The 45,350-nt window shown below is 59.1% G+C and carries 39 protein-coding genes and 4 pseudogenes; 18 read left to right on the top strand and 25 right to left on the bottom strand.

Features of this window, described 5'->3' with window-relative positions; genetic code table 11:
* Nucleotides 1-8,848, bottom strand: an 8,848-nt coding sequence (locus QSV46_RS03725) for an immunoglobulin-like domain-containing protein (RefSeq protein WP_314946419.1), incomplete at its 3' end; no start/stop codon positions are given.
* Nucleotides 8,849-9,036: 188 nt separating this feature from the next.
* Between QSV46_RS03725 and QSV46_RS03720 the strand changes: the two genes are divergently transcribed.
* Both QSV46_RS03720 and QSV46_RS03715 read left to right on the top strand, forming a co-directional pair.
* Complete coding sequence (locus QSV46_RS03720; protein ID WP_314946417.1) at nt 9,037-9,510, top strand: hypothetical protein; 474 nt, start codon at nt 9,037-9,039, stop codon at nt 9,508-9,510.
* Nucleotides 9,511-9,616: 106 nt separating this feature from the next.
* A complete protein-coding gene (locus tag QSV46_RS03715; RefSeq protein WP_314946416.1) occupies nt 9,617-10,198 on the top strand; it encodes a hypothetical protein in 582 nt (193 codons plus the stop codon).
* Nucleotides 10,199-10,248: 50 nt separating this feature from the next.
* On the opposite strand, the gene QSV46_RS03710 is transcribed toward QSV46_RS03715, so the two are convergent.
* Nucleotides 10,249-10,506, bottom strand: coding sequence for a hypothetical protein (locus tag QSV46_RS03710; protein ID WP_314946415.1), 258 nt, complete (start codon nt 10,504-10,506; stop codon nt 10,249-10,251).
* A 168-nt stretch (nt 10,507-10,674) separates the two neighbouring features.
* Here QSV46_RS03710 and QSV46_RS03705 point away from each other — a divergent pair, with 168 nt between their 5' ends.
* From QSV46_RS03705 to QSV46_RS03665, 9 genes are all read left to right on the top strand, one after another.
* A complete protein-coding gene (locus tag QSV46_RS03705; RefSeq protein ID WP_314946414.1) occupies nt 10,675-10,986 on the top strand; it encodes a hypothetical protein in 312 nt (103 codons plus the stop codon).
* A 2,343-nt stretch (nt 10,987-13,329) separates the two neighbouring features.
* Nucleotides 13,330-13,611 carry a hypothetical protein gene (locus QSV46_RS03700; RefSeq protein ID WP_314946412.1) on the top strand — a complete coding sequence of 94 codons (282 nt, stop codon included), beginning with the start codon at nt 13,330-13,332 and terminating at the stop codon, nt 13,609-13,611.
* A 156-nt stretch (nt 13,612-13,767) separates the two neighbouring features.
* Nucleotides 13,768-13,950, top strand: a complete 183-nt coding sequence (locus tag QSV46_RS03695; protein WP_314946411.1) for a hypothetical protein — start codon at nt 13,768-13,770, stop codon at nt 13,948-13,950.
* A 336-nt stretch (nt 13,951-14,286) separates the two neighbouring features.
* Nucleotides 14,287-14,496, top strand: a complete 210-nt coding sequence (locus tag QSV46_RS03690; protein WP_314946410.1) for a hypothetical protein — start codon at nt 14,287-14,289, stop codon at nt 14,494-14,496.
* A gap of 47 nt (nt 14,497-14,543) precedes the next feature.
* Complete coding sequence (locus QSV46_RS03685) at nt 14,544-14,756, top strand: hypothetical protein (protein WP_314946407.1); 213 nt, start codon at nt 14,544-14,546, stop codon at nt 14,754-14,756.
* An 84-nt stretch (nt 14,757-14,840) separates the two neighbouring features.
* A complete protein-coding gene (locus QSV46_RS03680; RefSeq protein WP_314946406.1) occupies nt 14,841-15,026 on the top strand; it encodes a hypothetical protein in 186 nt (61 codons plus the stop codon).
* A 1,081-nt stretch (nt 15,027-16,107) separates the two neighbouring features.
* Entirely contained in the window at nt 16,108-16,305 is a 198-nt protein-coding gene (locus QSV46_RS03675) for a hypothetical protein (protein ID WP_314946405.1), read from the top strand.
* A gap of 449 nt (nt 16,306-16,754) precedes the next feature.
* Complete coding sequence (locus QSV46_RS03670; RefSeq protein ID WP_314946403.1) at nt 16,755-17,021, top strand: hypothetical protein; 267 nt, start codon at nt 16,755-16,757, stop codon at nt 17,019-17,021.
* Nucleotides 17,022-17,237: 216 nt separating this feature from the next.
* Nucleotides 17,238-17,630 carry a hypothetical protein gene (locus tag QSV46_RS03665; RefSeq protein WP_314946401.1) on the top strand — a complete coding sequence of 131 codons (393 nt, stop codon included), beginning with the start codon at nt 17,238-17,240 and terminating at the stop codon, nt 17,628-17,630.
* A gap of 176 nt (nt 17,631-17,806) precedes the next feature.
* Here the strand turns inward: QSV46_RS03665 and QSV46_RS03660 are convergent, their stop codons facing one another.
* The 7 genes and pseudogenes from QSV46_RS03660 to QSV46_RS03635 form a co-directional block, all read right to left on the bottom strand.
* The gene (locus QSV46_RS03660; protein WP_314946400.1) at nt 17,807-18,118 is read right to left on the bottom strand and encodes a hypothetical protein; all 312 of its coding nucleotides are present in this window, start codon (nt 18,116-18,118) and stop codon (nt 17,807-17,809) included.
* A gap of 306 nt (nt 18,119-18,424) precedes the next feature.
* Nucleotides 18,425-18,553, bottom strand: coding sequence for a hypothetical protein (locus QSV46_RS03655; protein ID WP_314946398.1), 129 nt, complete (start codon nt 18,551-18,553; stop codon nt 18,425-18,427).
* Between the two features lie 69 nt (nt 18,554-18,622).
* Nucleotides 18,623-19,381, bottom strand: coding sequence for a WD40 repeat domain-containing protein (locus QSV46_RS03650; protein ID WP_314946396.1), 759 nt, complete (start codon nt 19,379-19,381; stop codon nt 18,623-18,625).
* A gap of 473 nt (nt 19,382-19,854) precedes the next feature.
* Nucleotides 19,855-19,947, bottom strand: a pseudogene (locus QSV46_RS41360) (hypothetical protein); the annotation flags it as partial.
* Nucleotides 19,944-20,102, bottom strand: coding sequence for a WD40 repeat domain-containing protein (locus QSV46_RS03645; protein WP_314946395.1), 159 nt, complete (start codon nt 20,100-20,102; stop codon nt 19,944-19,946). The pseudogene QSV46_RS41360 and the gene QSV46_RS03645, both read right to left, overlap by 4 nt.
* Nucleotides 20,103-20,226: 124 nt before the next feature.
* The gene (locus QSV46_RS03640; RefSeq protein WP_314946394.1) at nt 20,227-21,279 is read right to left on the bottom strand and encodes a transporter; all 1,053 of its coding nucleotides are present in this window, start codon (nt 21,277-21,279) and stop codon (nt 20,227-20,229) included.
* A gap of 145 nt (nt 21,280-21,424) precedes the next feature.
* Nucleotides 21,425-21,648 (bottom strand): annotated as a pseudogene (locus tag QSV46_RS03635) (haloacid dehalogenase-like hydrolase); the annotation flags it as partial.
* A gap of 557 nt (nt 21,649-22,205) precedes the next feature.
* On the opposite strand from QSV46_RS03635, the gene QSV46_RS03630 reads away from it, so the two are divergent.
* The gene (locus QSV46_RS03630; protein ID WP_314946392.1) at nt 22,206-22,616 is read left to right on the top strand and encodes a hypothetical protein; all 411 of its coding nucleotides are present in this window, start codon (nt 22,206-22,208) and stop codon (nt 22,614-22,616) included.
* A gap of 6 nt (nt 22,617-22,622) precedes the next feature.
* Here the strand turns inward: QSV46_RS03630 and QSV46_RS03625 are convergent.
* From QSV46_RS03625 to QSV46_RS03590, 8 genes and pseudogenes are all read right to left on the bottom strand, one after another.
* Nucleotides 22,623-22,715 (bottom strand): annotated as a pseudogene (locus tag QSV46_RS03625) (transposase); the annotation flags it as partial.
* A gap of 218 nt (nt 22,716-22,933) precedes the next feature.
* Nucleotides 22,934-24,043: an HlyD family secretion protein gene (locus QSV46_RS03620; RefSeq protein WP_314946391.1), complete on the bottom strand. Its 1,110-nt coding sequence runs from the start codon at nt 24,041-24,043 to the stop codon at nt 22,934-22,936.
* A 134-nt stretch (nt 24,044-24,177) separates the two neighbouring features.
* Entirely contained in the window at nt 24,178-24,978 is an 801-nt protein-coding gene (locus QSV46_RS03615; RefSeq protein WP_314946389.1) for an LssY C-terminal domain-containing protein, read from the bottom strand.
* A 189-nt stretch (nt 24,979-25,167) separates the two neighbouring features.
* Nucleotides 25,168-26,142, bottom strand: a complete 975-nt coding sequence (locus QSV46_RS03610; RefSeq protein ID WP_409997137.1) for an HAD family hydrolase — start codon at nt 26,140-26,142, stop codon at nt 25,168-25,170.
* Nucleotides 26,143-26,263: 121 nt separating this feature from the next.
* Nucleotides 26,264-27,049 carry a hypothetical protein gene (locus QSV46_RS03605; protein WP_409997135.1) on the bottom strand — a complete coding sequence of 262 codons (786 nt, stop codon included), beginning with the start codon at nt 27,047-27,049 and terminating at the stop codon, nt 26,264-26,266.
* A gap of 22 nt (nt 27,050-27,071) precedes the next feature.
* On the bottom strand, nt 27,072-28,667 hold the full coding sequence (locus QSV46_RS03600; protein WP_314946385.1) for an arylsulfatase: 1,596 nt from the start codon (nt 28,665-28,667) through the stop codon (nt 27,072-27,074).
* Nucleotides 28,668-28,767: 100 nt separating this feature from the next.
* Nucleotides 28,768-30,438: an arylsulfatase gene (locus QSV46_RS03595; protein WP_314946384.1), complete on the bottom strand. Its 1,671-nt coding sequence runs from the start codon at nt 30,436-30,438 to the stop codon at nt 28,768-28,770.
* 114 nt (nt 30,439-30,552) lie between these two features.
* Complete coding sequence (locus QSV46_RS03590; protein WP_314946492.1) at nt 30,553-31,479, bottom strand: formylglycine-generating enzyme family protein; 927 nt, start codon at nt 31,477-31,479, stop codon at nt 30,553-30,555.
* Nucleotides 31,480-31,669: 190 nt separating this feature from the next.
* Here QSV46_RS03590 and QSV46_RS03585 point away from each other — a divergent pair, with 190 nt between their 5' ends.
* The 3 genes from QSV46_RS03585 (at nt 31,670) to QSV46_RS03575 (ending at nt 33,033) form a co-directional block, all read left to right on the top strand.
* The gene (locus tag QSV46_RS03585; protein ID WP_314946382.1) at nt 31,670-32,209 is read left to right on the top strand and encodes a response regulator transcription factor; all 540 of its coding nucleotides are present in this window, start codon (nt 31,670-31,672) and stop codon (nt 32,207-32,209) included.
* Nucleotides 32,210-32,293: 84 nt separating this feature from the next.
* Nucleotides 32,294-32,602 (top strand): hypothetical protein, encoded by a 309-nt coding sequence (locus QSV46_RS03580; protein ID WP_314946380.1) that lies wholly within the window; start codon nt 32,294-32,296, stop codon nt 32,600-32,602.
* A gap of 83 nt (nt 32,603-32,685) precedes the next feature.
* The gene (locus QSV46_RS03575) at nt 32,686-33,033 is read left to right on the top strand and encodes an HdeA/HdeB family chaperone (RefSeq protein WP_314946378.1); all 348 of its coding nucleotides are present in this window, start codon (nt 32,686-32,688) and stop codon (nt 33,031-33,033) included.
* 463 nt (nt 33,034-33,496) lie between these two features.
* Here QSV46_RS03575 and QSV46_RS03570 read toward each other — a convergent pair whose 3' ends face one another.
* Complete coding sequence (locus QSV46_RS03570; protein WP_314946377.1) at nt 33,497-35,740, bottom strand: ATP-binding protein; 2,244 nt, start codon at nt 35,738-35,740, stop codon at nt 33,497-33,499.
* 501 nt (nt 35,741-36,241) lie between these two features.
* Here QSV46_RS03570 and QSV46_RS03565 point away from each other — a divergent pair.
* From QSV46_RS03565 to QSV46_RS03555, 3 genes and pseudogenes are all read left to right on the top strand, one after another.
* Complete coding sequence (locus QSV46_RS03565; protein WP_314946375.1) at nt 36,242-36,859, top strand: response regulator transcription factor; 618 nt, start codon at nt 36,242-36,244, stop codon at nt 36,857-36,859.
* A 167-nt stretch (nt 36,860-37,026) separates the two neighbouring features.
* Entirely contained in the window at nt 37,027-37,338 is a 312-nt protein-coding gene (locus tag QSV46_RS03560) for a hypothetical protein (RefSeq protein WP_314946373.1), read from the top strand.
* A gap of 131 nt (nt 37,339-37,469) precedes the next feature.
* Nucleotides 37,470-38,063, top strand: a pseudogene (locus QSV46_RS03555) (transcriptional regulator); the annotation flags it as partial.
* Between the two features lie 500 nt (nt 38,064-38,563).
* On the opposite strand, the gene QSV46_RS03550 reads toward QSV46_RS03555, so the two are convergent.
* The 7 genes from QSV46_RS03550 to QSV46_RS03520 are packed head-to-tail and all read right to left on the bottom strand — an operon-like array spanning nt 38,564 to nt 45,166.
* Nucleotides 38,564-40,120, bottom strand: coding sequence for a class I adenylate-forming enzyme family protein (locus tag QSV46_RS03550; protein ID WP_314946372.1), 1,557 nt, complete (start codon nt 40,118-40,120; stop codon nt 38,564-38,566).
* A 10-nt stretch (nt 40,121-40,130) separates the two neighbouring features.
* On the bottom strand, nt 40,131-40,547 hold the full coding sequence (locus tag QSV46_RS03545; RefSeq protein ID WP_314946371.1) for a Zn-ribbon domain-containing OB-fold protein: 417 nt from the start codon (nt 40,545-40,547) through the stop codon (nt 40,131-40,133).
* Nucleotide 40,548: 1 nt separating this feature from the next.
* Nucleotides 40,549-41,721, bottom strand: coding sequence for a thiolase family protein (locus QSV46_RS03540; protein ID WP_314946369.1), 1,173 nt, complete (start codon nt 41,719-41,721; stop codon nt 40,549-40,551).
* Between the two features lie 2 nt (nt 41,722-41,723).
* On the bottom strand, nt 41,724-42,518 hold the full coding sequence (locus QSV46_RS03535; RefSeq protein WP_314946368.1) for an enoyl-CoA hydratase/isomerase family protein: 795 nt from the start codon (nt 42,516-42,518) through the stop codon (nt 41,724-41,726).
* 21 nt (nt 42,519-42,539) lie between these two features.
* Nucleotides 42,540-43,301 (bottom strand): ABC transporter ATP-binding protein, encoded by a 762-nt coding sequence (locus QSV46_RS03530; protein WP_314946367.1) that lies wholly within the window; start codon nt 43,299-43,301, stop codon nt 42,540-42,542.
* Nucleotides 43,298-44,155: an ABC transporter permease gene (locus tag QSV46_RS03525; protein WP_314946365.1), complete on the bottom strand. Its 858-nt coding sequence runs from the start codon at nt 44,153-44,155 to the stop codon at nt 43,298-43,300. Before QSV46_RS03525 ends, QSV46_RS03530 begins: the two co-directional genes overlap by 4 nt.
* Before the next feature lie 21 nt (nt 44,156-44,176).
* Entirely contained in the window at nt 44,177-45,166 is a 990-nt protein-coding gene (locus QSV46_RS03520) for an ABC transporter substrate-binding protein (protein WP_314946363.1), read from the bottom strand.
* Between the last annotated feature and the right edge of the window lie 184 nt (nt 45,167-45,350).

Here is a 45,350-nt window from a genome sequence, read left to right as displayed (position 1 = left end):
GCGTCGCCGTCACCAGGTCGCTGTCGTCGGTGATCGTCGTCGTCACCGTCGCCGGGTTGGTGACGAGGTTCTCGTACGCGGCGCCGCCGGTATGGCTGAGGATGCTGTTCGTCACCAGCTGGGTGTCGATATAGACGTCGTCCTCGTTGACCGGGATCGTCGTCGAGCCGCTGGCCTGGCCAGCCTGCACGAGGACGTGCTCGCCATTGGCAAGGGTGAAGTCCAGGTCGCCGGTCGGCGTGAACGGGTTCAGCCCGCTGGTCAGCGTCACCGTGTAGGTGATCGCGCCGCCCTGCTCGCTGGTCGACGGCGTCGCCGTCAGCGTCGCTGTCACCGGATCGCTGTCATCGGTGATCGTCGTCGTCACCGTCGCCGGGTTGGTGACGAGGTTCTCGTACTCGGCCCCGCCGGTATGGCTGAGGATGCTGTTCGTCACCAGATGGGTGTCGATATAGACGTCGTCTTCGTTGACCGGGATCGTCGTCGAGCCGCTGGGCTGGCCAGCCTGCACGAGGACGTGCTCGCCATTGGCAAGGGTGAAGTCCAGGTCGCCGGTCGGCGTGAACGGGTTCAGCCCGCTGGTCAGCGTCACCGTGTAGGTGATCGCGCCGCCCTGCTCGCCGGTCGACGGCGTCGCCGTCAGCGTCGCCGTCACCAGGTCGCTGTCATCGGTGATCGTCGTCGTCACCGTCGCCGGGTTGGTGACGAGGTTCTCGTACTCGGCGCCGCCGGTGTGGCTGAGGATGCTGTTCGTCACCGGGTGGGTGTCGATATAGACGTCGTCCTCGTTCACCGGGATCGTCGTCGAGCCGCTGGCCTGGCCAGCCTGCACGATGACGTGCTCGCCATTGGCAAGGGTGAAGTTCAGGTCGCCGGTCGGCGTGAACGGGTTCAGCCCGCTGGTCAGCGTCACCGTGTAGGTGATCGAGCCGCCCTGCTCGCCGGTCGACGGCGTCGCCGTCAGCGTCGCTGTCACCAGGTCGCTGTCGTCGGTGATCGTCGTCGTCACCGTCGCCGGGTTGGTGACGAGGTTCTCGTACGCGGCGCCGCCGGTATGGCTGAGGATGCTGTTCGTCACCAGCTGGGTGTCGATATAGACGTCGTCCTCGTTGACCGGGATCGTCGTCGAGCCGCTGGCCTGGCCAGCCTGCACGAGGACGTGCTCGCCATTGGCAAGGGTGAAGTCCAGGTCGCCGGTCGGCGTGAACGGGTTCAGCCCGCTGGTCAGCGTCACCGTGTAGGTGATCGCGCCGCCCTGCTCGCCGGTCGACGGCGTCGCCGTCAGCGTCGCCGTCACCGGATCGATGGTATCGGTGTCGGTAACCGTGGCGTTGCCGAAGCTGGTAATGTTTATCGCCTCGAAGTTGCCGCCCGAGGTGCTGGCAATCGAGACCTGGGTCGCCCCGCCATCCAGGTACACGTCTTCGCCCTGCGCGGGCTGGGGATCCGACGATGCCGTCAACTGACCGGGTGCAAAGGTGATGTTCACGCCATTGTTCAGCGTCACCGTGAACGGCGTGAGCGAGGCGTAGTCCATGTGCGCCGTGTAGACGATGGCCTGATCCTCGGGCACCAGGACATTGTGCAGCGTCACGAAGTTGGTGTTGATCGTGTCGTTGACCGTCACCGTCGCCGTGTCGGCCGTGTTCAGCGCTTCGTAATTGCCGCCCGTCGCACCTGTGACCGAGACGCTGTAACTCTCGTGATCAACATAGGGATCATCGCCCTGCACCGCGAACGGCGTCGAGGTACCTGTGGTCTGGCCGTCGAGGATCGTGATCGTCGTCCCGTTGCTCAGGGTCAGCACGAGGTCGCTGCCCTGCGGCGCATGGTTCACGCTGGCCGAAATCGTCGCCGTGCCGACGCCCTCGTTCACCGTCACGTCGTTCAACGTCACCGTGGTCGGATCGAGCGTATCCTTGATCGTAACCGTGGCAATACCGAAACTCGTGAAGTTGATCGCCTCGAAGTTGCCGCCTGAGGTTCCGGTGATCGAGACCTGGGTAGCCCCGCCATCCAGGTACACGTCTTCGCCCTGCGCGGGCTGGGGATCCGACGAAGCCGTCAGCTCGCCGGCCGCGAACGTGATGTCCACGCCATTGTTCAGCGTCACCGTGAACGGCGTGAGCGAGGCGTAGTCCATGTGCGCCGTGTACACGAACGTCTGGTTCTCGAATGCCATGACATCGTGCAGCGTGATGAAGTTGGTGTTGATCGTGTCGTTGACCGTCACCGTCGCCGTGTCGGTCGTGTTCAGCGCTTCGTAATTGCCGCCGGTCGCACTGGTGACCGAGACGTCGTAGCTCTCGTGATCGACATAGGGATCGTCGCCCTGCACCGCGAACGGCGTCGAGGTACCCGTGGTCTGACCGGCAAGGATCGTGATCGTCGCGCCGTTGCTCAGAGTCAGCACGAGGTTGCCGCCCTGCGGCGCATGATCCACGCTGGCCGCGATCGTCGCCGTGCCGACGCCCTCGTTCACCGTCACATCGTTCAACGTCACCGTGGTCGGGTCGCTGTCGTCCGTAACCACGAACGATACCGTCGATGCCGAGGTGTCGCCGTCGCCATCGGTCACGGTGTACGTGAAGCTCGCCGGCCCGCCGGTATGATAGACGTCATCAGGCTGAGCAACGAACTTGTAGGCACCCTCAGCGGTGACCTGAAGGCTGCCATGGGTGACCGAGACGGCCTGAGAATACCCGTCCTCGCCGAACGACAGGGACACGCCGTTGATTTGCGTGACGGTCGCGCCGTCGGCGCCCGGATCGAAATCGAGCTGACCAATGACCGGAGCAGACCCTTCGAGAACGTCCTGCGAGGGCTCCGCGAAAGCATGCGGACCATCGTCCTGGAAATTGATGTGAAGCCCGGCCGGCGAAACGGCATGGGCGGTGTCGCCGTCACCGTCGGTCGCGGTGGCCGAGATGTACACGAGGCCGTTCGCGATCGAGACCTCGTCGTCATAGGCAGCAGGCGTCGAGCCATCGACGTTGTGCGCGATCGCCGCGAACTGTGCGACCCACAGATGCCCGTTGGTGTCGACGTAGAGCGCGAACACCTTCTCGCCGGTCTGGAAGTTGTTGCTGTCGACGCCCCAGACGATGTTCGGGTTGGTGGAATCCGTGAACAGGAAGATGTCGTGGTTGCCGACCGTCGTATTCAGCCCGGAATCCTGGCCGGTGAACCCGCCACCGGCGGAATTCGTCAGTTGATAGGACACGCCTCCGGCGGGGCCGGGTCCGTCCGTGCCGAAATCAGGCGTCGCGAACAGGCTGGTCGCGGCACCGCTCGATTCGGCGTAACCGAGAACCGTACCGATCTGCGCGCCGGCGATTGCGGCCGTCAGCACGCTCGGGGCTGTCGCAGGATCGACGTCGTTCTCCAGGCTCGGGCCGGATTGCGGAGCGAATCCCGCACTCTCGTCGTGGGTAACGCTGAGCGTGGCGGGAGCGCACACGACGGACGAAATGCCGCTGACCGAGAACGGATGACCGACATTGAGCTCTTGCGGATCAGCCGGGTCGGTTGGAAGGGTCGGCGCACCGTTCGGCGTGCTCGAGAAGGCGACGTTGTCGTAATTGGAAATGACGAGACGATTGAAATCGTCCGACGTGTCAACCGTGACGGTTGCCCCCTCGTTCAGGCCGACGATGACGACGCCAACCAGCGTATTGCCGTCATACACCGGAATTTTGGTGAAGCTGGCATCCCCGGTGACGGTGACGTCGTTCAGCGTGATCGGCAGCGGATTGCCGTCATCGGTGAAGTCGTTGTTATCATTGGCGTTAAAGACCTGGACGAACACCGTCGCCGTGTTGCTCGCACTGCCCTGGATCTGCTGGACGGTGAATGAGGCCGCGTCCACCTCGTAGTGACCATTAAAGGCGAAGCTATTGGCCGGGAACGTGACATTGTTGACGAAGTCGAGCCGCAGGATCTCCGCGGCCTGGTCGTTGCCGCCGTGGACCTCATGGCCCTCGATCGACTGGTTGCCGACGCCGATGTCGCTCCCTGTCGTATTGATCGTGTTCGGGTTCGGGCCATTGCCCTGACCGATGCCGGACAAGAGCACGTCCTGATCGCCCGGACCGTCGAGACCGCGCGCGTCGACGTTGCCCGCCTTGATGCCGACATAGGTGAGCGGCGTATCGACGCAATCCTCCGAAGCGGAGATGGTCGGGCCGGAATCGTCGATTGAGACGATGGAATTGCTGTTGCCGATGAGGGTCACGGCGGCGGATTGCGTGACATGGTCACCGTCGCCGTCAGTCACCGTCACGGTCAGCTTCACACCGACGCTCTGGCCGGCCACAGCCGTCAGCAACGAGACCGACTCGTCAAACAGCGAGGGATTCTCGGGCAGCTGGGATCCGGCGGGTTCCGAGGCGTCGTGATCAATCGGCAGGAATTGATCGATCACGAGCTGTGCCGTGGCCGGATCCGTCGAATTCAACGAGATGCGCAGGACGACGAAATCATCGCCCGTCGACAGCGTATCATGACCGACGCGGCCGACGATCTGATCGCCCTCGAGCGTCAACCAGACGGTCCGATGGTCCTGTGAGGTGCCTTCTAGCTGGCTGCCCACCAGCGCGGTAGCGACGAGGTTGGTCTTGATTCCGCCGAGCTCGGGCGCGCCCGTCAGGACGAGGCTGAGCGCGGACGTGACGGGGTTGACCAGGGCGGCACCATCAGCCCCGTAATCGATCACCGCATTCGTGAACAACGGGGCCAGCAGCCCCGCGCCCGTCATCAGCTCACCGATCTGAGCCGTCGAAGCCGCGTCCGTCGTGAACGTGACGGTGGCGTTGCCAGTGTTGTCGGCGAGTCCGTTCGGCGTTCCGCCGCCCGACTCGCTCTCGCCGATGTTGTATTGATCCGGCGACGACCCCTCATGGCCGATCGTCTCGTCCAGATTGAGCGAAATCGCGACGAATTCCGGCGTGGTCACGTCGGTACCGATCGTCAGCTTCGGGCCGTCGTCGTTGAAGTGGATCTTGCTCGAAATATCCGCGGACGCGGATGCCGTGTCGCCATCGCCATCCTTGATCGTCACGACCGCCGTGATCGAGCCCGCGGCCAACGAAACCTGATCGTTCGCATTGGACGTATCGGAGTGATGGAGCGAGAGATATTCGACCACGGAGACCTTGCCGGTGACCGGATCGATGGCCACGGCAAAGGCGGTGGCGCCACTCAGTTCGGGATGCACGTTATCAGTGCCCACCGTGCCGATCACCCGGCCCGCGCTATCCAGCGACAGGGTAATCGCCGTTCCGTCCGTCAACGTCACGCCGGAATTGGACGATTGCAGATCGAGCGAATACGTGATCGCCGCGGTCGGATCTGGTCCGTCGACGCCGAAATACGGCAGGATGCTCAGGGCCGCGCCGCTACTGGTCGCGTAGGCGAGCACCGTTCCGGGTTCATCCGGATCATCGCCGGGATTCGCCACGGTCGCAAAGATCGGAAGCGCCGCCGTGACGTCATTGGCCTGGTTGCCGGGAGTCTCGTCCGCAGTCACGCCGAAACTGCGAGACACCGTCGCCGCCACCAGCGGGCCGTCGTCTTCGAACTGGATGTTGCCGGAGATGTCGGCGGATGCCGAAGCGTGATCGCCATCGCCGTCGGTGACCGTCACGGTCGCCTTGACCTGGCCGAGGGCGTTTGCCAGCGAGACCGCCTCATCGATATCGCCGCCGATATCGGCGCTGTCGTGGTGAAGCGAAACATACTGGACGACGGACACCTTGCCGCTCACCGGGTCGATCGCAATCGCAAACGCGGCCGGATCGTTGGTGCTGGTTACGTCATCGCCGGGATCGGCCCCATCGTAACGGCCGACGATCAGGCCGTTCTCGAGGAACAGGAAGATCGCCTTCCCCTCCGTGGTGGCGAGATTCGAATCGATCGGGCCGGTCGTGCTCTGGTCCTGCGCATCGGCCAGCGTCAGCGAAAAGACCTGGGCGCCCGTCTTGGCCGCGCCGTCGGTGCCGAAGTCCACATTGTCGATGGTGAGCGCGGCGACGTCGCTCCGCGCGTACCCGATGGGAAGACCGAAGAGAACCTGCGGGTCGTGTCCGGGATTGCTGACGCTGTTGAAAACGGGCGTGAACAGAATGTCATTGTCGTCGCCGAACGGCGGGCTCTGCAACAGCAGGGTCTCGTCATGAACGACGGCAAAACCTTCCGTCACCGACACCGTCACCGTCGGACCGTCATCGTCGAAGGCGATGAACGATCTCTCGTTGGCGATCAAGGTGACCTGAGCCGACGAGGTGGTCTGGTCGCCATCTCCGTCGGTGACAGTGGTCGTGAGCTCGAGGTTGAGCGTCCCATTGCCGACCAGATGCAAAATCGCCTGCTCATCGAACTGCGACGGATTCTCGGAGCCGCCGTGATCGATCGGCAGGAACTGGTCGACCGTGATCGTCGCCCCGGAGGGATTGGTGGCGTCGCCGAGGGTAATGCGGAAGGCAACGTATTCGTGCTCGGCAGCACCGTCACCGACGATCCGCCCTTCGAGCGTATTGTCGTCGACCTGAACCAGCACGATGGCGCGCTGCGCCGCGGTGAGGTTCTCGAGCGGCGTGCCGACCAGCGCGGTCGCAGTCAGGTTCGTGTCGACCGTCTCGCCGGAAAGCACAAGCTTGAGGACGTTGCTGATGCCACCCTTGGCGCCGGGACCATCCGTGCCGAAGTCGACAATGGCTGTGTCAAACAGCTCCGCAAGTTCACCCGCAGTGGTCGACAGCTCGCCGATCGCCTCCCCCTGCGTCGGATGGATCGCGACAGTAACGGTGGTGGCCTTATCATCAGCGGCGCCGTTCGGCGGTCCGAACCCCGATTCGGATTCGCCCACGTTGTAGGTATCGGGCTGCGGGCTGTCACCGTGGGCAATGGTCTCGTCGAGGTCGAGCAGTCCGACGTTGGTCGGATGTTCGCCCTCGTTCCGGGTGATCATCGGACCATCGTCGTCGAACGCGACGAACGAATTCTCGCTGCCGATCAGGTTGACCTGGGCCGTGGAACTGGCGTGGTCGCCATCACCGTCGGTGACCGTCGTCGTGAGTTGCAGGCCGAGCGTATCGGCACCAGTAATGTGGAGGAAAATCTGTTCGTCCAACACCGACGGGTCTTCCGAACCGCCGTGATCGATCGCCAGGAACTGGTCGACCCTGACGTGCGCGGTCGCAGGATCGCTGGCGTTTTCCAGAACGATGCGGAAGGCGACGTACTCGTCGCCATTGTTGGCGATTCCATCGCCGACAATCCGTCCCTCGATCGTGGTGTCGTTGACCTGGACCAGCACGATCGAACGCGCGGCAGCGTCGAGGCTTGCGAGCGGAGTACCGGCGAGCGCCGTCGCCGTCAGGTTGGTGCCGACCGTCTCACTCGATAGCACCAGCGTGAGAACGTTGCTGACGCCACCGTCCGGGCCGGGGCCATCCGTTCCGAAAGCGACCAGCGCCGCTGGAAAAAGATTGATGAGTCCGCCCGCCGGCGTCGACAACTCCCCGATCGCCTGGGCCTGCGTCGGCGCGGTCGAAACCGTGATGGCGGTCACGCCGGTGTCGTCCAGCGTGCCGTTGGGGGTGACGCCGTCCGATTCGGTTTCGCCGGTGTTGTAGCGATCCGTCAGCGGGCTGTCTTCATGGCCGACCGTCTCGTCCAAATTCAGCAGGCCGATGGACGGCAACTCGCTGCCCTCGCCGCGCGTGACTGAAGGACCGTCGTCGAGAAAGGATACGCCGAGTGAGCCGTTCGAAACCGCCGTCGCCGTGTTGCCGATGCCGTCGGTCACGGTCTGCTGCACGAACACCACGTCGGCGAGCTGCGCGCCTTCGCTCGTGTCAGGATCGGACGCGGTGCCGTGCTTGATGGCTTCATACTGGGCCACGTCAAGCTTCAGGGTGGCAGGATCGAGATAAAGCTGGAAGGCGACCGCACCGTTCGGATCGGCCACGCCACCGGAGCCCTCGCGGCCGACGACAAGATTGCCTTCGGTGAACAGGAAGATTTCGTTGCCGGTGACCGTCGCCTGCAGGCCGGAATCGACGCCGGCGAAGGCCGCGCCGATGGCGGTGGTCAGCGCATAGGCGGTCGTTCCGGTGCCGCCGCTTCCGAAGCTGGCGCTCGATGATGCAATTTCCGGAACGACACTCTCGGCCCATCCGATCAATCCGACAGGAGAGAAGACCGCAGGCAAACCAGCATGGGGCAGATCGTTCGCGCCGTTCAGGACTTGCACATCGGCGGTTTCGTCATGGATGACGATCGTGTCCGCGAGCGTGAAGCCCGCAGTCGGGGCAATCGTCGTGTCGGGCACCCCTGCGAATGTCTCGGGATTGAGGGCGAAATTGCCGAGCTCTTCCTGTCCGAGCAGGTCGAGCGGATTGCCGCCGTTTAACGTATCCACTGCAGCATTGGAGAAGCTGGCACCGCTGCCTTGGGCGTTGCCGTTGCCATCACCGGCGGCAGGCAGCACGGATTGGTCGGTCGTGATGGGAAAGAGGCTCGCGAACTCCTGAACGTTGACGACGCGTCCCGGCGCCAGCTCGATGGACAGCAGATCCTGGCCGTCATGGCGGGAGTCGAACACCGGGTCCACAGTGATCGTCGACTTGTTGTCGAACAGAATGATCAGCTTCTCGCCGACGTGGACGAGCGTGATCTTTTCGTTGGCGATCGATGAGAAATCGAGCTTGACCTTCTGGTCGTATCCGAGATGTACGACCACCGCCTGGTCTGTTAGCGGCTTTGCCAGCGTAAAAGTTCGAACTGGAGTTGCGTTGGTCGGAGCAGCCGTGCCGGTAGCCTGCGCTACCTGGAATTGAGCGTTCATAATCTACCCCTGCCAAAACATTATGCAGTTAAAAATCAAGTCTGCAGAAAGTAAGTCGAAAAATTTCCCTATTAAGCTATTGTTAACTGCATCCGGGGTCAACGAAATCAACTAGTTAACGAACACTATTTGGTCCGGCGTGGTAAATTGGTGTTTGAGGCAAAGAGCCCACCGAAAAGGCATTTGGAATGAGCACCTTGCAGGCAGCGGACCGGGAAAACATGGCAAACCTGGCCGCACTGCTGAGGGTATTATTATCCTCTTTCGCCGTGATGCTGGTTGGCTTCGGTGCGCCCGCATGGGCCGAAGAGGCGCCCGCTCCGGTCGAGCGGACGATCAAGAGCCTCGCCAACAAGGACACCCGGATCGGCGTCTTCATCAATTTGCTGCCCGACTGCACGTCGGGGCCGCTGCCGACGATCCGCCTGGTCAATGCGCCTGCGTCCGGGAAGGTGACCGTCAAGTCGGCGAGAGTGAAAGCAACCAACTACAAGGCTTGTCTCGCACTGGAAGTACCCGCCTACGTCGCATTCTACAGATCGCAGCCGGACTTCATCGGCGATGACGTCCTGACGATCGAGGTCAAATATGCCGGTGGTCGGACGGAAATTCAGAAAATCACGGTCAACGTTGCTGGCCCCGGAGCGCAGCAGAAGATCTAGCTATGGCGTGATCCGGAAAAGTGCGAAGCGGCTTTCCGAAAAGACATTCTCAAGGAGAGCCTGAGCGCGATGACGATTCATTCCAATCTCCGCGCCGGTGCAGCCCTTGCTGTTTGAGCAGCTCACGTTGGTGACAAGGGATTTGTGCGATGCGACGCGACGCGCGTGGGCGCAGACTCCCGACGGCGACTTGATGCAGAATGGCAACGGCCGAATTATCTTCGATCATCCGTGCTGCAACGGTTTGACGTTTGGGCCGTTTCTTGCTTCCTTTGGTTCTCATTGGTTATTGATTTTTTTAGGAGCAACAATGCGCAATCGACCAGGCAAGCTTATTGCGGCGGTGGTGCTGAGCTCCAGCCTTGCCGCAAGCGCGCATCCGGCGGCCGCCGCAGATCTCGGCCTGATGGCACGGCCAACCGACGTCGGGAATTGCTCAGAACTCGTCTTCACCTGCGAGAACGGCAGGCAATATCCTCTTTGCCCGATCGCCGTGTCAGTGGCTGGTGAGGTTGTAACGGCGTCGCTGCGAACCGGCCACTCCGGCGGCGTGCATGTGCGCCTGGTCCCGATGGGAGTCGGATATCGCTATGCCGGTCCCGGCGTCTGGGTCGACGGCTTCCGCGGCAATGCGTTGCTCAATTTCGGCAAGCACAGCCAGATCGCCTGCACGATCGAGAACTATTGAATGGCGAGCCCGAGCGGCGCCTCCGCAAGGCGCCGCGTCACCATACCGCGCTAGCCTTTGGTGCGAACGACAACCGCCCTCGCGCGCGGGTACATGTAAGCCTTGGGACGTACATAAACCGGACAGTAGTTGTCCCACTGGTATTGCTGCCAATTCCACTTCCAGCAGCCGGTCGCGATCTCGGGATTGGAATACCAGTTCAGCCGATACGGCTCATCACCAAATGGATACGGACCGCCCTGAGCGCTGGCCGGCGATGCACACATGCAGACGGTGACGGCAATCGCAACAAGGAATGGCTTGTACATGACTTTCTCCCAATATGCCGGCATAGTGCCAAATGGACCCATGCTTATCAAGCATGGAAGCGCCAGGCATGCTGGCGAACCCGCAGCGCGCAAGGGCGTCGGTAGCGTCGTCTGCGCAACGACCGCAATCGAGTGATTCAGCGACAAGTCCCTCACACGTCTTGCTTCATGAAAACCATTTCCCTCAATGCGAAGCTTCGGTGGCCCGACGTCAAGGACCACTACGTCGTCGTCTATGAGGGGCATGTGATCGGCAGCGTACATCGGTCCGGAGACAGCTGGTCCTGGTCGATAAGCGTCCCGATGGGCTTGCCTGATTGGTCGATCGGAAACGCTTCCAGTCTGCACGAAGGCATCAAGACACTCGGTAATGCGTGGGCCGGCATATTGAAGTCGACAAGCGCCGAGCGCCTGCAGCGGGCGTGGGATCTGGAACGAGCTGCGGAAACGCGAAACACCGGTTTCGAGTCCAACGCGTAGTATCAGGGCGCCCAAAGCGTTTTGGGTTCTCAGGTAACAAGGCCTTCGCTCGACCGGAGTGCCGAACTGCAAAACTCGGCATTCATGGACTGCACAGCTCCGCATACTTCCCAGCTCGATGCTGTCCCGACACCGTCCATGAGCGCACACTTGCAGCGAATGCTCGCTTGCCAATGTTTGGTCCGTGGAGACTGCTTCCGGCGAATTTACTCAAGGTTGCAAGATCTCACCAGCACACGTGCCACTGCATTTTCCTGCTCTGTGGCAGGGATCCTCGGAGAAGCACAGCGGCGCTGAGACGAAGGCGCAGCGTGCGCGCGGCTGGCTCAGCGCCGCCTCTGCAAGGTGATTACCCGACGGCCCAAGCCGCGTGCTGAGGAACGACGACCGTCGCATTGTCGCCGACCGAATAGCCGCCAAAGGCGGGAGCATCGACATTGAGGCGACCGGAGCATAGTCGATTGATTTCAATTGAAGCTGATAAGATACAGCTCCCGCCAGAATCCGCCTTCGAAACTCCGATGGACTGCTTCGCAACATTCCGACCGGATATCCAATTCCCTGACCAATAACAAATCTAAGTCGACCTCGGACTGAATCTGAAACTGTTTAGCCCATGGTCGATCACCCGTGCTCAAAGCCGAGCATCCAGATTGAAGAGCTTAGCTAGTCTCCCCTTCACTCCCACTCAATGATTTAGGAAGCCGTTTCCACGTTGATTTCCAAGAACAAATCCTTGAAGCCGACGGACAAATGCCGACGGCACACCCCTCCCAATTTTTCGGTCTTGAATTCACAGAAAAATTTGAGCCGTTCGCAATCCTGGCGATGTCGCTACCTATCGGTGTCAATTGACGGATCAGCACTGCCTGCGTGGCCAGGACTGCCATTCCCGCACTGGTTCGGCCCAGGCTCAAATACCGTCAGAGATCAGGAGCGCACTGGTCCGCTGCGCACCGGCCATACTGGCCCGCTTTTCTGCGCCGGAAGCGGCCATCTCCGCCAGCTTGCGTTTTGTCCGACCGAAAGTTGGATCTGCGCTCGGCGCCGCCATCGGGCGACCAGTTCGTACGGGCTACCTTCAAGTCTCGGTTCGATCGCGAACCTAGGTTGCGATCGGATTTCTAGAATATTCGCCGAGTGACCGATTTTGTCGACGAGCTGAAGATCTTGGCTCTCGTTAGGAGGAGCGCTCTTGTCGGCGGAAGGGTGTCTGTCAACCCTGCTGATATTGCTCGCGTTTTCCTGGCGCGGCGGGCGCAATCTACGGTCCTATCCACGGTCAATTTGGCGGCCGCGCGACCGTAGTCTCCGGCCATCTCCCGCAGCGCGCCGGCCTCGCCGGGCACCCTGCTCTCCTCCGCCAGATCCAGGCAGATGCGCTCCATGCGCGCGAGCTCGTCGATGTCGTGCTGATGCTGCCCCATGCCGGCGATCAGACTCCCGATGGTGGCAGATCGTCAAGGTTCGACGTTGCCCGCACCTACGACGCACAGTGCCTCGGTCGCGTTCAGAGCGTATCCCGGCCCAACTCGGCAATCCGGCGCTTTAGGGTGTTGTCGGATGTCAAGTTCGGTCGCGGAAAGTCTCTAAAGTGCATTCGCAGTCTGTGGGGGCGATCAGTTGGAGTGGGCTGGCCATACGCGCTCCTGGACGCTGGGAACGGGCGCGTCAAGGTTTGGCTGAGGACGAACGCCAAGCGTCGCACTTTCCCCCCCGAAGGCATCGACTTACCAATCGTGCTGGGTGATGATACGGTTATCAGTAGTATGGTGGTGAGCTCCTCGCCGATACGAATTGTCCTTGAATTGGAGAGTGGTCATCTCAGGTGCCTGACGCCCGGAGTGTCAGGCTTGTCGCCCCGCGGATTCCCCGGCTCCGAATGGATCGTTCAGTTGCGCGTGTGATCCATTGTAGATTTGTCTGTTCGCGCCTTACCGCTTGAGACGAGAGATTGATATCGATCGATCTGATTGGCGATGCGAATCCAGCTTTGCGATAGGGATTTGAGGAGTCTGGCTTCGGTCTCGCTCTGCGCCGATTGCATTAAATGGAGGCATTCAGCTGCTTGGGCCTGGCACCGCTTCGCAGTTTCCACAGATTCACCCACAATTGAACTATTGAATTACCCCTTCAGCTTCTCCTTATTCCGCAAGCAAGTCTGTGCGCTAATTCACATTTTGAAGCGGGCAATCGGGCGGGCGCGATCGGCTGGAATCGCTTTTAGCGTGAGGCCCGCCAACATGGCGGGCCGATGGTCTCCATCGTGGGATTGATCGGCGGCTTTCCACATCCACGATGCGCAGTAGCTCGCGCGCGCTCCGCGGCCCAAGGGATTGATAATTGCGAGGCCCTCGCCCTGCCCGCCTCAACAACGCCAAGACGGGCGGCCTCAAGATAACGCTCGGCGAGATGCGCTCGACCGGAGTGCGCGACCTGATCGTCTTCTGCCAAGACTACCGCTGCGGTCATAACGTGAAGCTCTCGGCCGCGCAGGTCGACAAGTGGCCTGACGAGATCCGGCTGTCCCAGACCGAGCCGCGGTTCGCCTGCAAAGCTTGTGGCCAGCGCGGCGCGATCCTGCGCGGCGGCAGCGAAGCGACGATGATGGCCGTTTCCCAATAGAAGCGAGACGACAGGCAGAGGCCGCCTCAGTTGGTGGCCTCTCGTCGTTCCCTCGTTAAAGGCTGCCTATGCGAGCATTGAACCGGCGCCACGTCCCCGAGTTCAATCCGAAGGGAAAAGAGCCGCATTGGGCCGGCGCAAGCTGAAGAGGGATCAATGACCGTCTTCGTCTACGTGAATACCGCCAAACAGGTCGGCGACGTCGATCACATCAAGGTCTTTGCTGCGCTCGACGCCGCAGAAACGTGGTTTGAGGAGAACGGGAGTGGCCTTCGAGTACGACGCGATAGGCCCGCCGGCTTGGTTCGCTTCACGCAGATGCAAAACCCCAGCGCGTGAACGCTGGGGTGTTTTCGAAGCAAATATTTGGTCTAAGCAATGAGCGAACGATAACAGACCACGTCCATTGCGCTTGTGAAGTAGTTCACAGATCGCAACAGAAAAGCCCATTAGCGTGAGCGAGAGCGCTACGGGCACCGTGCCCTTCGAGTATTTCTTGTTTCTGTCATCGAAGTCCGCCAGAATTAGAGGGCCGGGATTTAAAGCCCCGGCCGGGGATTGCCGGCGTCACGGAGCGAAGATACTCCGCCCCAGCGACGTCTTGGAGTGTTGCCTCGGGGCCACCTCACCCCGTGAAGCAAAAAGGAATGAGATAGTAGCCGTCAAAGGAAGACGATGACGATTGACGACCAGTCGGCGCGTGCACATCGCAACAATATCCGACGCTATCGCCACTTATTGCAAACCAGCCTGACGGAGTTTGAGCGCCAGTTTGTCGAAAGGCGCTTGAACGAAGAACAATCGAAGCTGGAGATATTGGTCAGCTCGTTGTCAAACGAAGTGCACCGCGACCGATCACGTGGTCCGGATAGCCGCTTCGGCTAGGTCGCCCGAAAGCGGTCGCATGGTGAAGTTATTTCAGGAAAGTATTCATGACAAAGGAAAATTGCTTGATCGTTCACGCCGCCGGGAAACAGTTGGATCTGCTGCGCGGCGAAGCCTCCCGCATTGCAAAAGCTAGCAAGGTCGACTGGTCGAGTGATCGTGCCGACGTCGGCACGCGCTTTTGCTTTGAAGATGCGAAGGCAAAAGAGACCTTCGCGAGTGCCTGCGACAGCCTCGGCATTCCCTGCCGAGACGGCTAGGCCGAAGCCCGCGGGAAAACTGCTCAACTACTTGCGTGCGCCCTCCGGTTGCGGTTGGATCACGCTTTGGCATCATGGATCCAGATGGCTATCAAATTCTTTGTGGCAAAGATTCTCAGAGACGAACTTTCCTTGCGCGGCATTTGGTCGTTGACCGCCGAAGAGTCGAAGGAAATCGCTGCTCGCATCTTCGAACGGATTACCGATCTCGAACTGGAGCTTGCCGCGCGGGATTTCAACACCTCCAGTCGCGTCTACAAAGCACCGTGACGAGCCGGGTTATGTCCGTTTACGATCCACTGCGAGCGAAGCTGGATAGTGTGCGAGGGCAAACCGTTCGGTTCACATTTTCAGAAATAGAAGCGCTGCTCGGAAGGCCGTTACCTGCGTCTGCCCACAAGTTCAGTGCGTGGTGGGGCAATGAGAGCTCGCGCAAGGCGGGGCACACGCAAGCGAGGGCGTGGCTTCTCGCAGGCTTCGAGGCAAGGGTATCGCTGAAGCAGCGAGCGGTCGAATTTCATCGGCCCTAACGGGCAGCTCCCTTGCGCGTGTCTTCCCAATTGCAAGCACCGGAAACGACGGACATGGCCTCCAATCTCGCGAGCGCGCAGGAGCGGGGCAAGCGAAAACCCCCAGCGTTCGCGCGCTGGGGCGTTTTCGAACCAATGATTTGGTGCAGCATGACTCACCAATAGCAGGTGATGCCCGTTGCGCTTGTAGTTCGCGGATCGCGACAAAAGGCCCGCCAGCAGGCGCGCTCATGCGTTGAACCTCATCGCTTGCCAGGACCACAAATAAGAATGGTGTCCCGGGGACCGCCTTAGAATGAGGTGCCCAAATGATCCCATCGTTTCATAATGCCGATAGACCGACCCACCGGCGCGTGACGGCGGTGGGCTTGGTGCTCTGCGTCGCATTTATCGCGGTCAGCTTTTCGCTGCGACCGCAGCCGGCTGACGATCGGGTGCTGGTGAAAGCGGATCGCCTGGTGCGTACCGCGGGCGAACCGAGCCGAGCGAAATAGTCTCGCCAACTGTCGGGCGGCTTTCACCGATCTAAGCACTCGCGGCCCGGCGCGGCTTTGATCGGTGATCGCGCGCCGGGCCTAACCATTCCCCCGCGGACATTGAACCGGCACCACGTCCCGGAGTTCAACCCGTAGGGGAAGAACCGCATTTGGGTCGGCGCCAAGCTGAAGAGGGATCAATGACCGTCTTCGTTTACGTCAGCATCGCCAAGCAGGTCGGCTCAGGGTCTTCGCCATGGTCGATGCCGCGGAGTGGTTCGAGGAGAACGATCCGGAAGGCGTCGCCTTCGAGTACGAGGTTCTCGAATAGGTGGAGGCCCCGCCATGAGGACGATTGGTATCGCGGTGTTCGTGGTTTTTTGCCTCGCGATTGTCTACGTGACGGTTGATTTGCACGGCGACCACAGCCAGATCAAACAAATTCGGGAAGAATGCCGGCGGACACACAATGAAGCGGCCAAAGTGGTGGAATGCGTGGTCGACTCAACGCTTCGGCACGCAAGGCAACCGCAACTGCCGTAAGCGCGCGCCGTTCGAGTACCCTGCAACGATGATGCGAAAAGGCCCGCCAGTGTGAACCGGCGAACCGTGTTCTCCACACCCGCGGCCGGCAGTAGCTCGCGCGCGTTCCGAGGCCCAAGGGATTGATAATTTGCGTGCCGCTTCCGGTGCCGCTTTGATGGCGGCATGCCTCGCTCTGTCCGCCGCACCAGCCCTACGCATGCCGATGGTCCAGAGATCAAGATCACCTTCGGCCAGATGCGGGATATGGGCGTTCGCGGCGTGCTGATCTATTGCCACTGCGGCCATCACATTGCTCTGGATGCCGACCGCTGGCCTGACAGTGTTAGGCTCTCCGATGTCGAGCCGCGGTTCGTGTGCCGGGCTTGCGGCGCGCGCGGTGCCGATGTTCGGCCCGACTTCCAGCGGGGTAACTCTCGGCTTGCAATCATGGGAAACCGAAGCGCGAAATGATCGAGGGCTGGGGCCGGCCTTTCGAGGTGCCGATCGAGGTCGACGGCCGCAAGCTGATGACGCTGCTGGACGCCGGCGAGTACATCACCGCACTGCCAAAGAAGGAGCACGCCGCGCCGGAGTGGCAAGCCGCAATGCAGGCGCTGATCCTGGTGGCCGAAGGCGGCGGCCCGACCATGATGGCCCGGATCATGCGGGCGCTGAATCGCGGGAAGCCGCCCCCAGATGCTCAGGTCGGTCTCTTGGTGTTCATGACAAAATAAAGCCAGCTGGGGATCGAGACCCCGGCCGGGCCCTTGCTGAAGACTGAGCTTAAGGTGTGGAGAAGACCGGCGCAGCAATCGTCACAATGGACAGGCTCGCCGCGCCTTCCTTGATCTACGTCAAGGCATCCGCATCAGAAGGCGCGCCCGATCCCCCCGATGGGCTACTGCCAAACGTGGCATTGTGCGCCACGGTCCAACCGCAAGGAGGAAGCCATGATAAATCTGAAAGTTCTTGGCGCGGCCGTTATTGCGGCATCCGCCCTGTCCAGCTCTGCTGCACTGGCGCAGGCGGCCCTCTCAAATCCGGACGAATGCCAAGCTGAATTCGCCAACTGCACGGGTCTTGGAACCGGGAGTACCCCAACCTATCGATATCGGCAATCAAATCGGCGAACGGCGTATCGCCATCCGGTGGCGGCGGCCGCTACCGTCGGCGGCTGGGGCAATTCCTACGCCATGTCCGGCGGGACGGGGTACGGCGGGATGGGGTACGGCCCCAACGGCTGGTACGGCAACTGGAGTACGTATGCTTCCCGCAACGGCATCTCCTGCAGGCCCGGCACCCATTTCAAGGGTGCTGACGGTCTCCGGCAACTCTGCCAATAGGTCATCCGTTCTGATTCATGCCGGCCTGTCACATCTCTGTGGCACGGGTGTTGCTCGTATCAAGGTGGCTGGGATTGCTGGACCCGGTTTGGAACAGGGCGCCGCCGGGACACTGTATTTCGAGCCCGGCGGCGTTTCTTTTAGGGACTAGCGGCACAACCGCCGGCGATGCGTCATCAGCCGCTGCCGGTCGCGCTGTCGGTGCTTGGTGCTCCGCCGGCCAGCCAGTCTCCGTCCTCGTATTTCATCTCAAAGTGAAGAAGCATTTCGTGAAGGTGGTACACGGCGAACAGGGCCAGATTTCGCTTCTCGCAGAGCGGAGGCTCACCGTCCGCATCGTGTGCAAGACCCGCAGTGATGCGCCCCATGTTCACCAGGTCACGCAGGTCGCCCTCCATCTGGCGGTAGGCTCCTGCGTCCTTTCGGTCACGGACGGTTTTTTCGACGCGGCCAGCGTCGGAGGTGGGGAATTGAATGACATTGCTCATTGCTGCGACCTCTCGCCTTGCTGCTCGGCGAGACGCTCCAACTCATCTGCTAAAAAAGCGCGCCCTTGGCGCCATCGCGGAGCCAGTTTAGTTCGTCGATCCAGGCCTCGGCGCGGAGCGGTTCTCCCACTATGCAATTTGCGCGCAATCGTAACGGCTATGTGTCAAGGATCCGCGCATAGGGCGGGCCCGCCTGGCGATAGGTCCCGGACTTTCGAAATGGGTATTATTGGAAGTTAGCTTGCGGGTGGCCCAGCTGGCTGCTTGCTTCAAGTCCATCGTATCAACGCGTCGGCACGGCAGGCACTAGTCGGGCATCCACTCGAACACGTTCTTGCCGATGTCCTCGTTGGCAAGGGGCCAAGCGGCGAGCATGTCAGCCTTGGTGATCTTAGCCGCAGCCCCCGGGAACGTGCGGCGCAGTTTTTCGAGCATTGCATCGACCGTTTTCAGCTGGTACCAGCCAAGATCCCATCGCCAAACACCACCCGGCGTCGAGGTGAACTAGTAACCGCCATCGCTGCTGAAGCACACCGATCGCACATCCTCGAAAGCGAAGTTGTGCCGCATGGGCTCGCCGAGGGGGCGGCCGGTGTAGGCATCCCAGATGCGCGCGGTCCCGTCGCCGCCGCCGGTGGCTACGAAGCGCCCGTCCGGACTGAAACGCGCGCAGTAAACGGCCTGCGAGCGATGGCTCAACGTTGCGGCGATTGGCCTGCCGGTCGATACCCGCCATAGCCGGCCGGTGCCATCCTCAGACGTAGTGACAATACGGTCTCCGGCGTTATCGAAGCAGGCCGACAGGATCGCTTCTATGTGCACCAGCGGCGCGCCGATCCGCTCGCCAGTAGCCGCGTCCCACACCTGCGCCACGGCCTCGCAAGTGGTGAGCAGACGCGTTCCGTCCGAGCTGAAGGCCACCGACCAGACATTTCCCACATGCGCCATCGGAGCAGTCAAGGGCTGCGACGTGGCGACGTCCCATATGCGCGCGGCCCCGGGTGCGTGCTCCCATTCGCCGGGCACTTCAACCTCGTAGCGAAACACACGACCGTTCCTGGCATCCATTGAAGCCGTTGCCAGGCGCGCGCCGTCGCCCCTAAAGGCCAAGGCGTTGACACCCCAGGCGTGCTGCAGCGGCAAGCCGATCGGCGCGCCGCTTGCGGCATCCCACACCCGCGTCGTTCCGTCCCACGAAGCGGTCGCGAGATGCTGCCCGTCGGGGCTGAACACTGCTTGTGCGATGTGCGCTTCATGCTCCATGGCCCACCCCTAGGGTTCTTCCGCAGATCCCAGATCTGGGCCAAGCTGCGCGGTAGCAGCGATATCTCGCCGGACCGGTTGGGGTAGCGGTAACGGCCCGTTGCCGTCTCTTCGGCGCCGTCCGCGATCGTAACCATGCAACCGGACGAGGAGTTGAAAACCACCGAATGGGCAAACCCCTCGGGCGTCAGCTTAAGGGCGGCAGTGGCTTCGGCATCCCACAAGTGAACTGTGCCATCGCGATAAACCGCGGCCACGCGGCCTGCTGCATCGATCGCGGTCGATACAAATTCGCCTCGAGCCGGCCATTTGCAGATCGTCGCGTGCGGTCGCACGGCCTGCCAGACGAAGCTACTCTTCGCCGAAACCGAGAGAACCCGGCGTCCGTCGGCCGAGAAGACGGCATGGTCGACCGTCTCGCCATGCAGCATCGCCGGACCAATCTCCTCCCCGGTCGCCGCCGACCAGATACGAGCCGTTCTATCTTCTGATGCGGTCACTACACGCTCGCCGTCCGCACTGAAGCAGGCCGAGTATACCGGGCCGAAGTGACCGAGCCTGATCACCCTTTCTCCATCGACTTCGACTTCAGGCCCATCGTCAGGATGACGGCCGCGGGCAGTTCCTCGGCCGCCTCGATCTCCCAAATCCGCGCCGTACAGTCATCGGAAGCAGTCACCAACTTCTTGCCGTTCGGACAGAACGCGGCCGAGCGGATCACTTTGCCATGCCGCAAAGCATTGCCGATCTGCTGCCCGCTCTGCGCGTCCCAGATCTTCGCTTCGCCACCCCAGGCGGTAGTTATGACCGAGTTGGAAGTGTCCGACCGAAGCGTCGGCTGCCCTCTACTTCCCGATCGAATGCCTCGTTGGGGCAACTGTCGATGTCGGCGCGGCATTCGAGATGGCGAAGGTCAGCCACACGTTCCACCCTTCGGGTCGATTTTCCGCGGCGAATTCCCTGTAGCCCTTCAGGTTCAGATATCCCTGCTTGTCTCCAATCGGGAAAAGGTAGCCGGCTTGGGGACCAAAACCGAAAACGCGCGATTTGAATCCGTTGAGGAACGGTGCTGCACCAGTATCGTCAGTGATTTGCTGGTAGGCATATCCGACCATGCCGACAAAGAGTTGCTTCGATAGAAAATGCGATGCACCCCAGTCAAAATGAAAGTCGATGCCATTTTGGTATTGCGTGGTTGGGTTCTTGAAATTGTAGGTGAAGCCGCCAACGCCGGAAAACTCGATGCCCGTTGTTGGGTTCAGATAGGTGTAGCCGGCGCCGAAGTCGATGCCGCCGTGCCCGATGCCGATGTTGGATAGACGCGTAGAATCGTAGGCTCCGACCGGGATATCGCCGAACCCATAGACCATGTAATTGTGCACGCCCTGATTCCATTTCAGCGTCACCAACGGATAGAGATCACCGACGCCGGTAAACGAATCCGATAGGACTCCACTGCGTGTCGCGACTATGGGGCCGATCTGTGCGGTCAGCGTACCTGCGATGCTGGTGTCAAGGTTGCCAACAACGCCAATTACGCCGACGGCGAGCTGGCCGCCGAGCACGGGCGTCCCGAAGGTGTAGGTTGGCGCAATGAACAACAGGTCGCCGCGGGCATTCAAATTGGCGTTGAGATTGACATTTGCCGTCGCTGGCACCTGACCTATGGAAATCTGGCGTGCTGCCGCAACGTTGCCGGAAGCTTCCACGCTGGTGTGATAGGCGATCGTGCCGAGCGACCATCCGGGAACCGCCGGCGCGGCAGCCAAGCTTCCGAATTGACCGGGAAGCCAAAGGGACACGCCATTCTCGTCCGCCCGGGTTACCTCGGATTGAAGCGCCAAAGCCACTGCAGCTGCAAACGCTGTCCGGTAAATATTAGAGGAAGCCAATCTCATCTTAACCTCCAAAACTACCAGCATGGAGCAGATCAGAATCGAGAACCTAAGTCTGTGATTGTTCGGCAACAGACCACTTAAAATTAGCACCTCTAAGAAATACTATCTCAAGCTAGGACCCTTGCAGGTGCACTCTTTAGATCCACTCGGTCCAGGGCCGCATGAACTCGATTCCGCCGCCGGAGGCGATGATGGTCCTGAAACCATTGGCACGCAGATTGGCCAGCAACTCCAGCTGTCAGTATAGGACCGCTTGAACCGATGATCGCGAGCGGTCGCGAGCCAGTCAGCGGTGATTCTCTCAAACTCCGTCGTAGTCATTCCGGCATGCGTCACCGCCACCAGTTCTATCAATCCATTCTCGCCTGCGCGGCCGGACCGGATCACGCTACGGGAAGAAGCCTGTCGTGGAATATTGGACTCTGGTCCAATATCGAACCCGGCGCATGATCGCTACTCTCCACGTGCCTAGACCCCGGTGCCACTAAACCAAAGAGTCAGTTTGTGACGGCATTGATAGTTAGAGTTTAACTGCCGCGACAACGGATCGGCTTGGCCGACTGCAATGAATCTCAAACCGCAGTGAGCGTCTGTGGCACTGCACCCTCGGACTTCGCCAAGCCGGTGCCCGCTGGCGCAACCTAGATCCAAGAGGTCAAAGATGGAGAAGGTTCGCTCGATCCCCACGATGCTCCTCGCCGCAACGGCGTTGGCCCGCCGGCGCTGGCCGAACAAGGCACCGAACCGAAGGGCACTACGGCCAGTGCGGAGTGTGCCAACGCCCGCCGTGCGTCACACATGGCGATGAACGGCAAGCAGGACTTCGAGGATGCCTCGCGGTCAACAACACGCGAGCGCGCGGCCAGACGCAACATCGAAGCTCAATGGGATCGACTATGGCGTCAAAGTTCGGTGGGAAAATGCCGATGAACAACAGATTATTCATCCCTATTGTTTGTTTGCTCGCCATGATTTTTGCAGTTGCGCATGCTCAAGTTCCGTCGACATCGCGTGCTGGTAACGAGGCGCTGGGGCTCGGTATTTTAGTTGGCAAGTGGGTTCGGCTGGAAGGCGGCTACGTAATAAACATCCATGCCGTGCAATCGGACGGCAAGCTCGATGCTGCCTATGCCAACCCCAAGCCGCTACCATTTTCAATGGCAGAGGCGACCCGCGAGGGCGACGCACTTAAATTATTCTTCGAATTGCGCGCAGGTGGCTACGGCGGCTCAACATACACGCTGAACTACGATGCTTCGAGCGACACGCTCAGAGGAATCTACAACCAAGTAGTCGTCAAACAAAAATTCGACGTGGTTTTCGCTCGCGTCAAGTGATTGCTCAGCGGTCCGACCCAAGACAGTGCCGCGTAGGGCTCGTTCGGCAGCGTTGTTCGACAGGCAGATGCGGCCGTCGTCTAGGAATCGGGTGAACGCGCTCTAGTAGTCCATTGTCTGCTGCGGTAACTGTCATCCGGCAAAAGTTCGAAGAAACAATTCTCACTTGTGTTCCCAAGAACGCTCCATACCGAACTAGAACCGATATCTAAGGTCCATGCTCGTCAATCCGATCACCGAAAACCTTTCCGTTGCCGAGATCTCCAGCTGGCGAGCCGGACCATTCCATTGGGCGATCGTGGTCGATTAGCACCCGGCTACAAATAAGCGGTATAGGAGCTTATCCAAACCAGAATCGAGGCAAGGAGACCAATCACGCCTGCCTTTTCTGCAAAAGTTGTGGGACTTCCGGACATTCCGAGCCGAAGCGAGTCCCGGCTCATTTCGTCCGGAACGGATATTTCGGCGGGAAAAGCAGTCGTCCCACCGAGAGCCGTCGTACGGGCAAGAGTTCCTGATACAGCAACCTGTCCCTGACCTATGCCCTTTGGGATAGCGGCGATCTTTGCATGATAGATGCGGCCCGGAGCATTATCGAAGACGATATCGACGGGCGCGCCGACCTTGATCGTCTGGAAGCCGTTCTGCGAAAACATTCCAATGATTGTAATCTCGTTTTCGACTACAAATGACATTACCGATCGAGCCTGCAGCGCACGGTCGCCGACCGTCAGCGTCACGAGGGTCACGTAACCGTCGGCCGGCGCTCGAACCGTAGTCTGCGACAATTCCCACCCGGCATTATCCAACTGTGCCTGGACTTGCGCGACGGTGGTGTTGACGCCGCCAATCTCGGAGTCCATTGCCAGCTTGGCGCTGTGTTGTGCTGCCCTGGCTGCGCCGAGCTGGGCTGTCACGGTCTCGAACTGAACCTGAGTGTCCTGCTCCCTGAATTCGGTGTTGGCCCCGCTCTCGTAGAGAGTCTGAATGTCTTTCAGGCGCTTTGCATTGAATTTGGCCTGGGCCTCCAGTCCAGCAACATTGGCGGCTGCCTGTTCGTAACTGGACTTCAACATCTGAGTTTGCTGCTGCGCAGCGGCTAGCGATGCTCGCAAGTGATCCACTTTGAATCGGAATGGTGCCGGATCAATCTGAAATAGAACGTCACCTAATTTTACGGGCACGTTCGGCTTCACCGAGATCTGAACGATTTGGCCGCTCACATTGGGCGTTACCTCAACGACACGTCCGGTCACGGTGATCTTGCCAGACGGCGTCAAATAATTGAACAGCGCCAGGAATGTAGCCAGCATCAAGGCGCCGATGACGACTGAGATGGTCCCGGAAAGCCACCCCCAACGCAGGACCTTGAGTTTCGAAAACACGAGCCAAAGGGTCACAAAGTAGAGGCAAAGAATTATAAGCACGATGCGCCTCCGAGTGAATTCTGACGAAGTGCCGCAAGCGAAAGGCGACGAGATCATGACCGGGATTTCGCTTGTTAGGCGTTCAACACCGATTGAATACGGACCGGATTCCGATCGAGCGGCATGCGCCGGAGTTACCGCCCCTCCGATGCACCCCAAGAGAATATTTTGTCCTTCATTTTGATTAGAACAGGCGCCGGGAGGAGCTGCGCGGCGGCTGGAGCTTTCTGACCGGCCGCGACAAGTTTTGCCACCCATATCTCGCCGTCAGTGTAGTAGGGATCGCCTTCTCCGTTACGACCCTTCAAGGTTGGACCGACTCCTCTGATCTGATACATGCTCAGCACCATCCGGGCGTTGTTTAACCCCGCGATTAGGCGCTCGCGTTCTTCGTCAATATTCGGTGCGATCTTGTGTGTGACCTGGCCAGTATCACGGCTTAGGGTTACGCCGCTGTCGAAGCTTGCCGATCCGAGCCAAACGGGACTACCGTCAGCGCCGTTCTCCAAGACCAACCATAGTCGGACGTGCTGCCGGCGGTCTGCGCTTTTTCCTGCAGTGCTTTCGAACGCCAGATCCTCACGTCGTCCATCGAAATACAGCGGACTGACGGGAGCCTCCTTGTACGAACGATCCAATAGAACGCTGCCGATAATTTCCAGGCTGGTGCGCAACGTTATGGGGTCGGCCGGATACCAGCCGGCGGCATGGAAAGCGGAGACCACATCTTCTCGGGTACCGATCAGGCCGACGTTGATCGCGTCGCCCGGTATCCCTTGTGCCGTGGACGTCACCATTGCTCGCTTTGACAGGCCGGGCTCGTGCTCCACCCTGGCCCATGTAGCGGGCATTACCAGATAAGCGATAAGCACATAGATTGAGATCAGGACTCCGAGAACCCAAAGATTGCGGGTCCAGGCTGTCGACATTTTCATGCGGAATGTACCTCCGATGAACCGCTATCACTCTTCGGAACGATCATTTCGGAGGCGGCCCGACGAGCATATGGCCATCGACGCTCCGTGTATGGAGCTGTTGTCGCCGGGCCGGCGCCGGGTTGCCTTCGTCCCGAGATATTGAAAGGCCTATGTTGTGTGGCTCGGAGCTTCTCGAGAACTCGTGGATTAGTCGAACGCGAAGATACGCTTCCAGTCGTTCTTCATGTTGACTATGGTCCACTTGTTTACCGCTGCGGCATCCAGCGCCACGTTGAGCCGTCCGAAATGCGAATCCCGGTCGTAGGCATATTCGCGCACCGCGTCGGTGTGATGGACGATCACGCCGAGGCGTGGCCCACTGGCGCCGAGCGTCGTCCATTGCAGCATTTCGAGATCGCCGTCTGAGTTGCCGAAGGCTACGATGGGACGGCGACCGATATGCTCGTTGATGCCGATTGGCTTTCCTGTTTTATCGTCTACGAAGTTGACTTCGGGCAACCGGAAAAGCGTTGGTGCGCCGTCTTTCATTTCAAATCGAGTTTTGATCGACGATCCGACCACTTGATCTGGTTGCACGCCGTAGATCCGCTCGGTCCACGGCCGCATGAATTCGATGCCTCCGCCCGACACAATGAAGGTCTTGAAACCGTTGGCGCGGAGATAAGCGAGCAGCTCGAGCATCGGCTGATAGACAAGTTCGGTGTAGGGCCGCTTGAAGCGGTGATCACGCGCGGTTGCAAGCCATTCTGAGGTGATCTTCTCGAACTCGGCCGTCGTCATGCCGGCATGAGTCACGGCAATTATCTCGACCAATGCCTTTTCGCCGGAAGCCGCGAGCTCTTTCATATCTCCGTCAAGCACCGCAGCGAAAGGCTGCTTGGTCTTCCACTCCGGGTGCATCGGCGCCATAACTTTCACGCGGTCGAGCGCGAAGGCGAGTTGCACGTACATTGGCTGTTCGATCCAGAGCGTGCCATCATTATCGAACGTTGCAATGCGCTGGTCGACCGGAACGAAATCAGGCCCGCCTTGCGATGTCCCGCGCGTAACAAAGTTCACTATCGACGACTTAGTTGCACCCTCGTTCCATGAGGGGAGCGGATCGCGTGCCTGTGCCAGCGCGGAGGTGGAGCGGAGCGAGGCAGAGAGCAAAGGGAGCATTGCCAGCGACGAAAGGAGGACGCGTCGATCAGGGGGCGGAAATCGAACAATCTCTTTCATGGTAATCCCTCTAAGATTGTAGCCGTCACGACTCGTTCTGCCCGCCGCAGCCACCCGGTCCTCAGTAGCAGGGTGGATAAGGGTAATAGCCGCAAGCGCCGCCATAGGGATAGGTGCTGGCTGCCGCCGCACCGAGCGCAGCACCACCCACCGCGGCGGCACCGACCGCTGCTGCACCGTAGCCTCCGCGATACCAAGCGCCGCGAGCGACGTAGGGACGTCGCCAGACGCCCGCTGCACCGACACCGCCGACCCGCGCGTAACCGCCGTGGAAGCCCGCAGCGTGAAAGCCGCCCATGCCGCCCGCGTGGAAGCCACCGGCATGGAAGCCGCCAAAGCCGAAGCGGTCGATAAAGAGCGCCGCCGGCCCGTCACCACCGGCCAAATCACCTTCGAGCACATCCACGTCAAAGGTCAGCCGGTCGCCCTCGAGCTTCGCGGTTTTCAGTACCACAACGGCATCGCGGATTTTCGACCCGTCCGTGCTGAACACCGAGACGGTGGCGTTCGGCGGATCCTTGGTAAAGCTCTCATCGCTGGCATTGGTCGGAGACCATTCCTCCAGCAGATCGGTCGTGAGCGAATGCCCCGCGGCCCGCACCGGACGATCCGCGAAAACGACTGAGTTCGGGGCCACGCCGGTGAGTGTGAGCTTGCCGCCCTGCAGGCTGGCGCCACGGGCACTCATTACGATCAAGGACGGCACAATTTCCGGCTTGGCCTGGCCGATCGTCTTTTGCAGGGGTGTGTGTTGCGGAGTGGGCGTCGCGGTTTGAGCCATCGCCGGTGCCGTCCCGCAGAGCAGGAGCGCAATAATCATGAAGCCGATTTGACTCTTGATGGTCATGGGTACACTCCTCGGTGACTATTCAATTGCTTGAGGGCGGATTGCGGAGTTTCTCCATCGCCTGCTCGACAGAGAATGAACCCGGTCTCTGTCTCGGTGGGAATTGCTGGAAGCTCATAAGATGCTGACCGACGATCGCCTGCGCGGGGACGAGCACGAAGGCATGCTCGACAAACCATTTGACGTAGTCCCCGGCTTCATGCTGCGCCCTTTCGAATGGGTCGGATCGAAGGTTGAAAAGCGATGGCAAGCGCAGTTGAATCATTGGCTGCGACCAAACATCGAAACCATGAGCCTTCTGTTCCAGGAAGACGGCCTTCCATTGGTCATAACGCAGCCCGGCTAGGTTGCCGTCATCGGTCCAGTAGAAAAATTCGCGGCGCTTATTGGCGCCCTTGCCGGAGAGAAGATCGCGCTGGTCGTAGCTGTCGAGGTGAACCTTGAAGTTCTTGCCAGCAGCATCGTAACCCGACAACAGCTTGTTCTTGACGTCGGGTTCGCCAGCAGCGGCTAACAATGTCGGAGCCCAATCCTCTGCCGAGAATACCTCGTTGATCTCAGTTCGCGGCGGCACCAGCCCTGGCCAGCGAACCATCGCCGGGACGCGGTAGCCGCCTTCCCAATTGGTATTCTTCTCACCTTTGAAGGGTGTTGTGCCGCCGTCGGGCCAGGAAAATGTCTCGGCGCCGTTATCAGTGGTGTAAATGACGATCGTATTGTTGGCGATGCCGAGGTCGTCAAGCTTCTTTAGAACCTGTCCGACCTGACCGTCATGCTCGACCATCCCATCAGGATAGATGCCAAGGCCTGTTTTCCCTTGCGATTCAGCCTTAAGACGCGTCCAGATATGCATGCGGCTCGGGTTAAACCAGACGAAGAAAGGCTTTTTGTCCCGATTTGCGCGTTCGATGAAGTCGTTGGTGGCACCGAGGAATTCCTCGTCAATCGTCTCCATGCGCTTTTTGGTAAGAGGCCCCGTATCCTCGCACTTTTGTTTGCCCCAGGTACCGAAGCGAGGATCGTCGCCCGGTGTGTCGGTCGGGACTGCGATGCACTTCATCACACCGCGCGGGCCGAATTGAGCTCTGAATGCCGGATTCTTCGGATAGTCTGCATGTTCCGGTTCGTCTTCGGCGTTGAGGTGATAAAGGTTGCCAAAGAACTCGTCGAAGCCGTGCACCGTGGGCAAGAATTCGTTGCGATCGCCAAGATGGTTTTTGCCAAATTGCCCGGTTGTATAACCCTGCGGCTTTAGCAGCTCAGCGATCGTTGGGTCCTTTGCTGAAAGGCCTTCTTTTGCGGCAGGCAGACCGACTTTGAGCAATCCCGTTCGCAACGGGCTTTGTCCGGTGATAAAGGCCGCGCGTCCGGCGGTGCAGGATTGCTGCCCATAATAATCGGTGAAGACAGCACCTTCGTTCGCGATGCGGTCGATGTTGGGGGTGCGGTAGCCCATCATGCCGCGGTTGTAGGCGCTGATGTTCCAATAGCCGATGTCATCGCCCATGATGACCAGGATGTTTGGCTTTTGTTGCTGCGCAGATAACGGCGAGACAAGTCCCGTTACCGCTGCGACCGATGCGAGGAGACCGAAGCATGTGCGTCGAAAAATATTCATGATTGCCTTGCTCGAAGGGCTATTCGCGGGAGAATGAGATTCATTGCTCATAGTGATCGGCGGACGTTTGAAGTCGCGCCCGCCGATCGGTCTCGTCTGTTTAGTCGCGTCCCGCCTTCATATTCTTGATTTGCTGCATGACCTGTTCCAGGTTGTAGCTCGCGGGGTCCTGCAGTGCAGGGAATTTGACGAAAGTCTCCAGATGCATCAGCCAGAGCTGCTGCCCGATGGGAAGCATGTTCCAGTCATAGACATAGGCCGTGGAGGGAGAAGCGATCGCTCCGCCCATACCGAACAGCGTCTTTATCTGCGTACCGATTGAAGTCTCAAACGGATCGCGCTTGATGTTGACGACCTGGGTCCAGTGATAGGGCTGGACACCGGCAATGAAGCCCGCAGGTGCGTCGGACACCATTGCGAAGTACATCTTCCAGTTCTTATAGCGGACTGCTGATGGTTCTTTGCCGGAATAATACAGGAAGTGGTCACGCGCCGACTTCTCGGACTTGCCACTTAGATAGTCGATCTGGTTGACACCATCGAGCGTGGTCTTGACGAGCCCGGGATAGCCGGCCTCGACACGTTGCTTCAATCCATCGCCCTTAGGCCCGCCGGCGATCTCGACGAGGGTCGGGACCCAGTCAAGAGAGGCGAACATTTCGTTCTTGACGGTACCCGGCTTGATGACGCCCGGCCAGCGGATCACCATCGGAGCCCGCATGCCTCCCTCCCAGGTGCTCAGCTTGCCGCCCTTGAACGGTGTGACACCGCCGTCCGGGAATGTGATTGTCTCCGCGCCGTTGTCGGTGGTGAACACGACGATCGTGTTGTTGAGCTGCCCCATGTCTTCCAGCTTCTTCAACACCACGCCGATGTTGTCATCCATCTGCTTCATGCCGGCTTCGTTGACACCCCAGTCCTTGCCCCCAGGCTCCCCCACCATGGCGTTGTATTTGTCCGCCAGCATGGTCGTGATGTGCATGCGTGCGGGGTTGTACCAGGCGAAGAACGGCTTGTTGGTCTTCTTGGGATCATTGCGATCAAGAAAGTCGACGACCTTGGCGGAGATTTCCTCGTCAATGGTTTTCGATCGGTCGAGCGTTAGCGGCCCCTCGTCCTTGCACGTCTGTTTGGCGCCAGTGCCGCCCGCTGACGTGCATGCCAGCATCGGACGTGGCGGCGTCAGGCAGACCGTGGACTTGGGGTCCACGGCGCCCGGGACTTCAGTCAGACCAGGGATCGGTGTGTTCTTGCAAGGCGGCGCGAGCGTCTGCTGGCTCGCGGTCTTGTTAATGTCGGGGAAGCTTACGCCCTGCATCGCATCGAGATGGTAGAGGTAGCCCCAGAATTCTTGGAAACCGTGCGCGGTTGGCAACGAGTCCGCGTGGTCGCCCAAATGGTTCTTGCCAAACTCGCCGGTGTTGTAGCCGAGATCGAGCAAGAATTTAGCAAGCGTCGGCGTCCCCGGCCGGATGTAGGATGGGCTGCCAGGGAGTTCTGGCAGGACCATGCCTACGCGGACCGGCTGCATGCCGGTGATGAAGGCCGTGCGCCCGGCAGTGCAACTCTGCTCGGCGTAATAGTGCATGAACTTGGCACCCTCGTTGCCGATACGGTCGATGTTTGGGGTTTCGCCCACCATAAGCCCCTGATGGTAGATGCTCGGCTGCATCCAGCCGATGTCATCGCCCATGATGAAGAGAATGTTGGGCTTCTGCGCCTGCTGAGCGGACGCCGGCGTGCTGAGCGGCACGGGCGCGGATGTCAGCATCGATGCGCTTAGCAAAGCGGCGCATGAGCGCTTGATCCAACTAAGCTGCTTGCCTGCCGACTGTGCAGGGGGTTTGTCAGCGGACGTGTAACTTAACATTGCTTGCTCTACCGGTTATGTCGCATCAACCGCTTGTCGGCTGACACATCGAAAGCCCAAATGACTGGTGGACGTATCTACCGGCTCCGCATGGCGGGCTGCCGGCCGGTAGCGTCGGCAGTAGTTCGGCGCGCACAAATGCGAGCCGCCTTTGATGACCTTTTGGGGTATCTTCACGTTGGTAATTCGTGGGTCATAGCTGTCTGCCTCACGGCCCCCTCGCGGGTTCTGTGGAATGCAGCAAGTTTTCGGAGCGTCTGGCTGATGCTTCGGCGAATACCAGTCGGCCGTCCATTCCCAGACGTTGCCGATCATGTCGTACAATCCATACCCGTTTGGCGGGAATGCACTCACCGGCGAGGTGCGCTCAAAACCATCGACGTTGGAATTCTCGCGCGGAAATTCTCCTTGCCAGGTGTTTGCCATGTGTCTGCCGGCCGGCGTGAACTCATCGCCCCACGCGAATTCGGCCTCCGCAAGCCCGCCGCGCGCCGCAAATTCCCATTCGGCTTCGGTAGGAAGATCCTTGCCCGCCCATGTCGCGTAAGCGAGCGCATCGCTGAATGCCACATGCACGAGGGGATGTTCGTCGAGCCCACGAAGGTTGCTTCCAGGCCCGTAAGGATGCCGCCAATCTGCGCCCTTGGCAAACGTCCACCATTGGCTGAAGTCCCGGAGGTTCACCGGATGCGCGGGCGGAGAGAACATCAGCGAGCCCGCGTAGATCATGTGCGGAAGCGCGCCCGGATAATCCTTCGGATCAGGCGTGATCTCGGCGACGGTGACATGCTTGGTCGCCCTTACGAACTCCTTGAATTGCCGGTTTGTCACGGGATGCTGGTCCATCCAGAAACCATCCACGGTAACGCGGTGGGCCGGGGCTTCTTCCGGATAATGCTTGTCTGATCCCATGCGGAAAGTGCCGCCCGGTATCCAAATCATTCCTTCGGATTGCAAAGGGGCTTTGGTTACGGAAGCATCGGCTCTAACTGCAATTTCAGGGAAAAGCGGCGTCATGTCTGAGCGTTGCCCCTTGATTGATAACCAAGCCAATCGCGAAACAGATCGCGCTACGTTACGAGAATAGGCTTTTCACGGGATATTGGACCCTGGTCCAATATCGACCACCCGCATGCTGCGCTACCGTCGCAAGAATGCGGTGGATTCTAACGATCCCACCGTTGGAGAACGCGGCAGAGCAAAGCGGAGCTTTAGAAGCTGGGACATCAAATCCCGTTGGCCCAAAGGTCGACACGAAGGACTCTCGGCAAAGGGCAAAATTCTCGTGGCGGAAGCATCCCCATGGATTGCCATCGTTGATGATGATCCCGCCGTACTCAGGGCTCTAAGCCGGCTACTGCGTTCGCGTGCTTTCCAGGTCAAGACGTATGATTCAGCAAAGGAGTTTCTTGCGGCGCTGCCAGATGGTCTTCCGGCGTGCCTGATAGTAGATTTTCAAATGCCGGATATGAACGGATTGGAGCTTCAACAGCATCTTGTCGACAGCCGCATGACGGTTCCGACGATCCTCATCACAGCACACGGCGATCCTGCGATACTCTCACGGCCGCCTGGAGATACAGTTTTAGCGAGGCTTCGGAAGCCGTTGCATGATGACGCCCTGTTCTCAGCGATAGAAAAAGCGATCCGGGATCAGGGTGACGTAGGGTAGGACTCGACGCCGCGACTCACGCACATTTCTGAAATAGCCACGCTTAGTGGTGTGAATAGAGCAAAATGGTAGGAAGGACACACTATGCCGATTTCGATTTCCATGATGGTCGTGGGGACTCATCTCGTCGTCGCCGTTGCCGATCGAGTGCCTGCATTCGATATCGTCCGAAGCTGCAAACTCGATTTGGCGGCAACGGCCAGCCTTTCAGTCGATCAGTCCCTCAAAAGCTGCCTGAGCGATGAAAACATGGCTCGGCAACAGCTGGTGAGCCAGTGGCCGAAATTCTCTGCTCCGAGCAAGGCCGAATGCATTCCGCAGGAAAATGTTGGTGGAACACCAAGCTACGTAAGCCTTTTGACCTGCTTACAGATGAATCTATGGTCCCGATGATCACATGGGAAGCTCGGGGCGTCCCAGACCCTAACTCGGAATATGCAGCCTAATAGATGTACAATTCTCCCAGGAGTGACGTCATGTGGAAGACGCTGGCAATTGCAGTGACGACACTTGCTACAGCAGGTTCTCCTGTTCTGGCGCAAACGGACCTCTCTGCCTACGCCGATGCCAACGGTTACATTAACGTGCAGGCGCTGACGTGCGCAGCACTTGCGGGGACTTGGCAGGAAGATGCAGATCGGCTCACGACCTGGTACAGCGGCTGGTACAATGGCCTCGCAAAGAAGCACTACTTCAATATAGCCCGATCGAAAGAGCTTGAGCATGAAGTCATCGTTTATTGCAAGGCTCATCCGGAAGTTCGAATCATCGAAGCGATAGATGTGATGCTCAAGCAAGAGAAGCATCAGCCGATTTTCAAATGAAACAAGAGGCGGGCTCTCGCCCGCGCTGGTCTTAGCAGGATCTTATCTCTCTGAATCACAGCGCATTGTGTGCGGTTTTGGGCCCCTCCCTTTACTTGCGACAACTCAGTGCAGCTTCGGCCTGACTGCATTCGGCGGGCGACCTCGCTCAGCGAGTCCAGCTGTTAGCCCGGGTCCCCTACGCACCTGCGCTCTCGTGGACAGGCTTCTATCTTGGAGGTGAGCTGGGCTGGATCGAGACGGCCCCGAAATACACTATAGGTGCTTTGCTTCCAGGAGCGCCTTTCGTCGTCACATCCGGTTCTGATAAAAATAGTCTAAGCTAGAGAATTCTAGCTGGCTAACATTACCGGGTGGTCCAGCTCGCTCGGCATGGAAGCCGACGTTCGGGGCTGGGCGGTTGGTGAGATGAGAGTGCCTTGATCTCAAAGGCAGGGAAAGTTCGTAGAAGAGGTGCCATGGCTCAGATTGCGAGGCGCGCGTGATAATGGGGTCCTTTCTCGGCTGGCAGGGAGATTTCTGCGACGGCTCCCCCTATGTCAGCGTTTCGCAAGTTGATTGTGCCCCCGTGTTTTTCAATGATCGTCGAACAAATAGATAGTCCTAGGCCAAGACCTTGGTCTTTGGTCGTGTAAAACGGTACGAACACCCGCTTTCTGTCTACAGTCTTTATCCCTGGGCCATTGTCCTTCAGATAGACCTCAATCGTTCCCTTTTCCGTCGCTCGAGTGCAAATCTGTATTCGACGCTGCGCATCCGGAGTTGAGGTCATCGCATCCATGGCGTTCATGATGAGATTTAGTAGAACCTGCTGCAATTGCACGGGATCGCCGAGCACGGTCGGCAGACCAAGGGCTAAGTCGGTCTCAGCGGTGACTCGACGATCAATCAGTTGGTGACGCAACAAAGCAACGGTCGACTCGACGAGTTCGTTGAGATCAATCGAATCAAAGCTGCTCTCGCCCTTCTTGAGCAGGCTGCGTAGCCGCTGAATGACCTCACTCGCGCGATTATCTTCGTGCACGATATCCTGAAGTGCATCGTGAATTTCGGTGAAGTTAGGTGAATCCTGCTTTAACAAGTAAAGAGCGGCCTGCGCATTCGAAAGGATTGCAGTCAATGGCTGATTGACCTCGTGGGCAATCGCACCTGATAGCTCCCCTAGCGCCGTAACACGCATCAGATGCGCTACTTCTTGACGCTGGAGTTCAAGATCGCACTCAGCAGTTTTCTGGTCCGTGATATCGGCGAACATTCCACTAAGTTGGCCTGCTGTATTCTGCCCGGAGCCATCTGAACGAGCACGAATGCGCACCCACCGCACCTCGTCTGGTCCCGAAACAGTGCGAACGTCAGCAATGGCAGAACGGCCACCCTTCAACTCCCCCTGAAGTGCAGCCGCCGCCATGGAGCGATCGTCTGGGTGGATCGCCGCGAGGAACGTCTGGCAGGTGAGAGGAAAACCAGCCGACAGTCCAAAAATCGCTCGGCAGTGTTCGGTAGACCATAGTTGGCTCGTTGCTCGATCGAACTGCCACAGCCCAATATTTGCGGACGCCGCGGCAAATCTCATTCGATCTTCGCTTTCCTTTAGCGACTGTTCAGCCTGTTGTCGCCGACGCCGTTGAAACAACAATCCGGCAACTATAAATGACTGAACAGCGACGACAGCTGCACTCGCAGAAAAAAGATAACGATGTTCCTCCCAAAGACTGGGCTTCTGGAATAAGACGGTGCTGCGGGAGGGAAGGTTTTTGCGGTCGAGTCCCCACCGCTCCATCGCTCGCGCATCAACTCGAAAAGCCGGTTTTGCATTGTCTCGAGGACTGAGCTTAGTGATGTCCTTACCTGAAAGGATTTCGAGAACGATACCGGCGGTAGTCGCTCCGATAGACTGATATGTTTCGAGATATCCTCCGACCACGCCGGTGCCGAGATAAGTTTCGAAGAAACCGTAGACCGGAGCGGCAGAAGCTTCTGCAACTGCCCCAGCAACATCTCTGGGGATGAAACGCTTATCTTCTCTGTCGGCGAAAAACGTAAGGAGCAGGACGATTGTATCACGTGGCAACTCGGACACATGTTCCAGCAGGCCGCTATATGTGTGCTCAAGCCAGTATTCCACTTCCAACTCTGAACTGTTGTGAGCTGCAACGGCTCTGCGCCCGTTCTCCTGCCACCGGACGTCGGAAGTGCTGGCCCCGCCAATCACCACGAGCCGTCGCGCCTTAGGCTGAAGGCGTTCAGCGAGTTCGAGCGTCTTTTCCGGAATGTAATCATTTATCACCGCGGTGATGTCGGCGGGTAGCTTCGCGGCCTCGAGCGTCGTCCGCGTAACGTCAGCCCATACGATGGGGACACCCGGCGCAATCAAATCGCGATGTTTGAGAAGGAAAGGCATTCCAGGAATGCCGATGACTACGATGGCGTCAAAATGCTCAGCGGCATATTTCTCGCCAAGGAATTTTGCCGTCTTCAACCCCTCGACCTCATCTGGCCGCCTGGCCAGATCGAGAAACTCAGCTTCTACTTCAATTGGCTGAGAGGACCGTGCGAGCTCTTTACGGAGGGACTCCGAAATGGCGGCGTCGGCAGGGAACGTATAGTTATATGAGTGAAGAATTAGTACGCGTCGCGCCTTTCCGTCCGCGCGCGTCGCCGGGCTGAATAATACGACCACCAGAAACAAAATGCCAAAAACAAGCAATTGTCTAATGATTGCCCCCCCAACGTGGTCCGTTACTTCTAAGGGTCCGGATCCGGTTGAAATGCAACCGGAAGGTAAAACGGAGGGTCGTCCTATGTCCACTAGTAAAAGTGGGCTGAAGCAATCAGCGCGAGCGTTCGTGCCTCCGGCGGGCGCGTCGAGAAGTCGCATGAGGAAGAGTAGCTTGCATCGCCTTTTCGTAGAATTGTCCTAGCAACCGCACATCCGCAGTGTTTTCTACTCGCAAACGCCCATTGATTTTACGTGGCAATTTTAGGAGCGCTGGGTATCATGAGGACACCAGCGGCCAATGTTGCTCGCCGGGGGGAAGCCCACGATAGGAGCGTGCTCGCCTTGTTGTTCGATATGGCCTCGGCATGTGTCCGGGCCTTAGTTTAACAATCATAAATCTGAATTGGGAGCATGTGTCGCTAGCTCACCGGACGATAGCGTCTTCGTTACGAGGTTTTGTGCCGCTCAACAACCTGCAGTGACATGCAAATGACGAGAAGTTTCACCGTCTATCTCGTTGATGACGACTCGGGTGTTCTCAAGTCTTTGTCGCGACTGCTCCGAGCCAAAGGCTATGATGTGAAGTCGTATTCCTCGCCCCAGGTGTTCCTTGAGGATCACAATGAGGAAGCGCCAGGATGTGCCATACTCGATGTTTGTATGCCGGATCTCGATGGCCTGGAGATACAGGAGGTGTTGACCACAACGACCGGTTCGCATCGTCCCGTCGTATTCATTACCGGCAACGGCGACATTCCGAACAGCGTACGTGCGATGAAGGCTGGAGCAATCGATTTTCTGACCAAACCGGTAAAGGAGAAGGATTTGTTTGAGGCGCTGTCCCGTGCTGAAGCAGTTGACGCTGAGTCGCGACGGCGCCGTTCCGAACTGGATGAGATGCGAACGAAGGTACGGACCTTGACGCCGCGCGAACGGGAAGTGCTCACGCATGTCGTGGCGGGGCGGCTTAACAAGCAAATTGCCGGCGAGCTCGGTACCGTCGAGAAGACCATCAAGGTCCACCGCAGCCGTATGATGGAGAAGCTTGGCATCCGAACTGTCGCAGACCTGGTGCGGATGGCCGAGAAGCTTCAATTGTCCAAATGATGAAGGCCCTGTTGACCCGAGCGCCAACTGGACGGGTCGGGCCGCAAGGTAATAGTTTTCTATGGGGGAAGCTTCCTAGACGGAACTGCAATAGGTGATATGGCCAGTGCGCACTGCCCGATCGCACTGTAGCTGGTGGGTCGACCAAAAGCGGGGAAGCGATTCGGATGCTCACATTCCGGACTTCCATCACATTTGCCGTAACAGCGTTTATTATCGCCTTGACGGCGCTGCTCATCGCCGTCCAGCTCCCATCCCTGCGATGGGCGACTCAGGACGCGGCGTCCGCCTATATGGATGCAACCACTGCCAAAGTGCTGCGGCGCCTTCAAGCCGAGTTTTCCACCGTCAGAACCCCTGTTCATGTATTGGCCAACAATTCGAGTGTGGCCGATTCAAATGAACGAAGCGAGACCGGCTCCGCCGTGCCCTTGTTCAAGGCCGCACTGCAAGAAATGCCGCAGATGGACGGCATCTAGGCCGGCTTCGAGAATGGCGCTTAGTTGCAGGTGCGGCGCATCAGCGACCTCACAGACGAGCAGCGCGAGCGTTTGCGGGCCCCCCCGAATGCCGACATCGCGATCAATCTCGTTCGCCTCACTGCGGCTGGCGGGCCGTCAGTCCTTCGGTCACCACAATTGACGCGCTGGCGCGAGCGCTGCGCCTCAGTAAAGTCGAACATGCGCATTTGCGTGCCCTGGCATCAGGAACCAATCGACGCGCCTTCACCCCGGAAACCGTTTCCAAAGCCCTTCGAGGCTTGGTCGAGTCACTCAATCAACCGGCTTACATCGCCGGTCGGCGCTGGGACGTTCTTGCCTGGAACAAGGCTGCCGCCGACATTTTTGGCTTTGATCGCCTGGCGGAAGAAGACTGCAACATTCTCATCTGCGTCCTGCTTTAGCCAGGATCGCGCCGGCTGTTTGGATCAAGCTGGGCCGCGGAGGCCAAGCGCGTCGTCGCGCGGTTCCGTGCGACCCACGATCTCCGGGCCGGCGATCCTGCATTCGTCGCGTTGCTGACACGCCTTCGCGACGACAGCCCGGAGTTTGCAGAATGGTGGCAAGCCCACGACATTCGAGGCGGCGTCGGCGGAATCCATCGCTTGCGACATCCAAAGAAGGGCGTGTTGCGTTTTGCGCACGCAAGTCTCCAGGCGAATGATGATACTGACCTGAAGCTCATCATATATAAACCAGCCTGAATTGCATCTCGGCCTACCACTCGAAGTACTCCAAGTATCCCGTATAAGATCGAGCTCGAATTGATCTCGCACGATTGGTCCAGCCGCAGCGAAGCGGCTGGACCGTACTCGGAGGCGGTTCTGCGGTCACTGATCACGCTCAAGGCGCTGACGTTCGAGCGGCGGCATCGTTGCTGCGGCGACGACGTCCCTTCCGGACCAGATCGGCGGCTCCAGAAACTGGGATTATCGCTTCTGCTGTTGTGAATTGGCGCAGCCATTATCTCGCTTGAGATAGCGGCAGTATCGATCTGAAGGAGATTAAGAAGGCCTCGTTAGGATGGCGTCACGACCGGCGTCGATCGTGACCCCACTCCAACGCAGATTCGGTCAGTTACGACAAGGAATTTCTGCCGCTAGTTCAACGAGCCGAGTCCGGCGCCGAGTAGCAAGTTCCTGCGCCGCCCCCATAATTCGCCTGCTCCTGCGTCTCGGAGATAACGCATTTCGTAGTCGAGACCCTAGGCGCTCTTTTCCCGGGGTCCGACCCTGGCGACGACGTCAGCTGCCTGATCCCGCAAACATCGTTTGAGGACCTTACCGAGAGAATTTCGCGGTAGCGCGTCGACTATGATTACGTACTTGGGCTTCTTATATCCGGCGACCAGGTTACGCACGTGTTCGACAACTGACGAAGGTGTTGGGCTTGCGCCTGGACATCGCTCGACAAAGGCCGCGACTGCCTCTCCGAAGATGGCATCGGGCACTCCGATGACAGCGGCATCGGCGACCTCAGGATTTTGCAGCAGGGCCTGCTCGACTTCCTTTGTATAGATATTGAAGCCGCCGCTGAGCACCATATCCTTCTTGCGATCGACGATATAGAGATAGCCGTCGTCGTCCGCCTTGGCGATGTCGCCAGTATGAATCCACCCGTCCTTGATTGTATTTGCTGTCTCGTCGGGCCGATTGTAGTAGCCCCGCATGACGGAATACTGGCCCGGCTGCCCTACGCGCACGAGTAGTTCGCCCGGCTCACCGGTCTTTACCGCGATACCTGCATCATCGACGATCCGAATCTCGACGCCGGGCGTCGGCCGCCCGATCGAGGAGGCGTGATCGAACTGCTCTTCATGCGAGAGGGAGGTCACACCTCCCACTTCAGTCATCGCAAAAAACGACACCAGCCGCACGTCCGGCAGCAGTGCTAGAAATTGTCTCTTTAGTTCGACCGGGAACGCTTCGCCCGTCACGACGATGCGCCTCAGCGATGCGCAGCGCGAAGGATCGTCTTTGATCTCGGGAAGCAGCATCCGGCATACCGTCGGGACCATACCAACGACGGTGATCTGTTCTTTCTCGATCGTGTCGACGGTTTCACGCGGATCGAACTTCTTCATGACGACGAGCGTGCCGCCGAGCGTCAGCGAATTGGCGAGCCGGGCAAAGCCGGTGCGATGGGCGAGCGGCGTCGTCACAAGATAGCGGTCTTCGCTCGAAATTCTCCATTCGACGGCGTTTATGAAACAATGCTGAACTACAACATTCGAGTGCGTTATGATCGCTCCCTTCGGATTTCCCGTTGTCCCCGAAGTGTACATGATGATTGCGTCATCCGACTCGATGGACAGCAGTGGGAGCCGCTCGGGCTCCGCCTTTCTAAGGTCAGCATATTCGACTGCACCCTCGACGGCACGCCCTATGCTGATCCAGATCGCATCCGGATTTGCCTGCAGCGCCTCGGAGATAGACGAGCCATTCCCTTCGAACACAATCGCTGCGGGCTGGCAATCGGCACAGATATGCTGGAGTTCGTGTGGGGTTAGCCGCGTCGTCACGGGAACTACGATCGCGCCTATCGAGAACGCGGCATAGAACACTTCAACGATCTCAATGCCGTTGGAAAGAAAGACCACAATTCGATCGCCGGGACCAACGCCCTGCGTCCGAAGACCACTCGCGACGCCGCGGATTCTATGGTCGAGATCCCGATAGGTAATCCGTTCGTCACCGCAGGTCAGAGCAATCTTATCAGGATGGCGCACGGCTTGCGCGCTAAGTATGGTTTCCAGGCGCATATTGGATGCCTCAAACGACGTTAAAGGCTGGATACTGGAGGTCGTCAGAAAGGCGATCCCACGTCACTTCCACGCGTTGGCCGATTCTGACCGCATCCGCGTCCTTGTTCAGGATGTTGCCAAGGATGCGCACGCCTTCGTCGAGCTGGACGGTTGCGACCGAGAGGGGAAGTCGGCCGTCGAGACCGGGGCCGGGAACGCGGATCACGGTGCAGGCATAGATCGTGCCCTTTCCCGTTACCTCGCGCCATTCCAGATTCCGGCTGCCGGTAAAGATGCTGACCGGACGTGGATAGTGTTGAAACTGTCCGGTGTCCTTGCAGTACTGCAGCACCAACTTGCCTGCCTTGGCTCCATCCCAGAACGGCTTGGTGTCAACGTAAACCGAAGGTTTCGGGACGGGACGCCCCGCCTTTTCATCAGCCATTTTAAGCCTCCAATATCATAGCGGCGCTGGTACCCCAGTTCCGCGCATAGGGGATAACGCCAATGCCGGTCACCAGCGCGTTCTTCGGATTGGCTACCTGGCGGCCGCCACCCTCTCCGAACAACTGTCGAACGGCCTCGGCCAGATTGAGTCCCCCGCTGGCAAGTCCGGGCTGACCGGCCGAGATTTGGCCTCCTCCGGTGTTAAGCGGCAATGTTCCCCTGTGCGAGAGATCAGTATCGAGGGTAAAATCGCTGCCTTGCCCACGCTTGCAGAAACCGAAATCCTCGAATTTCATCATGACGGCAATGGTGAAGTCGTCGTAAGGCTGGAACATGCAAATGTCCTTCGCTGTCAGCCCTGCTTGCTTGAAGATCTTCGGCGCTATCGCCGAGAAACCGGTCTCAGTAATCTCCGACAGCGGCTTGTCGCCATTAAAATTTGTCACTTCAGCATAGGCCGTCGGAAACGCCATCTTAGTGATCCCGAGGCTGCGAGCCTTCTCCTCAGTCGTGACGAGAAAAGCGTTCGCGCCGTCGCAAAACATGACGCAGTCGAGGAGGCGCAGCGGATCCGCAATGACACGCGATTTTTCATAATCTGCCATCGTAATCGGCGTCTTGAACTTTGCGTAGGCATTCTCGTTGTGTAGAGCATGCTCGCGCTGCGTAATCGCGATCTTTCCCAGCGCTTCCGACTTGATCCCAAACTGATGGTTGTACCTGCTCATCAGAAGCCCGAACGTCGCCGGCGGTCCTTGGACGCCGGGCGGATCCTGGAATTCGGAACGGTAGGCTCCATAGTTTGCACGCCACGCCGTGCTTGGAGCGTCGGCGGATAGAACGACGACGACCTCGCAATGTCCGTCGCGAATGGCGGATGCCGCGCGGGCAACGCCTCCGGTCGCCGAGCATCCGCCGGATCCGCCGTAGTTGAGCCAGGTCGGCGTAAGGCCCAATGCCTCAGTCATGTAGACGGCAAAGAACGGATTGGGACACTCGCTCAGCGGAGTGGTCACGGAGAGACCGTCGATGACATCCTTTGAAATTCCGGTTGCGGCGAGAAGCTTGGCCAAGGCTTCACCTCCAAGGTCAAACGCGCTGCGTCCGGTCTTGAAGTCGATCGCCGTCTCCGAATAGCCGGCGATTACGATGTCGCGTTTCTTCGCAGTCATTGTCACTCTCCGCGGAATGCTGGTGACCGCTTTTCACGAAAAGCCGTCAGCCCTTCGTCGCGATCCTTGGTGAAGTAAAGCAGGAAGGAAGCGTCACCCTCCGCGTCAAAGCCGTCCGCAAGCGACATGTCGATGCCACGGTCGATTACGGACTTCGTCATCATCACCGGGATCGGCGCGTTGTCGCTGATGCTTTTGGCGATTTCGCGAGCCTTTTCCAGCGCTTTCCCCTGCTCCGTGACGTGATTGAGGATACGGTAGCGCTCGGCCTCCGCGGCGGTGATCCGCCTGCCGGTCCACATCAATTCTTTTGCGAGCGGCTTCCCTATTAACCGTGGGAGCGTCTGGGTGCCGCCGCCGCCGGGCATCATTCCAAGCTTGATCTCGGGCAGCCCGAACTTTGCGTTCGCGCCGGCGACTATGATGTCTCCGACTAGTGCGAGCTCAAGGCCGCCGCCCAACGCAAATCCTTCGATTGCGGCTATCAGCGGCTTGGTGAAACCACCGATGTCCTTGAAGAGCCGATTCACCTTCCGGGTCCTCTTGCGGAATCGGTAGAAGTCAAAATAGCCGTTTTCCTCGATCTGAAACTCGCTGGTGTCGATGCCCGTGCAAAATGCCTTGTCGCTGCCAAGCAAAATGACCGCCCGTACGCTCCTGTCGTGCTCGACTTCATTGAGTATCGCGAGGATCTCGTCGGCCGTCTGTTCTCGAAGCGAATTCAGCTTGTCAGGTCGGTTGATCGTGATTTCGACCCAGCCGTTTTCCCGATTGAGAATGACATCCTGGTAGCTCATGTCTCTTCGTCTCCGATGATTTCAATGTTCGGTCTGTGATTCACCGCCCATCGCCGATGCGATCTGAGCGTGAAGTTCGGCGATCTTGCGTGGGTCACACCTCGCTTCGTCGCTGATCTGAACCTCGAGCGCGACCCTGGCTGGAGGGCTCAACACGAACGCGCGGTCGGCCATTTCGAGTGCGTCGTCAATCCGGTGCGTAATCAGCAAGCAGGTCTTTCGAAATTCGCGCGCTATCTGAAGAAAGTCGCGGCGCAACCTTTTCGACGTGACATGATCGAGCTGACTGAACGACTCGTCGAGGAACACGATTTCGGGATCGATGGCGAGCGCGCGGGCAAGCGAGACGCGCTGGCGCATGCCTCCCGAGAGCTCATGGACATATTTGTCATCGGCAGCTTCAAGACGTACCCGCGCAAGCCACTCCCTGGCGCACGCCCGTGCCTGTGACCTGGGTTTTCCCAGAATAAGAAGGCCCAATTCAACGTTCTCGACTGCCGTCCGCCACGGCAAGAGCCTGTCGGTCTGGAAGCTGACCGAAAGCCGTCCCTTGAGGGCTTTGAAGGATGCATAGGGATCGAAGCCGGCCACCCGGATCTGACCGGAGTTCGGGCACGTCGTACCCATGATCAAATTCAGGACCGTGCTTTTTCCGGCACCAGTCTGGCCGAGAAGAACGACAATTTCACCGCGGCGGACACTCATCGAAAGGTTATCGACCGCCAGATAGTTGCCGAACGTCTTGGTAACCTCGCGAACCTCAATGAGAGATTTCTCGCTCATCTTACCGTCGCCTCCGCACGCCATTTCAGGGAGATCTTTTCCAGCCCGTTCACGAATGCCTGCAACAGCAGGTTCAGGATCACGAGGAAGAAGGTCCATGCCAGCACCTGATCGATCCTAAATGTCGACTGGGCGAGGTTCATCCGCGCGCCGATACCGACTGCGGATGCGACGAGTTCGGCAAAGATCACCATGCGGATCGCGTAGCCGATCACCGATTTCGTGGTGAGGAAGATGTAGGCCACGATGTGCGGAAGAATGAGATAGCGGAGTACCTGCCAACGCGACGGACGGAAGCTCTCGATCATGTCGACGAGCTCCTTCGGTAACGCACGTACGCCTTCGTAGACATTGAGGGCATAGAACGGCAGCAGGATCACGAGGAGAATGAAGAAGATTCGCGACTCCGGATTCTTGAACCAGAACACGGCAATCAGCATCCACGAGAGCGCGGGAATTCCGGTATCGATAACCACGATGGCCTTCAGATATGGGCGCACGGAAGGAAATATTCCCATCGCGAGACCGATCAATACCCCCGCAACCATCGCAATTGCGACGGAAATGGCAAGACGGACGAGTGTGACGGCAACGTGGTACGGATCCGAAAAGAACAGCTCCCTTGCCGCGTTCCAGACGACCACGGGCGACGGCATGATGTAGTCCGGCACGAAGCGGCTGGTGATTTCCATTGCGACAAGAAGGATAACGACAACAACGCACGTCGCGAAAATATCGCGTCTTCCCTCCGGATTCTTCCGCGCTGCGGCCACTCCGGCCAGCGGCTTAACGAGTTCCGAAGCGACGGAGCGCTCCGGACGCGAGGTTCGATCGGCTTGTACCGCAATGGACATCGGTCTTTCCGTCATGATTGGTCAGGCGGCAAAGAAGTTTTGATCGACTGGCCTGGTCAGCAGGCCGTTGCGCGCTAGAAACTCGCTCGCAAGAAGTATCGACGATCTCGAAAGTTCATCGCTCATAGGCCGGTAGTTGAAAGCGAGGCGCTTCGAACCCATGGCCTCCTTGAGCGTATCTGGCGCAACGCCAGTCTTGTTGCCAAACAGATCGACGGCCTTCGTCGTATTCGCGTTGATGCCGCTGAGGCAATCTTCGAAGACCTTGCTGACTTTCGCCGCGATGCCAGGATTGGCATCGGCTAATTCCTTCCGGATCGCCACGCCAAAATAGGGTAGCTCCAGCCCGCCAGAGAGCCGCTTGTAGACGTCGGCCGCCTTCAGGATCACACGTAAGTCAGGCTTCTTCATCAGACCGGTCGTTATGTTAGGCTCCCACGACAAGGCCGCGTCAGCTCGATCGGCCATCAGCAGCGTCACCGACGCGGCAGGATTGTCGACGTTCTGGATCGTGGCCTCTTTTTCGATATCGAATGCGAACGCCTCGTTGATGAGGGCTTTGACCATGCGATAGGTACCGGTCGACTGCAGGGCCGCGATCGTCTTGCCTTTGAGCTGAGACACGTTGTCGACGCCGCCCTTGGGCGCCAACAGGGCGATCATGTTGGCGTCCGTGATCGTACAGAGGTACTTGATGGGCACGCCGGCCTGGTAGCGGGCAGCGAAAGTATCCCAACTCCCAATGCAGACATCGTAGTTTCCAGCGATGAAGTCGTTGTAGTAGGTCGACACGGCCGTATACGGCGCCGGATCAGGAAAGGAGAGACCGTTCTTGCTGCCGAGATCGTTGGCGAGAATGTACTGGACCGGCAGTACCGTAAAACCCGGCTGCAACGATGCCCATCGCACCCGAATATCCGCCGCTGCCAGCGCGTGCCGGATGGACGATGGCAACGCAAATGAGCTCGCGGCCGCAGTGGCGAGGAAGTTTCGCCTGGAAAGGTGCGCCATTGTCTCCTCCCGGATTGGTCCGTGGACCGCGTCGTTTTTGCTTTTTGGCTTCGCTGCGCCCCTGGTCCGGAAAGACCAAATCCGATCTCGGTCCGAACCTTGAATTGACCCTAAGCTTGCCAAAGTCGGGACGATAGCGCATTTTCGACGCTGCACCGTTCCATATATGGGACGAACTGGAATG

Source organism: Bradyrhizobium cosmicum, assembly GCF_032290525.1.
Lineage (GTDB): Bacteria > Pseudomonadota > Alphaproteobacteria > Rhizobiales > Xanthobacteraceae > Bradyrhizobium > Bradyrhizobium cosmicum_A.
This window is presented reverse-complemented; position numbering and strand designations above follow the sequence as displayed.

Excerpts from the sequence above, each read along its gene's own strand:
- QSV46_RS03565 (WP_314946375.1), top strand. The coding sequence starts at position 36,242 with ATGACGAGAAGTTTCACCGTCTATCTCGTTGATGACGACTCGGGTGTT.
- QSV46_RS03650 (WP_314946396.1), bottom strand. The coding sequence starts at position 19,381 with ATGGAGCATGAAGCGCACATCGCACAAGCAGTGTTCAGCCCCGACGGG.
- QSV46_RS03605 (WP_409997135.1), bottom strand. The coding sequence starts at position 27,049 with ATGACCATCAAGAGTCAAATCGGCTTCATGATTATTGCGCTCCTGCTC.
- QSV46_RS03655 (WP_314946398.1), bottom strand. The coding sequence starts at position 18,553 with ATGCTCGAAAAACTGCGCCGCACGTTCCCGGGGGCTGCGGCTAAGATC.
- QSV46_RS03720 (WP_314946417.1), top strand. The coding sequence starts at position 9,037 with ATGAGCACCTTGCAGGCAGCGGACCGGGAAAACATGGCAAACCTGGCC.
- QSV46_RS03660 (WP_314946400.1), bottom strand. The coding sequence starts at position 18,118 with ATGAGCAATGTCATTCAATTCCCCACCTCCGACGCTGGCCGCGTCGAA.
- QSV46_RS03580 (WP_314946380.1), top strand. The coding sequence starts at position 32,294 with ATGCCGATTTCGATTTCCATGATGGTCGTGGGGACTCATCTCGTCGTC.
- QSV46_RS03665 (WP_314946401.1), top strand. The coding sequence starts at position 17,238 with ATGATAAATCTGAAAGTTCTTGGCGCGGCCGTTATTGCGGCATCCGCC.
- QSV46_RS03575 (WP_314946378.1), top strand. The coding sequence starts at position 32,686 with ATGTGGAAGACGCTGGCAATTGCAGTGACGACACTTGCTACAGCAGGT.
- QSV46_RS03610 (WP_409997137.1), bottom strand. The coding sequence starts at position 26,142 with ATGCTCCCTTTGCTCTCTGCCTCGCTCCGCTCCACCTCCGCGCTGGCA.
- QSV46_RS03600 (WP_314946385.1), bottom strand. The coding sequence starts at position 28,667 with ATGAATATTTTTCGACGCACATGCTTCGGTCTCCTCGCATCGGTCGCA.
- QSV46_RS03535 (WP_314946368.1), bottom strand. The coding sequence starts at position 42,518 with ATGAGCTACCAGGATGTCATTCTCAATCGGGAAAACGGCTGGGTCGAA.
- QSV46_RS03690 (WP_314946410.1), top strand. The coding sequence starts at position 14,287 with ATGACGATTGACGACCAGTCGGCGCGTGCACATCGCAACAATATCCGA.
- QSV46_RS03520 (WP_314946363.1), bottom strand. The coding sequence starts at position 45,166 with ATGGCGCACCTTTCCAGGCGAAACTTCCTCGCCACTGCGGCCGCGAGC.
- QSV46_RS03590 (WP_314946492.1), bottom strand. The coding sequence starts at position 31,479 with ATGATTTGGATACCGGGCGGCACTTTCCGCATGGGATCAGACAAGCAT.
- QSV46_RS03560 (WP_314946373.1), top strand. The coding sequence starts at position 37,027 with ATGCTCACATTCCGGACTTCCATCACATTTGCCGTAACAGCGTTTATT.
- QSV46_RS03545 (WP_314946371.1), bottom strand. The coding sequence starts at position 40,547 with ATGGCTGATGAAAAGGCGGGGCGTCCCGTCCCGAAACCTTCGGTTTAC.
- QSV46_RS03540 (WP_314946369.1), bottom strand. The coding sequence starts at position 41,721 with ATGACTGCGAAGAAACGCGACATCGTAATCGCCGGCTATTCGGAGACG.
- QSV46_RS03630 (WP_314946392.1), top strand. The coding sequence starts at position 22,206 with ATGAACAACAGATTATTCATCCCTATTGTTTGTTTGCTCGCCATGATT.
- QSV46_RS03595 (WP_314946384.1), bottom strand. The coding sequence starts at position 30,438 with ATGCTGACATCCGCGCCCGTGCCGCTCAGCACGCCGGCGTCCGCTCAG.
- QSV46_RS03705 (WP_314946414.1), top strand. The coding sequence starts at position 10,675 with ATGAAAACCATTTCCCTCAATGCGAAGCTTCGGTGGCCCGACGTCAAG.
- QSV46_RS03685 (WP_314946407.1), top strand. The coding sequence starts at position 14,544 with ATGACAAAGGAAAATTGCTTGATCGTTCACGCCGCCGGGAAACAGTTG.
- QSV46_RS03670 (WP_314946403.1), top strand. The coding sequence starts at position 16,755 with ATGATCGAGGGCTGGGGCCGGCCTTTCGAGGTGCCGATCGAGGTCGAC.
- QSV46_RS03525 (WP_314946365.1), bottom strand. The coding sequence starts at position 44,155 with ATGTCCATTGCGGTACAAGCCGATCGAACCTCGCGTCCGGAGCGCTCC.
- QSV46_RS03680 (WP_314946406.1), top strand. The coding sequence starts at position 14,841 with ATGGCTATCAAATTCTTTGTGGCAAAGATTCTCAGAGACGAACTTTCC.
- QSV46_RS03675 (WP_314946405.1), top strand. The coding sequence starts at position 16,108 with ATGAGGACGATTGGTATCGCGGTGTTCGTGGTTTTTTGCCTCGCGATT.
- QSV46_RS03695 (WP_314946411.1), top strand. The coding sequence starts at position 13,768 with ATGACCGTCTTCGTCTACGTGAATACCGCCAAACAGGTCGGCGACGTC.
- QSV46_RS03710 (WP_314946415.1), bottom strand. The coding sequence starts at position 10,506 with ATGTACAAGCCATTCCTTGTTGCGATTGCCGTCACCGTCTGCATGTGT.
- QSV46_RS03550 (WP_314946372.1), bottom strand. The coding sequence starts at position 40,120 with ATGCGCCTGGAAACCATACTTAGCGCGCAAGCCGTGCGCCATCCTGAT.
- QSV46_RS03585 (WP_314946382.1), top strand. The coding sequence starts at position 31,670 with ATGCTGCGCTACCGTCGCAAGAATGCGGTGGATTCTAACGATCCCACC.
- QSV46_RS03615 (WP_314946389.1), bottom strand. The coding sequence starts at position 24,978 with ATGAAAATGTCGACAGCCTGGACCCGCAATCTTTGGGTTCTCGGAGTC.
- QSV46_RS03530 (WP_314946367.1), bottom strand. The coding sequence starts at position 43,301 with ATGAGCGAGAAATCTCTCATTGAGGTTCGCGAGGTTACCAAGACGTTC.
- QSV46_RS03640 (WP_314946394.1), bottom strand. The coding sequence starts at position 21,279 with ATGAGATTGGCTTCCTCTAATATTTACCGGACAGCGTTTGCAGCTGCA.